At 68.4% G+C, this 55,144-nt stretch carries 53 protein-coding genes and 1 tRNA gene (1 of these 54 cut by a window edge); 28 read left to right on the top strand and 26 right to left on the bottom strand.

Annotation, left to right across the window (positions count from 1 at the left end; genetic code table 11):
- The first annotated feature begins 159 nt into the window (after nt 1–159).
- The 3 genes from leuC (at nt 160) to FWJ24_RS02680 (ending at nt 2,286) form a co-directional block, all read left to right on the top strand.
- Nucleotides 160–1,569, top strand: coding sequence for a 3-isopropylmalate dehydratase large subunit (gene leuC, locus FWJ24_RS02690; RefSeq protein WP_150286222.1), 1,410 nt, complete (start codon nt 160–162; stop codon nt 1,567–1,569).
- 1 nt (nt 1,570) lies between these two features.
- Nucleotides 1,571–1,786, top strand: a complete 216-nt coding sequence (locus FWJ24_RS02685) for a hypothetical protein (protein ID WP_150286221.1) — start codon at nt 1,571–1,573, stop codon at nt 1,784–1,786.
- A gap of 71 nt (nt 1,787–1,857) precedes the next feature.
- Nucleotides 1,858–2,286: a metallopeptidase family protein gene (locus FWJ24_RS02680; protein WP_206110789.1), complete on the top strand. Its 429-nt coding sequence runs from the start codon at nt 1,858–1,860 to the stop codon at nt 2,284–2,286.
- 9 nt (nt 2,287–2,295) lie between these two features.
- On the opposite strand, the gene FWJ24_RS02675 is transcribed toward FWJ24_RS02680, so the two are convergent.
- The 5 genes from FWJ24_RS02675 to FWJ24_RS02655 all read right to left on the bottom strand — a co-directional run bounded on the left by FWJ24_RS02675 (nt 2,296) and on the right by FWJ24_RS02655 (nt 7,456).
- Entirely contained in the window at nt 2,296–3,150 is an 855-nt protein-coding gene (locus FWJ24_RS02675) for a hydroxymethylglutaryl-CoA lyase (RefSeq protein ID WP_150286220.1), read from the bottom strand.
- A gap of 4 nt (nt 3,151–3,154) precedes the next feature.
- Nucleotides 3,155–4,483: a TRAP transporter large permease gene (locus FWJ24_RS02670; protein WP_150286219.1), complete on the bottom strand. Its 1,329-nt coding sequence runs from the start codon at nt 4,481–4,483 to the stop codon at nt 3,155–3,157.
- On the bottom strand, nt 4,476–4,997 hold the full coding sequence (locus tag FWJ24_RS02665) for a TRAP transporter small permease subunit (RefSeq protein ID WP_150286218.1): 522 nt from the start codon (nt 4,995–4,997) through the stop codon (nt 4,476–4,478). Before FWJ24_RS02665 ends, FWJ24_RS02670 begins: the two co-directional genes overlap by 8 nt.
- A 67-nt stretch (nt 4,998–5,064) precedes the next feature.
- On the bottom strand, nt 5,065–6,096 hold the full coding sequence (dctP, locus tag FWJ24_RS02660) for a TRAP transporter substrate-binding protein DctP (RefSeq protein ID WP_150286217.1): 1,032 nt from the start codon (nt 6,094–6,096) through the stop codon (nt 5,065–5,067).
- Between the two features lie 43 nt (nt 6,097–6,139).
- Nucleotides 6,140–7,456, bottom strand: coding sequence for a hydroxymethylglutaryl-CoA reductase, degradative (locus FWJ24_RS02655; RefSeq protein WP_206110766.1), 1,317 nt, complete (start codon nt 7,454–7,456; stop codon nt 6,140–6,142).
- A gap of 168 nt (nt 7,457–7,624) precedes the next feature.
- On the opposite strand from FWJ24_RS02655, the gene FWJ24_RS02650 reads away from it, so the two are divergent.
- Nucleotides 7,625–8,992 (top strand): aminotransferase-like domain-containing protein, encoded by a 1,368-nt coding sequence (locus FWJ24_RS02650; protein ID WP_150286216.1) that lies wholly within the window; start codon nt 7,625–7,627, stop codon nt 8,990–8,992.
- A gap of 95 nt (nt 8,993–9,087) precedes the next feature.
- The gene (locus FWJ24_RS02645) at nt 9,088–10,176 is read left to right on the top strand and encodes a calcium:cation antiporter (RefSeq protein WP_150286215.1); all 1,089 of its coding nucleotides are present in this window, start codon (nt 9,088–9,090) and stop codon (nt 10,174–10,176) included.
- A 9-nt stretch (nt 10,177–10,185) separates the two neighbouring features.
- On the opposite strand, the gene FWJ24_RS02640 is transcribed toward FWJ24_RS02645, so the two are convergent.
- Both FWJ24_RS02640 and FWJ24_RS02635 read right to left on the bottom strand, forming a co-directional pair.
- Nucleotides 10,186–11,418, bottom strand: a complete 1,233-nt coding sequence (locus FWJ24_RS02640) for an MFS transporter (RefSeq protein ID WP_150286214.1) — start codon at nt 11,416–11,418, stop codon at nt 10,186–10,188.
- A gap of 59 nt (nt 11,419–11,477) precedes the next feature.
- A complete protein-coding gene (locus tag FWJ24_RS02635; protein WP_150286213.1) occupies nt 11,478–12,077 on the bottom strand; it encodes a hypothetical protein in 600 nt (199 codons plus the stop codon).
- 195 nt (nt 12,078–12,272) lie between these two features.
- Between FWJ24_RS02635 and leuD the strand changes: the two genes are divergently transcribed.
- On the top strand, nt 12,273–12,878 hold the full coding sequence (leuD, locus tag FWJ24_RS02630) for a 3-isopropylmalate dehydratase small subunit (RefSeq protein WP_150286212.1): 606 nt from the start codon (nt 12,273–12,275) through the stop codon (nt 12,876–12,878).
- 112 nt (nt 12,879–12,990) lie between these two features.
- Nucleotides 12,991–14,172 carry a lytic murein transglycosylase gene (locus FWJ24_RS02625; RefSeq protein WP_150286211.1) on the top strand — a complete coding sequence of 394 codons (1,182 nt, stop codon included), beginning with the start codon at nt 12,991–12,993 and terminating at the stop codon, nt 14,170–14,172.
- Nucleotides 14,173–14,203: 31 nt separating this feature from the next.
- Here the strand turns inward: FWJ24_RS02625 and FWJ24_RS02620 are convergent, their stop codons facing one another.
- Nucleotides 14,204–14,743: a DsrE family protein gene (locus FWJ24_RS02620; RefSeq protein WP_166443563.1), complete on the bottom strand. Its 540-nt coding sequence runs from the start codon at nt 14,741–14,743 to the stop codon at nt 14,204–14,206.
- Nucleotides 14,744–14,927: 184 nt separating this feature from the next.
- Between FWJ24_RS02620 and leuB the strand changes: the two genes are divergently transcribed.
- On the top strand, nt 14,928–16,037 hold the full coding sequence (leuB, locus tag FWJ24_RS02615) for a 3-isopropylmalate dehydrogenase (RefSeq protein ID WP_150286209.1): 1,110 nt from the start codon (nt 14,928–14,930) through the stop codon (nt 16,035–16,037).
- A gap of 143 nt (nt 16,038–16,180) precedes the next feature.
- On the opposite strand, the gene FWJ24_RS02610 is transcribed toward leuB, so the two are convergent.
- The gene (locus tag FWJ24_RS02610) at nt 16,181–16,474 is read right to left on the bottom strand and encodes a hypothetical protein (RefSeq protein WP_150286208.1); all 294 of its coding nucleotides are present in this window, start codon (nt 16,472–16,474) and stop codon (nt 16,181–16,183) included.
- 89 nt (nt 16,475–16,563) lie between these two features.
- On the bottom strand, nt 16,564–17,454 hold the full coding sequence (locus tag FWJ24_RS02605; RefSeq protein WP_150286207.1) for a hypothetical protein: 891 nt from the start codon (nt 17,452–17,454) through the stop codon (nt 16,564–16,566).
- A gap of 488 nt (nt 17,455–17,942) precedes the next feature.
- Here FWJ24_RS02605 and FWJ24_RS02600 point away from each other — a divergent pair, with 488 nt between their 5' ends.
- The gene (locus FWJ24_RS02600; protein WP_150286206.1) at nt 17,943–18,977 is read left to right on the top strand and encodes an aspartate-semialdehyde dehydrogenase; all 1,035 of its coding nucleotides are present in this window, start codon (nt 17,943–17,945) and stop codon (nt 18,975–18,977) included.
- Between the two features lie 58 nt (nt 18,978–19,035).
- Here the strand turns inward: FWJ24_RS02600 and FWJ24_RS02595 are convergent, their stop codons facing one another.
- The 3 genes from FWJ24_RS02595 to gltB all read right to left on the bottom strand — a co-directional run bounded on the left by FWJ24_RS02595 (nt 19,036) and on the right by gltB (nt 25,532).
- Nucleotides 19,036–20,457, bottom strand: a complete 1,422-nt coding sequence (locus FWJ24_RS02595; RefSeq protein ID WP_150286205.1) for a glutamate synthase subunit beta — start codon at nt 20,455–20,457, stop codon at nt 19,036–19,038.
- 14 nt (nt 20,458–20,471) lie between these two features.
- Entirely contained in the window at nt 20,472–20,711 is a 240-nt protein-coding gene (locus FWJ24_RS02590; protein ID WP_150286204.1) for a glutathione S-transferase family protein, read from the bottom strand.
- 69 nt (nt 20,712–20,780) lie between these two features.
- On the bottom strand, nt 20,781–25,532 hold the full coding sequence (gltB, locus tag FWJ24_RS02585; protein ID WP_150286203.1) for a glutamate synthase large subunit: 4,752 nt from the start codon (nt 25,530–25,532) through the stop codon (nt 20,781–20,783).
- A gap of 444 nt (nt 25,533–25,976) precedes the next feature.
- Between gltB and FWJ24_RS02580 the strand changes: the two genes are divergently transcribed.
- Nucleotides 25,977–27,050, top strand: coding sequence for a threonine aldolase family protein (locus FWJ24_RS02580; RefSeq protein WP_150286202.1), 1,074 nt, complete (start codon nt 25,977–25,979; stop codon nt 27,048–27,050).
- Nucleotides 27,051–27,177: 127 nt separating this feature from the next.
- Complete coding sequence (locus tag FWJ24_RS02575) at nt 27,178–27,786, top strand: hypothetical protein (RefSeq protein WP_150286201.1); 609 nt, start codon at nt 27,178–27,180, stop codon at nt 27,784–27,786.
- A 92-nt stretch (nt 27,787–27,878) separates the two neighbouring features.
- On the opposite strand, the gene FWJ24_RS02570 is transcribed toward FWJ24_RS02575, so the two are convergent.
- Nucleotides 27,879–28,343, bottom strand: a complete 465-nt coding sequence (locus tag FWJ24_RS02570) for an Hsp20 family protein (protein WP_150286200.1) — start codon at nt 28,341–28,343, stop codon at nt 27,879–27,881.
- Nucleotides 28,344–28,584: 241 nt separating this feature from the next.
- Between FWJ24_RS02570 and FWJ24_RS02565 the strand changes: the two genes are divergently transcribed.
- Both FWJ24_RS02565 and FWJ24_RS02560 read left to right on the top strand, forming a co-directional pair.
- Nucleotides 28,585–28,980, top strand: a complete 396-nt coding sequence (locus FWJ24_RS02565) for a hypothetical protein (RefSeq protein ID WP_150286199.1) — start codon at nt 28,585–28,587, stop codon at nt 28,978–28,980.
- A 44-nt stretch (nt 28,981–29,024) separates the two neighbouring features.
- Nucleotides 29,025–30,029, top strand: coding sequence for an alpha/beta fold hydrolase (locus tag FWJ24_RS02560; RefSeq protein ID WP_150286198.1), 1,005 nt, complete (start codon nt 29,025–29,027; stop codon nt 30,027–30,029).
- Nucleotides 30,030–30,032: 3 nt separating this feature from the next.
- Here FWJ24_RS02560 and hisN read toward each other — a convergent pair whose 3' ends face one another.
- A complete protein-coding gene (gene hisN / locus FWJ24_RS02555; RefSeq protein WP_150286197.1) occupies nt 30,033–30,824 on the bottom strand; it encodes a histidinol-phosphatase in 792 nt (263 codons plus the stop codon).
- A gap of 396 nt (nt 30,825–31,220) precedes the next feature.
- Nucleotides 31,221–32,132, bottom strand: a complete 912-nt coding sequence (locus FWJ24_RS02550; RefSeq protein ID WP_150286196.1) for an N-formylglutamate amidohydrolase — start codon at nt 32,130–32,132, stop codon at nt 31,221–31,223.
- A 173-nt stretch (nt 32,133–32,305) separates the two neighbouring features.
- Between FWJ24_RS02550 and cpdR the strand changes: the two genes are divergently transcribed.
- The 4 genes from cpdR to FWJ24_RS02530 all read left to right on the top strand — a co-directional run bounded on the left by cpdR (nt 32,306) and on the right by FWJ24_RS02530 (nt 33,846).
- Complete coding sequence (gene cpdR / locus FWJ24_RS02545; protein WP_150286195.1) at nt 32,306–32,665, top strand: cell cycle two-component system response regulator CpdR; 360 nt, start codon at nt 32,306–32,308, stop codon at nt 32,663–32,665.
- A 123-nt stretch (nt 32,666–32,788) separates the two neighbouring features.
- Nucleotides 32,789–32,863: transfer RNA gene (locus FWJ24_RS02540), tRNA-Val, on the top strand.
- 88 nt (nt 32,864–32,951) lie between these two features.
- The gene (ykgO, locus tag FWJ24_RS02535) at nt 32,952–33,077 is read left to right on the top strand and encodes a type B 50S ribosomal protein L36 (protein ID WP_150286194.1); all 126 of its coding nucleotides are present in this window, start codon (nt 32,952–32,954) and stop codon (nt 33,075–33,077) included.
- 145 nt (nt 33,078–33,222) lie between these two features.
- A complete protein-coding gene (locus tag FWJ24_RS02530; RefSeq protein ID WP_150286193.1) occupies nt 33,223–33,846 on the top strand; it encodes a tetratricopeptide repeat protein in 624 nt (207 codons plus the stop codon).
- Nucleotides 33,847–33,870: 24 nt separating this feature from the next.
- On the opposite strand, the gene pyk is transcribed toward FWJ24_RS02530, so the two are convergent.
- From pyk to FWJ24_RS02515, 3 genes are read right to left on the bottom strand one after another with little or no spacing between them, the layout of a single operon-like run.
- Complete coding sequence (gene pyk / locus FWJ24_RS02525; protein ID WP_150286192.1) at nt 33,871–35,307, bottom strand: pyruvate kinase; 1,437 nt, start codon at nt 35,305–35,307, stop codon at nt 33,871–33,873.
- Nucleotides 35,308–35,361: 54 nt separating this feature from the next.
- Nucleotides 35,362–35,826 carry a DUF1036 domain-containing protein gene (locus FWJ24_RS02520; protein ID WP_150286191.1) on the bottom strand — a complete coding sequence of 155 codons (465 nt, stop codon included), beginning with the start codon at nt 35,824–35,826 and terminating at the stop codon, nt 35,362–35,364.
- Between the two features lie 31 nt (nt 35,827–35,857).
- On the bottom strand, nt 35,858–37,162 hold the full coding sequence (locus tag FWJ24_RS02515) for a glycerate kinase type-2 family protein (protein WP_150286190.1): 1,305 nt from the start codon (nt 37,160–37,162) through the stop codon (nt 35,858–35,860).
- A gap of 126 nt (nt 37,163–37,288) precedes the next feature.
- On the opposite strand from FWJ24_RS02515, the gene FWJ24_RS02510 reads away from it, so the two are divergent.
- Together FWJ24_RS02510 and FWJ24_RS02505 are read left to right on the top strand one after the other, a co-directional pair.
- Nucleotides 37,289–38,089, top strand: a complete 801-nt coding sequence (locus FWJ24_RS02510; protein WP_246155478.1) for an N-formylglutamate amidohydrolase — start codon at nt 37,289–37,291, stop codon at nt 38,087–38,089.
- Between the two features lie 82 nt (nt 38,090–38,171).
- Nucleotides 38,172–38,453, top strand: coding sequence for a DUF2312 domain-containing protein (locus tag FWJ24_RS02505; protein WP_166443562.1), 282 nt, complete (start codon nt 38,172–38,174; stop codon nt 38,451–38,453).
- Nucleotides 38,454–38,480: 27 nt separating this feature from the next.
- On the opposite strand, the gene FWJ24_RS02500 is transcribed toward FWJ24_RS02505, so the two are convergent.
- The 3 genes from FWJ24_RS02500 to FWJ24_RS02490 all read right to left on the bottom strand — a co-directional run bounded on the left by FWJ24_RS02500 (nt 38,481) and on the right by FWJ24_RS02490 (nt 43,838).
- Entirely contained in the window at nt 38,481–40,061 is a 1,581-nt protein-coding gene (locus tag FWJ24_RS02500; RefSeq protein WP_150286188.1) for a peptidoglycan L,D-endopeptidase MepK, read from the bottom strand.
- Nucleotides 40,062–40,202: 141 nt separating this feature from the next.
- On the bottom strand, nt 40,203–42,167 hold the full coding sequence (locus FWJ24_RS02495) for a L,D-transpeptidase family protein (RefSeq protein WP_150286187.1): 1,965 nt from the start codon (nt 42,165–42,167) through the stop codon (nt 40,203–40,205).
- Nucleotides 42,168–42,341: 174 nt separating this feature from the next.
- Entirely contained in the window at nt 42,342–43,838 is a 1,497-nt protein-coding gene (locus FWJ24_RS02490) for a sigma-54-dependent transcriptional regulator (protein ID WP_150286186.1), read from the bottom strand.
- 210 nt (nt 43,839–44,048) lie between these two features.
- On the opposite strand from FWJ24_RS02490, the gene FWJ24_RS02485 reads away from it, so the two are divergent.
- From FWJ24_RS02485 to FWJ24_RS02450, 8 genes are all read left to right on the top strand, one after another.
- On the top strand, nt 44,049–45,884 hold the full coding sequence (locus tag FWJ24_RS02485; protein WP_150286185.1) for a M3 family oligoendopeptidase: 1,836 nt from the start codon (nt 44,049–44,051) through the stop codon (nt 45,882–45,884).
- Between the two features lie 83 nt (nt 45,885–45,967).
- Nucleotides 45,968–47,326: an ABC1 kinase family protein gene (locus tag FWJ24_RS02480; protein ID WP_150286184.1), complete on the top strand. Its 1,359-nt coding sequence runs from the start codon at nt 45,968–45,970 to the stop codon at nt 47,324–47,326.
- 106 nt (nt 47,327–47,432) lie between these two features.
- Nucleotides 47,433–47,645 carry an aa3-type cytochrome c oxidase subunit IV gene (locus FWJ24_RS02475; protein ID WP_150286183.1) on the top strand — a complete coding sequence of 71 codons (213 nt, stop codon included), beginning with the start codon at nt 47,433–47,435 and terminating at the stop codon, nt 47,643–47,645.
- Between the two features lie 84 nt (nt 47,646–47,729).
- The gene (locus FWJ24_RS02470) at nt 47,730–48,866 is read left to right on the top strand and encodes a Re/Si-specific NAD(P)(+) transhydrogenase subunit alpha (RefSeq protein WP_150286182.1); all 1,137 of its coding nucleotides are present in this window, start codon (nt 47,730–47,732) and stop codon (nt 48,864–48,866) included.
- Between the two features lie 33 nt (nt 48,867–48,899).
- Nucleotides 48,900–49,355: an NAD(P) transhydrogenase subunit alpha part 2 gene (locus FWJ24_RS02465; protein ID WP_150286181.1), complete on the top strand. Its 456-nt coding sequence runs from the start codon at nt 48,900–48,902 to the stop codon at nt 49,353–49,355.
- Nucleotides 49,352–50,755, top strand: a complete 1,404-nt coding sequence (locus tag FWJ24_RS02460; protein WP_150286180.1) for an NAD(P)(+) transhydrogenase (Re/Si-specific) subunit beta — start codon at nt 49,352–49,354, stop codon at nt 50,753–50,755. Before FWJ24_RS02465 ends, FWJ24_RS02460 begins: the two co-directional genes overlap by 4 nt.
- Before the next feature lie 97 nt (nt 50,756–50,852).
- Nucleotides 50,853–51,704, top strand: a complete 852-nt coding sequence (locus FWJ24_RS02455) for an alpha/beta hydrolase (RefSeq protein WP_150286179.1) — start codon at nt 50,853–50,855, stop codon at nt 51,702–51,704.
- Nucleotides 51,701–52,189 (top strand): GNAT family N-acetyltransferase, encoded by a 489-nt coding sequence (locus tag FWJ24_RS02450; protein WP_150286178.1) that lies wholly within the window; start codon nt 51,701–51,703, stop codon nt 52,187–52,189. Before FWJ24_RS02455 ends, FWJ24_RS02450 begins: the two co-directional genes overlap by 4 nt.
- Before the next feature lie 12 nt (nt 52,190–52,201).
- Here FWJ24_RS02450 and FWJ24_RS02445 read toward each other — a convergent pair whose 3' ends face one another.
- Entirely contained in the window at nt 52,202–53,092 is an 891-nt protein-coding gene (locus tag FWJ24_RS02445; RefSeq protein ID WP_246155476.1) for a tetratricopeptide repeat protein, read from the bottom strand.
- On the opposite strand from FWJ24_RS02445, the gene FWJ24_RS14895 reads away from it, so the two are divergent.
- Entirely contained in the window at nt 53,081–53,209 is a 129-nt protein-coding gene (locus tag FWJ24_RS14895) for a hypothetical protein (protein ID WP_281291932.1), read from the top strand. The two genes, FWJ24_RS02445 and FWJ24_RS14895, sit on opposite strands and share 12 nt — an antisense overlap.
- 37 nt (nt 53,210–53,246) lie before the next feature.
- On the opposite strand, the gene rpsU is transcribed toward FWJ24_RS14895, so the two are convergent.
- The 3 genes from rpsU to purE all read right to left on the bottom strand — a co-directional run.
- Entirely contained in the window at nt 53,247–53,522 is a 276-nt protein-coding gene (gene rpsU / locus FWJ24_RS02440; protein WP_246155531.1) for a 30S ribosomal protein S21, read from the bottom strand.
- 74 nt (nt 53,523–53,596) lie between these two features.
- A complete protein-coding gene (locus tag FWJ24_RS02435) occupies nt 53,597–54,670 on the bottom strand; it encodes a 5-(carboxyamino)imidazole ribonucleotide synthase (RefSeq protein WP_150286176.1) in 1,074 nt (357 codons plus the stop codon).
- Between the two features lie 27 nt (nt 54,671–54,697).
- Nucleotides 54,698–55,144: the 3' portion of a 5-(carboxyamino)imidazole ribonucleotide mutase gene (gene purE, locus FWJ24_RS02430; RefSeq protein WP_150286175.1), read on the bottom strand. 42 nt of this gene lie beyond the right edge of the window; 447 of the gene's 489 nt are visible here — the last part of the coding sequence; its start codon lies beyond the right edge, outside the window — the gene reads right to left on this strand; it ends in the stop codon at nt 54,698–54,700.

Raw genomic sequence — 55,144 nt, 5'->3', positions numbered from 1 at the left:
AGGGAATAGGCGATCCCTCAATTTGCATCACGGTTGGGCGCAGCGGTGGTGCCGCGGCAACAAGAGGCTGGAAACGCGCGCGTCTTTCCCGTAAACGGGCCGGATCGGCCGGGCTGGGATGACAGCCAAAGCGACAGGCCAAGACGAGATGACAGCACGATGAGCGCTCCGAAGACGATCTACGACAAGATTTTCGACGACCATGTGGTCGACCGGCAGCCCGACGGCACGTGCCTTCTCTACATTGACCGCCACCTCGTGCACGAGGTGACCTCCCCCCAGGCCTTCGAGGGCCTGCGCATGACGGGCCGCAAGGTGCGCGCGCCGGAGAAGACGCTCGCCGTCGTCGATCACAACGTGCCGACCTCCGATCGCTCCAAGGGCATCGCGGAGGAGGAGAGCCGGATCCAGGTGGAGACGCTCGCCGAGAATGCCCGCGCCTTCGGCCTGGAATATTATTCCGAGCGCGACAAGCGCCAGGGCATCGTTCATGTCATCGGCCCGGAACAGGGCTTCACCCTGCCGGGCACCACCATCGTCTGCGGCGACAGCCACACCTCGACCCATGGCGCATTCGGCGCGCTGGCCCATGGCATCGGCACCTCGGAGGTCGAGCATGTGCTCGCCACCCAGACGCTGATCCAGAAGAAGGCCCGCAACATGAAGGTCGAGGTCCGGGGCAGCCTGCAATCCGGCGTCACGGCGAAGGATATCGTGCTCGCCATCATCGGCGAGATCGGTACGGCTGGCGGCACCGGTTCGGTGATCGAATATGCGGGCTCGGCCATCGAGGCGCTGTCGATGGAAGGCCGCATGACGGTGTGCAACATGTCGATCGAGGGCGGCGCCCGCGCCGGGCTGATCGCGCCGGATGCCAAGACCTACGCCTATCTCAAAGATCGCCCGAAGGCGCCGAAGGGTGCGGCCTGGGACGCGGCCTGCCGCTATTGGGACACGCTGCGCACGGATGACGGCGCGCATTTCGACCGTGTCGTCACGCTCGATGCCGACAATCTGCCGCCGATCGTCTCCTGGGGCACGAGCCCGGAAGACGTCGTCTCGATCACCGGCACCGTGCCGGATCCCTCCACGATCGCCGACGAGGTGAAGCGCGAATCCAAGTTGCGCGCGCTGGCCTATATGGGGCTGACGCCGGGAACCAAAATCACCGACATCGAGCTCGACGTGGTCTGGATCGGCTCGTGCACCAATGGCCGCATCGAGGATCTGCGCGCCGCCGCCAAGATCCTCGAAGGCAAGCGCATCTCCGACCGGCTGGATTACGCCATGGTAGTGCCGGGCTCCGGCCTCGTGAAGGAGCAGGCCGAGGCGGAAGGGCTCGATCAGGTCTTCATCGCCGCCGGCTTCCAGTGGCGGGAGCCGGGCTGCTCGATGTGCCTCGGCATGAACCCGGACCAGCTGAAGCCCGGCCAGCGCTGCGCCTCGACCTCGAACCGCAATTTCGAGGGCCGTCAGGGCTTCAAGGGCCGCACCCATCTCGTCTCGCCGCAAATGGCGGCCGCAGCAGCGATCGCCGGGCGGTTCGTGGATATCCGGACGGTGGGGTGAGATGCCCGAGCCGCCGAAGCATGATGATTCCGGCGGCTTCCTCTCCTCCTCGCTCGCGCGGGCGGCGGATCATTTCGCCGCCAGGGATTCCCGATCCGGGGATGACGAGCCCGGCGACAGGGTCGAGATCTGGGCGAGGCGCCTCGGCCGCGCGCTTTCGGCCATCGCCTTTGTCGCGCTCGTCTGGTATTTCGGCCATCAGTTGAGATGGTGGTGAGCGGGAGGGCCCCGCCCGCCGCGACCGGCCGCCTGGCCGCTGGTTCTGGAACGGATGCCTTGAGCAAGACGATGGCCACCGCGCGTTTTCCCGCTGCCTCCTGGGCGCCGATGCAGGCCCCGACCCTCGAGGATTTCGAGGCCATGGCGGAGGATGCCTTCACCCAGCTCCCCGAGCATTTCCGCAATCTCTGCGGCCAGGTCGTCGTCCGGGTCGAGGATTTTCCCGATGACGAGGTGATCGAGGCGATGGAACTCGAAAGTCCGTTCGACATTCTCGGCCTGTTCCATGGCCGTGGCCTCACCGAAGCCGGCGCCGTGCCCGAGACCGGCGAGGGGCCGAACATGATCTGGCTCTACCGCCGCCCGATTCTCGATTACTGGGCCGAGAACGAGGAAACCCTCGGCAGCGTCATCACCCATGTGCTGGTGCACGAGATCGGCCATCATTTCGGGCTCTCGGACGCCGATATGGAGCGCATCGAGGCCGAGGCGGGCTGAACGCCACGCTCAGCCCGCGCCGCGGAGGGCGGCCGCGAAGGCCTCCGCCTCGGCGAGGCGTTCCGCGTCGATCCCCGTCCTGAAGCCGCGCGCCGCGAGATGCCGCGCCACCCGCCCGGTCGCGACATTGCCCTTGGCGCCAGGCGCGTAGGGGCAGCCGCCGAGCCCGGCCGCCGCGGCGTCGAAGACGCGGATGCCATGCGCAAGGCAGACATCGATGCTCGCCAGCGCCTGCCCGCCGGTATCGTGGAAATGCCCCGCCAGCCGCTCCGGCGGAAGCGAAGCGGCGACATCCGCGACCAGCGCCGCGACACGGCCCGGTTCCGCGCGGCCGAGCGTCTCGCCGAGCGCAATCTCGGTGCAGCCGAGGTCGCGCAGGGCCAGCGCCACCCGCGTGACCGCCGCCGGAGCGACGGCGCCCTCATAGGGGCAATCGGTCACGCAGGAGACATAGCCGCGCACCGGCAGGCCGTGCTCGGCCGCAAGCGCCATTACCGGGCGGAAGCGCTCGAGGCTTTCGGCGATCGTGCAATTGATATTGCGCCGGCAAAAACTCTCGGAGGCGGCGGTGAAGATCGCGAGTTCGTCCGCGCCGGCCGCGATGGCCGCCGCAGCGCCCTGCACGTTCGGCACCAGCGCCGAATAGACGAGGCCGGCGCGCCGCGGCACGCCGCGCATCACCGCGTCATGGTCCGCCATCTGCGGCACCCATTTCGGCGCGACGAAAGCCGTCGCCTCGATCCGGCTCAGGCCGCTGGCGGCGAGGCGCCCGATCAGCGCCAGCTTGTCAGCGGTCGCGACGAAGCCCGGTTCGTTCTGGAGCCCGTCGCGCGGGCCGACCTCGACGATCACCGCCGCATCCATCAGCCTATTTCACCATCAGCGCCGGCAGCACCGTCATCAGCGCCGGGAAGGCCATGGCAAGCAGCAGGCCGACCCCCTGAAGCAGCATGAAGGGCGTGATCCCGCGATAGACGACCCCCATCGACATGCCGGGCGGCAGCGTGCCCTTCATGTAGAACAGCGTGTAGCCGAAGGGCGGCGAGATATAGCCCATCTGGATCGTGATCGCGTAGAGCACGCCGAACCAGATCTCGTCGAAGCCGAGAAACTTCACGATCGGCAGGAAGACCGGCACCGTGAGCAGGATGATGCCGATCTCGTCCAGCACGGTGCCGAGAAAGATCAGGATCAGCATCATCACGGCGAGGATCAGCATCGGCGCGACGTCGAGCCCCTTGATGAAGCCGAGCAGCGCGTCCGCGCCCCCCAATCCGGTGAAGATCGCGACATAGGCCTTGGCGCCGATGGTGATCCACAGGATCATCGCGGTGGCCTTCACCGTGTCGAAGGCCGAGGAGGCGAGCGTCTCCCGCGTAAGCCGCCCCTCGATGAGCGCCGCGGCCATCGCCCCGAGCACGCCGACGGCGGCGGCCTCCGTCGGCGTCGCGACGCCGAGGAAGATCGAGCCGAGAATGAGCACGATGATCAGGCTCGGCAGGATCAGCGCCCCGAGCGCGGCAAGCCGCGCGCCGAGCGGCGCCGGCTCGAAATCATCCGCAAGCGGCGCGACCTCCGGCCTGAGCCAGGACAGCACGAGAATATAGCCGATGAACAGCGTCGCCAGCATGATCCCCGGCACGATGCCGGCGATCAGCATCTTGCCGATCGAAACCTGCGCCGTCACCGCATAGACGATGGTGAGCACCGAGGGCGGGATCAGGATGCCGAGCGTGCCGGCCGCGCAGATCGTCCCGGTCGCGAGTTCGGGAGAATAGCGCCGGCGCAGCATTTCCGGCAGCGCCAGCATGCCCATCGCCGTCACCGCCGCGCCGACCACGCCGGTCATCGCCGCCATGATGACGCAGATCACCACCGTGCCGACCGCGAGCCCGCCCCGGAGCCGCCCGAACCACAATTCCATGGCGCGGTAGAGCTTCTCGATCACCCCCGAGCGCGAGAGCAAGGCCGCCATGAGGATGTAGAGCGGGATGCCGAGCAGCGCCTCCGATTTCATCGTGTCGAAGATCTGCAGCACCAGCAGGATGACGGATTGCGGGTTCCACAGCGTCACCGCGATGATCAGCGACAGCCCGCCGAGCACGAAAGCGATCGGCAGCCCCGTCATCATGAACAGGGTCAGCCCGCCGAACATCACGATGAGGATGCCGGTCGATCCGAGAAACGGCTCAGCCATGGGGATGCGCCTCGAGCGCGGGGTCGCGGAACAGCACCCGCAGGAATTCCGCAGCCGCCTGGAGCATCAGCAGCGCCAGCGCCAGCGGCACCGCCGCCTTCACCCACCAGATCGGCGGGTTCCAGGCCGAGAACGAGGTTTCGCGGTAGTTGAACGAATCGATCGCCAGCGGCAGCGAATAGCTGAGCAGGATCGCCGCGAAGGCGATGATGATCGGGATGTTCACCAGTTCGAAGAGCCGGTTGGCGCGCATTGAGAGCCGCTGGCGCAGGATATCCATCGCCACATGGCCCTTGAGATGCAGAACATAGGGGCCGGCGAGCAGGAAATACGGCCCGAACAGCAGCACCGCGAGTTCCATGCCCCAATCGGTCGGGCTGTTGAAGGCATAGCGCATCACGACATCGATCAGCATGATTGGCACGATCGCGTAGATCAGCAGCCCGGCGCCATGAAAGGCTGCGCGGTTGAGCGTCGTGACGGCGCCCACGAATAGCGAGACGAGCGGAGGCATGCGGTTTCCTTGCGGAAAGGGAAAACCGGTGGCGGAGATCGCTCCCCGCCACCCAGTCCTCAAGGGATCAGCCCAGCACGCCGAGCGATTTCATGAAGCCCATCTGGCTTTCGAGGATCTTCTTCGCGAGCGGATTGTCCTTCGTGGCGCTCTGCCAGGCGGCGACGGCCTTCGGCCGGTTCGCGGCGATGTCGGCGGCATCGAAGCGCTGGATGGTGCAGCCCTTCGCGACATATTTCGGCAGGACCTGCGCATCCTGCACCAGGATATGCTGCCGGAGCGCGGCCGAGATCTCGCGCGCCGCCACCGCGAGCGCCGCCTTGAATTCCGCCGGCAGCTTCTCGTAGGCGCCGCGATTCGCGACATAGGAGGTGGCGGTCGTCGGCTGGTGGATGCCGGGCAGGATCACGAATTTCGCGACCTCGGCGAGGCCGGCCTCGAAATTCGCGGTCAGGTCGCCGCGATCGGCAAGATCGATCACGCCCTTGTCGAGCGCCGAATAGACCTCGCTCGTCGGCAGCGGCGCGACCGAAACCCCGAACGCCGCCATCACCGCCGAGGCCAGGCCGACGAAGCGGCCCTTCTTGCCGGCGAGATCGGCGATCTTCGCGATCGGCACCTTGGAATGCAGCGGCTCCTGGCCGTAGACGGTCGGCGCGATGTAGAACAGCCCGGCCGGCGCATAGGCCTCGCGCGCAAGATCGAGCCCGCCCATCTCGTAGAACCAGGCCTCGAACTGCTCGGATTCGGGGAAGCCGAACGGCACGGTCGAGGTGAAGGCGAAGGCCGGGATCTTGCCGGCCTCGTAGCCGTCGAAGGTCTTCATCATTTCGAGCGCGCCGCCGCGCACCGCATCGAAGGCCTGCGGCGCCGGGATGAGCTGGCCGCCCGCGAAAAGCTCGATGGTGAACTTGCCGCCGGTGAGATCGCTGACGCGCTTGACGAACCGCTCCTCGAATTTCTGCGGCGTGGTGCCGGGGTCCCAAAGCGCCTGCATGCGCCATTTCACGGCGCTCTGTGCGAGGGCCGGCGTCGCGAGCGGCGCGCCGAGCGCGGCGGCGCCGGCGGTCTTGATCAGGTGGCGGCGATCGATCGTCATGCTTTCCTCCGGTTTTAATCGTTCTTGTCGGGCAGGTTCATTGTCAGGCGCCGCGCAGACGGGCGAGAATCTCCTTCGCCTTGTCGGCGCGGACATCGTGGCTGGCGGCAAGTTCGGCAGCGACCGCATCGATCTCCGCGCCGGTGGCGCCAGCGACGATCGCGATATTGCGCGCATGCAGCGCCATATGGCCGCGCTGGATGCCTTCCGTCGCCAGCGCGCGCAGCGCCGCCATGTTCTGCGCCAGCCCGACCGCGACCGTGACCTCCGCCAGTTCCTGCGCCGAACGGACGCCAAGGATGCGCAGCGCAAGCTGCGCCAGCGGATGCGTCTTCGTCGCGCCGCCGACGAGGCCGAGCGCCATCGGCATTTCGAGCGTTCCGACGAGCCGGCCGTCCTGCGCCCGCTCCCAGGCGGTGAGCGAGGTATAGCTGCCCGAGCGGGCCGCGAAGGCATGTGCGCCGGCCTCGATCGCCCGCCAATCATTGCCGGTCGCGACCACGACCGGGTCGATACCGTTCATGATGCCCTTGTTGTGGGTGGCGGCGCGGTAGGGATCGACCGCCGCGAAGGTATAGGCGTCGAGAATGCCCTTGATCATCCGCTCGCCGGAGAAATCCCGCGTTGCGAGGGCTTCCGGGGTCAGGCTGACGCGGGCACGGGCCAGCCGGAGATCGGCGAGGTTGGACAGGATCCGCAGGCGCACCTCGCCGCCGGTCACCCGCGCGACGATCGGCGCCACCGTCTCGGCCATGGTGTTGACCGTGTTGGCGCCCATCGCGTCGCGGACATCGACGATCAGGTGCATCACCACCATGGCGCCGCGCGGCGTCTGCGGGAACACATGCACCTCGATATCGCGGCAGCCGCCGCCGAGGCTGACCAGCATCCTGTCGCGGGAATTGGCGGCGGCGAGGATCTCCTCGCGCGCCTGGAACAGCTTCAGCCGCGCGCCATGCGGATCGGTAATGCCGATGACCTGCACCTGCGCGCGCATCAGCGGCAGGGAACTCGACGTCTCGAACCCGCCGCAGCCGCGCGCGATCCGCGCCATGTAGGAGGCGGCCGCGACGACGGACGGTTCCTCCACCGCCATCGGCACCAGATAATCGCGGCCGTTGATCTGGAAATTGGTCGCGACGCCGAGCGGCAATTCGAAGGTGCCGATCACGTTCTCGATCATGCCGTTGGCACGGGCGAGCGGCAGCGCGCCGGGCGCGGCGAGGAGCGCACGGTCGGCCGGCGAGAGCCCGGCCGCCTCGGCGAGCCTGTCGAGCCGCTCGGCGGGGTCGAGATTGCGGAAATTCTCAAGGCGCGACGAAAGCGCGCGCATGGTGGTGTTTTCGGCCGGAACCGTCATCAGGCACGTCCTCGCATAAGCACTTCCTCATGGGCGCAGCCTTCGCTCCGGCCGCCTTGATTGCGTGGAACCTGCGGCAGGTTTGGGGACAATTCAAGGTACGGTTTGACAGGATCGATCCCATACTGTCCCCTTGGAACGATAGGCACAGAAGGGAGCATTCTCGGCATGACACGGATCGAGCGCGTCGTTGCGGCGATCAGCCGGCTGATCGCGGAAGGGCATCTCGCGCCGGGAATGCGCATCGCCTCCGTCCGCGCCGCGGCGCGCGAATACGGGGTTTCGAAGAACACGATCGTCGAGGCCTACGAGCGTCTCGTCGCCGCCGGAACCCTGGTCTCGCGCGCGGGATCGGGCTTCTTCGTCGCGACGGCCCGCAAGCCGCCCGCCAATCCGCGGCCGATGCTGATCGCCGAGGCGACCGACCATGTCTCCCTGCTGCGCGAGCAGCTCGACAAGCATTACGCCGTGCGGGTCGGCGACGGACGCCCCCCCTCGGACTGGACCGACGGCTCCGAACTCGGCCGGCATCTGCATCCGCGCCGGAAGCGGGGCGACGCGCCGCCGGACCACGGCTACGGCACGCCGCAGGGCTACGAGCCCCTGCGCGCCCGCCTTGCGCAGATGCTGATCGAACGCGGCATCGCCGCCGGGCCGGACCAGATCCTGACCACGTTCGGCGCCAATCACGGGCTCGATCTGGTGATCCGGCATTTCCTCGAACCGGGCGACGCGGTGCTGGTCGACAGCCCCGGCTATTATCCCCTGTTCGGCAAGCTGCTGCTCGCGCGGGCGGCGATCGTGCCGGTCGCGCGTGGGACGGAGGGGCCGGATCTCGACGCGCTGGAGGCGCGCGCCGCCGAGACGCGGCCGAAGCTCTATTTCACCCAGGCGCTGGCCCATAACCCGACCGGCACCTCGATGAGCCTGGCAGCGATGCACCGCCTGCTGCGCATCGCCGACCGATACGGCTTCCTGGTCGTGGAGGATGATCCTTTCGCCGATATCCTGCCGGCGCTTGCGCCCCGCCTCGCCGCCCTCGATCAGCTCGCGCGTGTCGTCTATGTCTGCACCTTCTCGAAGACGCTGTCCGCGAGCCTGCGCAGCGGCTTCCTCGCCGCCGATCCCCGGCTCATCGCCTCGCTCACCGACATCAAGATGCTGAGCGTCGTCAACAGTTCCGGCCATGTCGAGCGCCTGATCCATGATCTGATCGCCGAGGGGCATTATCGCCGCCATCTCCGCCGCCTCACCGACCGCGTCGCCCATGCGACGGCGGCGACGATGGCGGCGCTGCGGCGGATCGGCTTTGCGGATTTTGCCCCCCCGGCCGGCGGCTATTACCTCTGGTGCGGGCTGCCGGCGGGGCTCGACGATCTCGCCCTGGCCGGCGAGGCATCGGCGCAAGGAATCTTTCTCGCGCCGGGCAGCCTCTTCTGCCGCGACCGCGTCGGCTACCGCCCGGCGATACGTGTCAATGTCGCCTATGGCGATCACCCGGCGCTGCTCGATCTGCTCCGGCGCCATGCCGGCTGATTTTCCATATGAACCCAGACCGGCGGCCTTCGACAGGCGGCCCGGCTTTGCTAAGCTCGCCCGCGCGATGATCGCAGCAACAGAATGGAAGCAGGATGGCCGGACATTCCCCGACGAATCCCCATTGGACATGGCTCGCGCCCGCCGCCGCCATGGGGCTGCTCGCGGCGAAATTCGCCCATCTCGTGCCGCCGGAGCACCCGGCGGTTCTGGCGCTGGCGGCGCTGCTGCTCGGCGCGGCGGTGTTCGCCGCCGTCCATCACGCCGAGATCCTGGCCCTGCGGCTCGGCGAGCCCTTCGGCTCGATCCTGCTCGCGGTGGCCGTGACGATCATCGAGGTCGGGCTGATCGTCTCGATCATGCTCTCCGGCGCGGAGGGGGCGGAAGGCGTCGCGCGCGACACTGTCTTCGCCGCGGTGATGATCGTGCTCAACGGGGTGATCGGCCTCTGCCTGCTGCTCGGCGGCCAACGCCATCACGAGCAGCTTTTCCAGCTCCAGGGCGCAGCCTCGGCGCTGGCGGTGCTGGGAACACTGGCCGCGATCACCCTGATCCTGCCGAACTTCACGCTCTCGGCGCCGGGGCCGGCCTATTCGAGCATCCAGGTTCTGGTCGTCGGGGCGCTCTCGCTGTTCCTCTGGGGGGCCTTCGTTCTCGCGCAGACGATCCGCCACCGGGATTATTTCCTCGACGCGCAGGCGGATGAAAGCCCATCGGAGCGGCCGAAGGCCGCCGTGGCGGCGGCAAGCCTCGCGCTGCTGATCCTGGCGCTCACGGCGGTGATCCTGCTCGCGAAGGTGCTTTCCGCCCCGCTCGACCGCACGATCGCCGCCTCCGGCCTGCCCAAGGCCTTCGTCGGCGTCGTCATCGCGACGATCGTGCTGCTCCCGGAAGGCATCGCCGCGACGAAATCGGCGCTGCGCAACCGCCTTCAGAACAGCATCAACCTCGCGATAGGCTCGGCCATCGCCAGCATCGGGCTCACCGTTCCCACCGTCGGCGTGCTCGCGGTCACGCTGGCGAAGCCGCTGGATCTCGGCGTCTCGCCCTCGGGCATGACGCTGCTCGTCATGACCCTGTTCGTCAGCACGCTGACGCTCGGCACCGGCCGCACCACCGCGCTGCACGGCGCGATCCATCTCGTGATTTTCGTCGTCTTCCTGCTGATCTCGGCGATCCCCTGAAGCGGGGCTTCACCCCGCGCGCGGCGGCCGAAGCAGCAGGAACGCGCCGAAGGCGAGCGCGGCGCAGAGCGCGGAAACCCACAGCGCCGGATCGACGCCGATATGCGTCATCGCCGCTGCGAAGAGGAACGGACTGAACGCGTTGGCGAGGAAGCGCCAGCCGGTGATCCGCCCCACAAGCGTCGCATAGCCCGTCACGCCGAAGAGCTGGAGCGGCACCGTGCCGCGCGCGATGGTGATCAGCCCCTGCGCGATCCCGTAAAGGGCTGCAAAGACAAGCGCGCTCGCGGTCGAACTCGGCGTCGCGAGGAGCAGCGCCACCGCCGCAACCAGCGATCCCAGCGCCACACGGCCCGTCATCAGCGGATCGAAGCGCGCCCCGCCGGCGACCTCGACGATCCGCGCGGCCACCTGGGCTGGCCCCATCACCATGGCGATCAGCGCCGCCTGCTCTGCCGAAAACCCCTCGTTCTCGATGATGCGCAGCATGTGGATCGGAAAGGCCGCGAAGACGAGCCCGGAGATCACGATCGCCGCACCGTAGAGAAGCAGCGCGCGCCGCCGCTCCGCGCCCTCGAAGCGAGGCGGCTCCTCGCTTGGCGCGGCCTCGGCATGGGCGGCGGCGGCCCGCATCGCGGCAGACGTGGCGCCGCGCAGCGCCAGAAAATGCAGCGGCGCGCAGATCGCGAGGTTGAGCGCGGCGAAGGCCAGAAAGGTCATCCGCCAGTCGAGCGCGGCGAGCAGCGCCTGTGTCAGCGGCCAGAAGACCGTCGAGGCGAAGCCGGCCATCAGCGTCACCAGCGTGATCCCGCGTCGCGCCGCATGCCGGTAGATCTGCGTGAGCCCGGCGAACGCCGCCTCGTAGAGCACGAGGCAGGCCGCGGCCTCGGCGAGGATGAGCGCGGCGGAAAACAGCCAGATCGACGACGCCAGCGCGCAGGCGCACAACGCCAGAGCTGCCAGGACCGAGCCGAAGGTCATCACCGCGCGCGCGCCGCGCCGGTCGAGTTCACGCCCGACACGCGGCGCCACCAGGCCGCCGAGCAGCAGCTCGATCGTGAATGCACCGAAGAACACGTCGCCCCCGACGCCGAATTCGCGGGCGATCGCCGGGGCGAGCACCCCATAGCCATAATAGAGCGAGCCATAGCCGATCGTCTGCGTCAGACCGAGCGCAAGGATCACGGGATTGTCGAAGCCGCCGAAAAGCGCGCGCAGGCCGGGCGTGGGAGAAGGTCTCATCCCGCCCGGCTATGGGGCTTGTATGACGGTTCGATAACATGCCGACGCCAGCGGGGCGGTCAGGCCCCGCCTCCTGCCATGATCTGACGCAGCCGGTCCTCCAGCGTCTTCACATCCGCGACGCCGACCCAGCTCTCGCGCTTCTCGACCGGATCGCCGTCGGAATCGCGGAAGGCGCCCAGCGAGAAGGTCAGCGTGCCGATGCCCTCCCGGCCCTCGAGCCGGGAAATCGCCATGATGCGCCCCGGCGCGATCGAATCGACCTCCAGCGCGCTCCCACGCAGCCGGGCGGTCACGAGACGCTTGTCCGTCAGCACATGCACGCTGCGGCGCGCGCGCCACGCGTTCCAGAACGGCTTGCCGACGAGGCCGATCCCGATCAGCACGAAGGGGATGCCGAAGAGCGGGAAGATGGCCGCCATGAGACCGGCCCCGCCCGGCGTCTTGCCGAGATCCGTGCCGAAATAGGCGGCGAGCGCGATCGCCTCCCAGCCGAGCGAGAAGGCGAGCCAGGGGATCGCGAAGAGCCAGATCGGCGCGCCCGCCCAGAAGGCGGCGCGCGGCGAGGGCTGCCCGGCCCAGAGGATGCGCTCGCCCTGAAGGTCGCGCGTCAGCCGCGCCACCAATTCGCGCGGGACGCTGTCGAAACCGCGGGTCATGATCCCTCCGTCCGGGGCCGATGGCGGCAGGCGAATCCCGGCGCAACCGCCTTGCCCTGCTGGCGATGGTCCGCCCGGTCATGCCGGGGCATGCGCCTCCTGTCCAGCGCAAGCAGCGCCGGGGGCTTCGTCGCCGATGCGTGGCGCTTGAATCGCCGGCCGGTTGCGCTACACGGGAAACGAGGAGTTCACGCCATGCAGCCCTTCACCAAGCTCACCTCGACGCCCGCGCCGATGAAGGTGGTCAATGTCGACACCGACATGATCATCCCCAAGCAGTTCCTGAAGACGATCAAGCGCACCGGCCTCGGCAAATCGCTGTTCTTCGAGATGCGCTATGACGAGCAGGGTAACGAGAACCCGGATTTCGTGCTCAACAAGCCGGCCTATCGCAAGAGCGAGATCCTGATCGCGGGCGACAATTTCGGCTGCGGCTCCAGCCGCGAGCACGCGCCCTGGGCGCTGCTCGATTTCGGCATCCGCTGCGTGATCTCCACGAGCTTCGCCGACATCTTCTACAACAATTGCTTCAAGAACGGCATCCTGCCGATCATCGTCAGCCCCGAGGATCTCGACAAGCTGTTCGACGATGCCGATCGCGGCGCGAACGCCACCCTCACCGTCGATCTCGAGGCACAGGAAATCCGCGGCCCGGATGGCGGGGTGATCCGTTTCGAGATCGACCCGTTCCGCAAGAAATGCCTGCTGGAGGGCCTCGACGATATCGGGCTCACCATGGAGAAGGCCACGGCCATTGCCGGCTACGAGCTGAAGGCAAAATCGGAACGGCCCTGGCTTTGAAGCCGCGCGCCCGCGGCGGCAGGGGCGTTCAAGGCGCATCGACGCGCAACGGATGGTTGACGTTGGTTAACCATCCCGGCCTAATCTTGCGCGCATTGCGATGGAGCCTCCGATGCGCGCGCGCCCTGCCCTGCCCCTTCTCGCCCTGCCCCTTCTCATCCTGGCGGGGGCACCCGCGCGCGCCGATTTCGCCGGCTGCGTCGCCGGGCTGAGAAGCCACGCGCTCGGTCAGGGCATCTCGGCCGCGACCTTCGACCGGATGATGGCCGGGGTCGAGCCGGACATGAAGATCGTCGAACTGATGAATTCCCAGCCGGAATTCAAGACGCCGATCTGGGATTATCTCGCGACCCTGGTCGACGAGCAGAAAGTGGCCGAGGGGCGCGCCATGCTCCGCAAGCATGCCGAGGTGCTGGCGCGAATCGAAAGCGCCTACGGCGTCGATCGCCACGCGGTGGTCGCGGTCTGGGGTGTCGAGAGCGATTTCGGCCAGATCGGCGGGCGCTGGTCGCTGCCGCAGGCGCTGTCCACCGCCGCCTGCTTCGGCACGCGCCGGCGTGAATTCTTCCGCGGCGAACTGATCTCGACGATGAAGATCGTCCAGCGCGGCGATATCGCGCCGGAGAAGCTCAGGGGCTCCTGGGCCGGCGCCTTCGGCCATACCCAGTTCATTCCCTCCACCTATCTCCGCCTCGCGGTCGATTTCGACGGCGACGGACGGCGCGATCTCGTCGATTCCATCCCCGACGCGCTGGCCTCGACCGCGAACTATCTCAAGAAATCCGGGTGGATCACCGGCGCGCGCTGGGGATACGAGGTCAGGCTGCCGGCAGGCTATGCCGGCCCCTCGGGCCGCACGGCGAAGCAGCCGCTCGAAAGCTGGGCCGGACGCGGCATCACCCGCGTGGACGGCACGGCGCTCGCCGGCCTGCCTGCGGCCGGGCTGCTGCTGCCGGCCGGGCGCAATGGCCCGGCCTTCCTCGTCACGCGGAACTTCGACGCCGCCTATGCCTACAATGCCGCCGAAAGCTACGCGCTGGCGATCTCCGTGCTCTCGGACCGGCTGCGCGGCGGGTCGGGCATCCGCACGCCCTGGCCAACCGACGATCGCGGCCTCTCGCGGGCCGAGCGCAAGGAATTGCAGGAGCGGCTGATCCGCCGCGGCTACGATGTCGGCAAGCCGGATGGCGCCATCGGCGCGCTGACGCGCGCCGCGATCAAGGATGTCGAGGCTCGGCTCGGCATGCCGCAGACCGGGCGGCCCGGCGGCAAGGTGTTCGACGCCCTGCGTTGAGCCACCGCGCCGGCGCGCCCGGCATCAGGGCTCAGAACTTGATATAGCCGAAGCCCTGCTTCTGGAGATGGATCAGTTCCGCCACCGCCGCCTGGACGAGATCGCCCTCGCTCGCGCCCCAGAGCGTCTCGAGGCCGAGATGATAGGCCTCCAGCGTGTTGGCACAGATGCGGAACTTGACGCCGCGCGTCTTCAAGGCCGCGAAGGCGGCGGCAAGCCGTGGATTGGCCTTCGCGCGGCGCAGCGCATCGACCCCATCGCCCTGGAACAGGATGCGCAGATCCGCTTCGTTCGGCTCGATGGCGTTGAGATGGTTGTTGACCACCGCGACGAGCCGCCAGGCCTCTGCCTCTCGGTCGCGCCAGGATCCCTTGGTCGAGACGTGATAGACGATCTTCTGGTCGCCGTATTCACCGAGCGGGGCGCGGATCGTCATGGCCTCCCCGTGGCGCGGCTGCAAGGGATCGAGGCTCAGTGCGGCAAGCGCGGCGAGCGCACCAAGCCCGCAGGCCGTCGCGAAACCCGCGAGGAAGGCGCGCCGGGCGCGGGATGGTTCGGCGGCGGGACGCATGGCTCTCCTTCCGGCATCGAGGCGGGCGAGGCTAGCGCCAAACCCTTGGCCCCCGGTAAACGTCGCGGCATTCCGGCTGCGACAAGCCCCTTGCCAAGCCCCTTGCGGCGACATTTCGCGTTTTGTAGTCAACGCCGGTCCGCCCGGCCGATAGCGCCCGGCGATAACCAGCAAAGGGTTTCCCATGGCCTCGTTCAACCTTCTCCTGCTCCCCGGCGACGGGATCGGCCCCGAAGTGATGGCGGAGGTGGGGAAGGTCGCATCGCTTCTCGGCGCGGCGGGCATAGCCCGGTTCGAGACCGAGACCGATCTCGTCGGCGGCGCGGCCTATGACGCCCATGGCGTCGCGATCACCGAAGCGGCGATGAGAAACGCGCTCGCCGCCGATGCCGTGCTGTTCGGCGCCGTGGGCGGGCCGAAATGGGCGAAGGTTCCCTACGAGCACCGCCCCGAGGCCGGGTTGCTCCGGCTCCGCAAGGATCTCGGCCTGTTCGCCAATCTCCGCCCTGCCGTCTGCTATCCGGCCCTCGCCGATGCCTCCTCCCTGAAGCGCGAGGTGATCGAGGGGCTCGACATCATGATCGTGCGGGAGCTCACCGGCGGCGTCTATTTCGGCGAGCCGAAGGAGATCGTGACGCTGGAGAACGGCGAGAAGCGCGCGGTCGACACGCAGGTCTACACCACGCACGAGATCGAGCGCATCGCCCGCGTCGCCTTTGACCTCGCCAAGGTCCGCCGCAAGAAGGTGACGTCGAGCGAGAAGCACAATGTCATGCGCTCCGGCGTGCTCTGGAAGGAGATCGTCACGAAGATCGGCGCCGAGGAATATCCGGATATCGCGCTGGAGCACCACCTCGCCGATGCCTGCGGCATGCAGCTCGTGCGCTGGCCGAAGCAATATGACGTGATCGTCTGCGACAACCTGTTCGGCGACATGCTCTCGGACGTGGCCGCGATGCTCACCGGCTCGCTCGGCATGCTGCCCTCGGCTTCGCTCGGCGCGCCGGACGCGAAGACCGGCACGCGCAAGGCGCTCTACGAACCCGTGCACGGCTCCGCGCCGGACATCGCCGGCCAGGGCCTCGCCAACCCCATCGCCATGATCGGCTCGTTCGGCATGGCGCTGCGCTATTCCTTCGGGCTCGGCGAGGCGGCGGACATGGTCGATCAGGCGATCGCCGACGTGCTCGCCGCCGGCATCCGCACCCGCGACATCGCTGCGAAGGGGGCCAATGCGGTCGGCACGCAGGAAATGGGCGACGCGATCATCGCGGCGCTGAAGCGCCGGCTCTGAGGCGCCGGTTCCGAGGAGGCCGGCCTGCGCCGGCTCCCTGAGAAACACCGGCCGGCCTTCGCCGGCCCGGACATGCGAAGGGCGCCCGGAGGCGCCCTCTTTCGTTCACTTGCGGAGGATTACGGCCCGCGCAAAGCACCGCGTCAGCGCACGCTCCACCAGACCGGCGATTCGAACGCGAAGCCGCGCCCGGAGGCGAACCGGTCCGGCAGCAGGCCGAAATCGCCGCCACGCGACCCGAAGCGGCCGGTATCCGAGAAGGACATCGTGTCGTAGACATAATTCTGTTGCGAATGCTGCGGCACCGCCGGGCCCGGATCGAGCCAGGAGCGCGGCTTGACATCGAGCGTGATGCCGCGGCGGCTCTGCGCCTCGGCGGCGCCCGCGAGGGCGAAGGTCGTGCCGGCCAGGATGGCGGCGAGGGCGAGAACACGCATGCGGAATCTCCTGTCGATCTCTCCCGTTAACCCTAGCGTGCCCCCGATTAAAGACCAGTAACCTTATCGGCAATTTCACACCAGCCTGCTCATTTCGCGCGGGTGGTGAGTTTGAGCACCGGTGCCGGCGCCTCATGGTCGAGCCAACTCGCCTTGCGCGCCCCGACCCGGCCCTGCCCGCAGCCCCGCCGGTTGCGCTCGGCGGCGGCGAAGAGCCGCTTCAGCTCCCGGTCGCGCCCCGCCGCAACGAGGTCGAGACGATCGATGAAGCAGCCGAATCCGACCCGATCGGCCGGGCGGCGCGACGAACCGCAGAACCAGCCCGCCAGCGTCAGCCCGGCGGCATCGTTGCGGCGGAAGGCGAGGCAGGCGAGCCGCAATCCTTCCGCATCAAGGATCGCGTCGGCGATCTCCATGGCGCCGAACTTGGTCGCGATCTCGCCGGTCCGGCTCAATCGTTCGATCGCCAGGCCCTGCGCCGCGGCCCGCGCCGCGAGATCGGGGAAGAAGGGCCGCGCGGTCGGCGCGCCGGCCTCGTAGCGCTCCGCCGCGATGACGATCAGCGCCGGGCCGGCCGCCGGCTCGCGCGACGCCCAGGCCAGCGTATCGCGCCGTTCGCCGCGCCCACGAATCTCGACCTGATAGCGCAGGGCGAGGCGGTCGATCTCCGGGCTTTCGAGGTTGTAGAGGGGAATCGGCCGCCGCACGGGCCGCCATGGCTCCGGCGCGGGCGGCAGCACCACCACCGGCCCCGGCGCCTCCGGCTCGCTCCGGCGGAGCGGCGCCGGCGCGGTGGCCATTTCCGGTACGGCGATGACGGAAGCCGCCCGCAACGGCTCCTCCGTATCCGGCAGCAGGGTTGCTGCAAGGAAAGCGGTGAGGCCGGCCGCGGCAAGGATCGTCGCCGCAAACCGCGCCCGCACACGGACAAGACGCCATGCCAGCCGGTGCATCGCCAGCTGCGCAGAGGTGACAAGCATAAGCCAGGCCGCGAAGGCGAGGCGACGGAAGGCCGCGCCGCGGCCCCGCCATGCCGTGATCGGTTCTCCGGCGTGAAGGCCGGTTGCTGCGCCCATTGTCCCGTCTCGCGGGGGGTGCCCCGCCTTCCCCGTTGCTTCCCGGCGAGAATGGGCGGCGGGGGCGAGGATCCGGTTACCGGCGGCGGGCGATCTTTCCGCACGGTAAACGCGGGCTTGCGCGCGGGCTTGGCGAATTGACTTTTTTAACGTCTTCCTGTTTCAGCTAGCGGATCGGCTTTCCGCCGAGGATCGCGTCACAGCACGGCTTCCCGCATGTCCTTCCGGACCCCGACGAAACCGACGAAACCGACGACCGCCACCAAAGGCGGCCTCGTCCGCTGACGCTTGTCCTCGCTCTCGGGTCCTCCCCCGGTCGGGGGATAGGGCCAGAACCCGGTTCACGCGGCCGGGCGGTTCCCGGGGGAGCAGGATCGCAAAGGATGATCACCATGGGTTACAAGGTCGCTGTCGCCGGCGCTACGGGCAATGTGGGCCGCGAAATGCTGGATATTCTCGCGGAGCGGGCCTTCCCGGTCAGCGAGGTCGTGGCGCTGGCCTCCCAGCGTTCCATCGGCCAGGAGGTTTCCTTCGGCGACAGGACGCTCAAGGTGAAGGTGCTGGAGCATCACGATTTCTCCGACACCGATATCTGCCTGATGTCGGCCGGCGGCGAGGTCTCGAAGGAATGGTCGCCCCGGATCGGCGCGCAGGGCTGCGTGGTGATCGATAATTCCTCGGCCTGGCGCTACGATTCCGATGTCCCGCTGATCGTGCCGGAGGTCAATGCCGAGGCCGTGCGCGGATTCACGAAGAAGAACATCATCGCCAACCCCAATTGCTCCACCGCGCAGCTCGTCGTCGCGCTGAAGCCGCTGCATGACCGGTTCGGCATCCGGCGCGTCGTCGTCTCGACCTATCAATCCGTCTCCGGCGCCGGCAAGGAGGGGATGGACGAACTCTTCGACCAGACCAAGGCGATCTATTCCGCCAAGGACGTGACCACGAAGAAGTTCCCCAAGCGCATCGCCTTCAACCTGATCCCCCATATCGATGTCTTCATGGAGGACGGGTTCACGAAGGAAGAATGGAAGATGATGGCCGAGACCAAGAAGATCCTCGATCCGAAGATCCGGCTCACCGCCACCTGCGTGCGCGTTCCGGTCTTCATCAGCCATTCCGAGGCCGTGAACATCGAATGCGAGAAGCCGATCACCGCCGACGAGGCGCGCGAGGTTTTGCGCCAGGCGCCGGGCGTGCTGGTGATCGACAAGCGCGAGCCCGGCGGCTACATCACCCCGCACGAGGCCGCAGGCGAGGACGCGACCTACATCTCCCGCATCCGCGAGGACATGACGGTCGAGAACGGCCTCGCCTTCTGGTGCGTCTCCGACAATCTGCGCAAGGGCGCCGCGCTCAACGCCGTGCAGATCGCCGAATGCCTGATCAATCGCGGCCTCATCACGCCGAAGCAGAAGGCGGCGTGAGCATCTCGGCAGCATAACGGGTTATAAGGCGCCCCGAGGGGCGCCTTTTCTCGAACCGTCACCGCGGCAGAACGCTGTCGCCCATCAGGAAGCGGTCAATCGCGCGGGCGGCCTGTCGGCCCTCGCGGATCGCCCAGACGACGAGGCTCTGGCCGCGCCGCATGTCGCCGGCAACGAAGAGCTTCTCGCGGCTGGTGCGGTATTCCTCATCATTGGCAGCGACATTGCCGCGCCGATCGAGGGCCGCGCCGGATTGCTCGATCATGCCTTCCTTCACCGGCCCGGCGAAGCCGATGGCGATGAAGACGAGATCGGCCCTGAGCACGAATTCCGACCCGGGGATCGGCTGGCGCCGCTCGTCGACACGGGCGCAGCGCACCCCGGTCACGCGGCCGTTCTGGCCAACGATGCCGAGCGTCGCGGCCTGGAATTCGCGTTCCGCGCCTTCGGCCTGGCTCGACGAGGTGCGGAACTTGGTCGGCCAGAACGGCCAGATCGTCAGCTTGTCCTCCATTTCCGGCGGACGCGGACGGATATCGAGCTGCGTGACCGAGAGCGCGCCCTGCCGGAAGGCAGTGCCGACGCAATCCGAGGCGGTGTCGCCGCCGCCGATCACCACCACATCCTTGCCGCCCGCGAGCAGCGGCCGCTCGGCCTCCGGCTCGCCGCCGACACGGCGGTTCGCCTGCACGAGATAGGGCATGGCGAAATGCACGCCGTCGAGATCCTGCCCCGGCAATGCGGGGTCGCGCGGCGCCTCGGCGCCGCCCGCCATCAGCACCGCGTCGAAATCGCGGATAAGATCGGCGAGGGGGCGGTTCACGCCGATATTGACCCCGTAATGGAAGGTCACACCCTCCGCGCTCATCTGCGCGATGCGGCGATCGATATGGTGCTTCTCCATCTTGAAATCGGGGATCCCGTAGCGGAGCAGCCCACCGGCGCGGGGCTCGCGCTCGAAGACATGCACCTCATGGCCGACCCGCGCCAGCTGCTGCGCCGCCGCGAGCCCTGCCGGGCCGGAGCCGATGATCGCGACGCGCTTGCCCGTCAGCCGTTCCGCCGGCTCGGGGCGGATCCAGCCGTTCTTCCAGCCATTGTCCGCAACCGCCTGCTCGATGGTCTTGATCGTCACCGGCTTGTTCTCGAGATTGAGCGTGCAGGCTTCCTCGCATGGCGCGGGGCAGATCCGGCCGGTGAATTCCGGGAAATTGTTGGTCGAGTGCAGGTTGTCGAGCGCGGTCTGCCAATCGTCCTGATAGACGAGATCGTTCCAGTCCGGGATCTGGTTGTGCACCGGGCAGCCCGCCGGGCCGTGGCAATAGGGAATGCCGCAATCCATGCAGCGCGCCGCCTGCTCGCGGATGTCCTTTTCGTCCATCGGCAGCGTGAATTCGCGGAAATGGCGGATGCGGTCGGAGGCCGGCTGATACTTGCTGTCGCGCCGGTCGATCTCGAGGAAGCCTGTAACCTTGCCCATGATTCTTGTCCCGATCAGCCGCGCTTCCGCGCCGGCAGGGCGAGTCTGTGCTCGCAAGCTGAAATCCAGGCCGATACGTTCGGCCGCGCATTTAGGTCGAACCCGCCCTCGTCGGCAAGCCGCGTATAGGCGGGCCGCGCGATATCGGCGATCGCGATGTCGACCGGCGCCCATGCATAGCGCAGGCCGAGAAAATCGGCCGCGTATTTCACCTTCAGGCCATTGCCCGAGTTCAAATCTCCGTAGATCCGCATGGATCTCTCCGTCCGCGCCATCGGTTCAGGGATGCGGGCGGGAGCCTCGCCCCGGCCCGCCATTCTCGCCTATTCCGCCGCCTGGAGCTGGCGGGCTTTCTCCATCTCGCGGATGGCCCGGCGATACTCGACCGGCATCACCTTCACGAACCTGGTCCGGTATTCCGGCCAATGCTCGAGAATGTGTTTGGCGCGGGTCGAACCCGTATAGCGCAGATGATTGGCGATGAGCTGGTGGAGGCGCTCCTCGTCATGGCGCGACATGTCACCCATGATGTCGATCCGGCCCTTGAACTCGAGATCGCCGCCATGATGGTAGTCGCGCTCGAGCAGCTCCTCCTCCTCCTCGACCGGTTCGAGATCGACCATCGAGAGATTGCAGCGCTGCCGGAAGGTCCGGTCCTCGTCGAGCACATAGGCGACGCCGCCGGACATGCCGGCCGCGAAATTGCGCCCGGTTTCGCCGATCACGACCACCACGCCGCCGGTCATGTATTCGCAGCCATGGTCGCCCGTGCCCTCGACCACCGCGATCGCACCGGAATTGCGGACCGCGAAGCGCTCGCCGGCAACGCCGCGGAAATAGCACTCGCCCGCGATGGCGCCATAGAGCACCGTGTTGCCGACGATGATCGAGCGCTCCGGCACGATCGCCGCATCCTCCGCGGGGCGGACGATCAGCTTGCCGCCGGAAAGGCCCTTGCCGACATAATCGTTCGCCTCGCCGACAAGATCGAGCGTCACGCCCGCCGCCACCCAGGCGCCGAAGCTCTGCCCGGCCGTGCCCCGGAGGGCGACATGGATCGTGTCGTCCGGCAGCCCGGCATGGCCGTAGCGCCTGGCGATCTCGCCCGAGAGCATGGCGCCGGTCGCGCGGTCGACGCTGCGGATGGCCGCCTCGATGCGCACCGGCTTGCCGTGCTCCAGCGCCTCGCGCGCCTCGGCGATCAGCTTGCGATCCAGCACATCGTCGATCGGATGCTTCTGCCGCTCGGCATGCCGCCGCGCGACCGAGGCCGGCGCGTCCGGCACCGCAAACAGCTTCGAGAAATCGAGCCCCCGCGCCTTCCAATGCGCGAGCCCCTCGCGGGTATCGAGCAGGTCGACCCGGCCAATCAGCTCCTCGAGCCGCGTGAACCCCATCTCGGCGAGCAGGGCCCGCACCTCTTCCGCCACGAAGAAGAAGAAGTTGATCACATGCTCGGGCTGGCCCTTGAAGCGCTTCCTGAGCACCGGATCCTGCGTCGCGACGCCGACCGGGCAGGTATTGAGATGGCACTTGCGCATCATCACGCAGCCCGCCGCGATGAGCGGCGCCGTCGAGAAGCCGAACTCGTCGGCACCGAGCAGGGCACCGATCACCACGTCGCGCCCCGTGCGCAGGCCGCCATCGACCTGGAGCGCGACACGGCCGCGCAGCCGGTTGCGGACCAGCACCTGCTGCGTCTCCGCGAGGCCCATCTCCCAGGGCGAACCGGCATGCTTGATCGAGGTCAGGGGAGAAGCGCCGGTGCCGCCCTCATAGCCGGAAATGGTGATATGGTCGGCCCGCGCCTTGGCGACGCCGGCCGCGACCGTGCCGACGCCGACTTCGGAAACGAGTTTCACCGAGACATCCGCAGCGGGATTGACGTTCTTCAGATCGAAGATCAGCTGTGCGAGATCCTCGATCGAATAGATGTCATGATGCGGCGGCGGCGAGATGAGCCCGACGCCCGGCGTCGAGTGCCGCACCTTGGCGATCACCGCATCGACCTTGTGGCCGGGAAGCTGCCCGCCCTCGCCGGGCTTCGCGCCCTGCGCCACCTTGATCTGCATGACATCCGCATTGACGAGATATTCGGTCGTCACGCCGAACCGTCCCGAAGCCACCTGCTTGATCGCCGAGCGGCGCGGATTCTGCGAGCCGTCCGGCAGCGGCTTGAAGCGCGCCGCCTCCTCGCCGCCCTCACCCGTGTTGGACTTGGCGCCGATCGCGTTCATCGCCTTGGCCAGCGTTTCATGCGCCTCGCGGCTGATCGAGCCGAAGGACATCGCGCCGGTCGCGAAGCGTCTGACGATCGCGCTTGCCGGTTCGACCGCGTCGAGCGGCACCGGCTTGCGGCCGCTCTCCTCGGCCTTGCGGATGCGGAACAGGCCGCGGATCGTCGTGAACCGGTTGTCCTGTTCGTCGATCCGCCGGGAATAGGCGGTGAAGCGGTCGCGCGCATTGAGACGCACGGCATGCTGGAGATCGGCCACCGAATCCGAGGTCCAGACGTGATCTTCGCCGCGCTGGCGGAGATTGTATTCCCCGCCGACATCGAGATGGCGCTTGAGCACCGGCGAGGCACCGAAGGCGGCACGGTGGCGCCGGACGCTCTCCTCAGCAATTTCGTCGAGCCCCGCGCCGCCGATCGTGGTCGCGGTGCCGAAGAAGAAGCGATCGATGAAATCCTGGCTCAGCCCGACGGCATCGAAGATCTGCGCGCCGCAATAGGATTGGTAGGTCGAGATGCCCATCTTGGACATCACCTTGAGCAGGCCCTTGTCCACCGCCTTGATGTAGCGCTTGACGATCTCGGCCTCGTCCACCTCCTCCGGGAATTCCATGTCGCTCTTCATCGCGACAAGCGTCTCGAAGGCGAGATAGGGGTTGATCGCCTCGGCGCCGAACCCGGCGAGGCAGGCGAAATGATGCACCTCCCGCGCCTCGCCCGTCTCGACCACCAGCCCCACCGAGGTCCGCAGCCCCTTGCGGATCAGGTGGTAATGCACCGCCGCCGTCGCGAGCAGCGCCGGCACGGGGATGCGGTCCGGCCCCACCATGCGGTCGGAGAGGATGATGATGTTGTAGCCGCCATGCACAGCCGCCTCGGCGCGGTCGCATAGCAGCGCGATGGCCCCCTCCATCCCCTTCGCGCCCTGCGCAACGGGATAGGTGATGTCGAGCGTCTTGGTATCGAACCGGTCCTCGAAATGGCCGATGCAGCGGATCTTCTCGAGATCCTCGTTGGTCAGGATCGGCTGGCGCACCTCCAGCCGCTTGCGCCGCGCATTGCCCTCGAGGTCGAATATGTTCGGCCGCGGCCCGATGAACGAGACGAGGCTCATCACCAGCTCCTCGCGGATCGGGTCGATCGGCGGGTTGGTGACCTGCGCGAAATTCTGCTTGAAATAGGTGTAGAGCAGCTTCGACTTGTCGGAGAGCACGCTCGGCGGCGTGTCGGTCCCCATGGAGCCGACCGCCTCCTGACCCGTCACCGCCATCGGCGCCATCAGGAGCTTCGTGTCCTCCTGCGTATAGCCGAAGGCCTGCTGGCGATCGAGCAGGCTCACATCCGTGCGGCTGGCGCGCGGCTCGACCGGGCGGAGATCCTCCAGCACGATCTGGCTGTTCTTCAGCCATTCCCTGTAAGGATTGGCCTTGGCGAGGCTGGCCTTGACCTCCTCGTCGGAGATGATCCGCCCCTCGACGAGATCGACGAGCAGCATCTTGCCGGGCTGGAGCCGCCACTTGGTGACGATCTCGCTCTCCGGGAAGGGGAGAACCCCCATCTCCGAGGCCATGACGACGAGATCATCCTTCGTCACGAAATAGCGCGCGGGCCGGAGGCCGTTCCGGTCGAGCGTGCCGCCGATCTGGCGGCCATCGGTGAAGGCGATCGCGGCCGGCCCGTCCCAGGGCTCCATCAGCGCCGCGTGATACTCGTAGAAGGCGCGGCGCTCCTCGCTCATCAGCGGGTTGCCGGCCCAGGCTTCGGGCACGAGCATCATCACCGCATGCGCGAGGCTATAGCCGCCGCGCACGAGGAATTCGAGCGCGTTGTCGAAACAGGCGGTATCCGACTGGCCCTCGTAGGAAATGGGCCAGAGCTTCGAGATCTCGGTGCCGTAAAGCTCGGAATCGACGCTTGCCTGCCGCGCCGCCATCCAGTTCACATTGCCGCGCAGCGTGTTGATCTCGCCGTTATGCGCGACCATGCGATAGGGATGCGCGAGCTGCCAGGTCGGGAAGGTGTTGGTCGAGAAGCGCTGATGCACGAGCGCCAGCGCGCTCTCGAAGCGCGGATCGGTGAGATCCTTGAAATAGCCGCCGAGCTGGTTGGCGAGCAGCATGCCCTTGTAGGTCACGGTCCGGCACGAGACCGAGACCGGATAATACGAGGCCTTCGCCCGCTCGGTGGAGAGATAGAGCGTATGCGAGACGACCTTGCGGAAGATGAAGAGCCGGCGCTCGAACGCCTCCTCGGTCGCGATGTCGCTGGCGCGGCCGATGAAGACCTGCCGATGCACCGGCTCGGTCGGCTTCACGCTCTCGCCGAGATCGGAATTGTCGACCGGCACATCGCGCCAGCCGAGCAGGATCTGGCCCTCGTCGCGGATGGTCTGTTCGATGATCCGCTCGATGCGCGCCCGCGCCTCCGCATCCTGCGGCAGGAAATATTGCCCGACGGCGTAATGTCCCGGCTCCGGCAGCGTGAAGCCGAGCTTTGCGCATTCCTCGGCGAAGAAGCGGTGCGGGATCTGGACCAGCATGCCGCAACCGTCACCGGCCTTGGGATCTGCGCCGACCGCGCCGCGATGATCGAGATTCTCGAGGATCTTGAGCCCGTGCTCGACGATCCGGTGGCTCTTGCGGTTCTTGATATCGGCCACGAAGCCGACGCCGCACGAATCCTTCTCGTGGCGCGGATCATAGAGCCCCGAGGCTGCCGGCAGACCAGGATCGCGGACAATGATCGGCTTCGCAACCGCCTCGCCACGAGCGGCGCATTTGGTCGCACGCGAGGCCGGAACAGGCTGCGCGGCGAAGCCAAACTTCGTCTCTCTCGTGGTCATCGTCCCATCCTCCAGGGTCGCGGCGCCTTGCCGCGGATTCTCCGGTTCTACGTGCCGCCGGCGGATGCGCGGCGACAGTTCAGGCATGTCGAGCCCGCGAACCGGATGCAATCCGCAAGGATTCGGGCATCCGGAGCGCGGGCCGTCGAGTAGGTCAGCAACCCTGTCCTATCGGCGGGGCACATAATCAGAATTAACCGCCTCGCACAAGAGCCGGGAGGCGAAAAATGATCGCTTTAATTGCCTTTTATGGCCCATACGAGACATAAAATTGTTTCCGACGCCGCAAGAGCGAAAGAATGCGTCGAAAGGCCACGGTTCCGCATCCAGCCCGTGGCGCGCCCCCACCTGGCGCCGCCGCAGGCTCCGCGTCGCGCATCTTGCCTGCCCTCATGAAATCCGTCTTGATGAAGGCCCCCTATCAAGCCGCCGGCCGAAATCACCATGCATTTCAACTCGGATAATGTCGTCGGCGCGAGCCCGCGCGTGCTCGCGGCGCTCGTGGCCGCCAATGCCGGCGCCGCCGGCTCCTATGGCGCCGATCCCTGGACCGCGCGGGTCGAGGCGGCCTTCGACGCACTGTTCGAGCGGAAGGTGCATGTCTTCCCGGTCACGACCGGCACGGCGGCCAATGCGCTGGCCTGCGCCACGATCTGCCCGCCCTGGGGCGCGCTGCTGACCCATCGCGAGAGCCATGTCATCGACGACGAATGCGGTGCGCCGGAATTCTTCATGGGCGGCGCCAAGCTTGTCGGGCTTCCGGGCGTCGGCGGCAAGATCACGCCCCAGGCGCTCGATGCATATTTCGCGGCTGAGCCGGGCGGCGTCCGGCGCCCGCCGGTCAAGGCGCTGTCGATCGCGCAAGGCACGGAATTCGGCCTCGCCTATGATCCCGACGAGATCGCTGCCCTGAGCGCCGCAGCCCGCGCGCGCGGGCTGCGCATGCATATGGACGGGGCGCGCTTTGCGAATGCCCTGGTCGCATGCGGCTGCAGCCCGGCCGAGATGACCTGGAAGGCGGGGATCGACCTGCTCTCCTTCGGCGCCACCAAGAACGGCTGCCTGATGGCGGAGGCGGTGATCCTCTTCGATGCGGCGCTGGCGGAGGATTTCCGTTTCCGCCGCAAGCGCGCGGGGCAGACGCTCTCCAAGCAGCGGCTGATCTCGGCGCAATTCGAGGCCTATCTCGCGGACGACCATTGGCGCGCGCTCGCCGCCCATGCCAACGCGATGGCGGCGCGGCTCGCGGCCGGCATCGCCGCCATCCCCGGCTTGCGGCTCGGCTGGCCGGTGATGATCAACGAGGTGTTCCCGATCGCGCCCGCGCCGCTGCTTGCCCATCTCCACGCGCGCGGGGTCGCCTGCCACGACTGGACGGACGACGCCCTACCGCCGGACAACCGGGCGCGTCCCGGCGAGATCGTGCTGCGCTTCGTGACCTCCTTCGCCACCGTTCCGGAGGAGGTGGAAAGCCTGCTCGCGATCCTGCGCGATTTCGCCGCCGGCCGCGGCGCGTGAGGCCGCCTTCATCATTTCGCCTCAAATCGCTGCGCTGTTCTCTGGCGTTTAATCCGGCATCAACCATGGCGCCGGATCATCCGGACGGGGTCGGCGCGACAAGGCAAGACGAGGAGCCGCGACAGGCATGACGGACGCGCATCGGACCAACCCTCTTCGCCGCCTCGGCCTTGCCGGCGGCGCCCTGCTGCTTTCGGGGATATTCGCGCCGGCCTCGGCGCAATTCTTCGCCAGGCCCTTCTTCGGCGGTTTCTACGGCCCCGTCGTCGTCCCGGCGCCGGTTCCGCGTGCGCCGATCGGCATGGGTGCCATGGCGGTGTTGGGCGAACTCGAGGATCGCGGGTTCCGCAGCCTGACGATCGTGGCGCGCCGCCCCGACGTGTTCGTGATCGACGCCGTCGACCCGCGCCGGCAAACGGTCCGGCTGATTGTCGACGCCTATGACGGCGAGATCCTCGAACGTTTCGCCCGCGAGCGCGACCTCACCGCCCGCACTCCGGACACCCGCCGCGACGCGCCGCGTACGAGCCGCCCCGACGGCGCAAAGCCGGACGACAAGGCGGCCGAGAAGACTGCCGAGCCGCCCGTGCCGCCGCGCCGCCCAGCCTATGCCGCCGCGCCGGCGGTTGCCCCGCCAGCCGCACGGCCCGCACCGCGCCCGGCCCCGGTCGCGCCGGCGCGCGACCCTTCGGAATGGGCGCCGATCAATTCGGTTCCCGTCGCGCCGCTCGAATAGACAACACCCGTGCAACATGAAAAGGGCGCCCTCCGGCGCCCTTCCTTCTGGTCTCGTGATGGGGAAGCCCGGGGGTCGGGCAGCCGGATGCGTCAGGCCGCGATCGCGTCCACGGTTGCCGGCTTCGCCGAACCGTTGGCGATCGGCACCAGCCGGGGTTTCTTGGCCTCCGGAACCTCGCGCACGAGTTCCACATGGAGCAGGCCGTTCTCCAGCCGCGCGCCGGTCACGCTCACGTAATCGGCGAGCTGGAAGCGGCGCTCGAAGGCGCGGGCCGCAATGCCCTGGAACAGGAATTCACCTTTCGGCTCGGCCTCGGCCTGCTTCTCGCCGCGCACGACGAGCGCGTTTTCCCGGGTCTCGATCGCGAGTTCGGCCTCGCTGAAGCCGGCGACGGCCAGCGTGATCCGGTAGCCGTTTTCCGACACCTTCTCGATATTGTAGGGCGGATAGCTCGGCGCGGCGTTCTCGAAGCCGCCAAGCTGGTCCATCAGCGAGAACAGACGATCGAAGCCCACGGTGGAGCGATAGAGGGGGGTCAGGTCAAACGAGCGCATGGCATATCCTCCTTGAAGCGACATGCGGGGACGGCCCGCCGATCGGCCGGGCCGAAATGTGCAGCCAGACGGCCTGCACGGAAAAAAGGTGGGAACGGCCGAACCGGCTTTCAAGCCCCTGCCGCCGCCGGAGCGATGAATGGCGGATGAACGCCGTGGTTGCGGCGCGGTTCAGCGTGGCGATGCTAGACCTGCCGGCATGCTTCGGCCCGCATGGTGCGCGCCGGGCGGGAATCCCGAGATGGTCACGCGTCCTCCCTCCCCACAGCCCGCGCCAGAAGGCGGGGCTGCGCCGCGCCTGCGGCGCCGGCTGACGGTGGCGGCCGGCATCGCGTTCGGCTCGATCGGCTTCGCGGTGGTCGCGCTCTCGCAGGTGCGCCAGACCATGCTGGCGCCGCCCGCGCCGGGCGACGGCACGCTCGCCGGCGAATTGACGCGGCTCGCCGGCTTCCAGCGCCGCGGCACGCTGATCGTCGGCGAGGTCCGGGCCGGCGACGGCACGCCCCTGCGGCTCGTCTTCGATGCGCGAAGCCAGAGCCTCGTCGGTTTCCGGGTGCTCGAACGGCCGGCGGCGGCCGAGGCGGGGCCGGCCTGCCCCGTGGCCGAAGCGGGAACCCCCTTGCCGGCGCGGCGCTGAACTGCGAACGAGGAGGCTCACGCTCCCGCGCGGAAAGCCGCCCGATGCTCGATCATCTCGTCCCGCCTCCCCCCGGCCTCGCCCTGCCGCCCGGCCTCGCCGCGCGCCGCCTTGAAGCGGCGGACGGGCTGGCGCTGCGCGCGGCCTTCGCCCGCCCGGATGGCGCGGCGAAGGGCACGATCATCGTCCTGCCCGGCCGGGCCGAGTTCATCGAGAAATACGCCGAGGTGCTCGGCCATCTCCTCGCGCGCGGCTTCGCCGTGGCGATGCTGGACTGGCGCGGCCAGGGCGGTTCGGCGCGCCAGCTCCGGGATCCGATGAAGGGACATGTCGAGGATTACGCCGATTACCGGCTCGATCTCGCGGCGCTGCTCGATGCCGCGGCCGCCGAGGCGATGCCAGAACCCTATGGGCTCCTCGCGCATTCGACCGGCGGGGCGATCGCCCTCTCGGCGCTGGCCAGGGGCGAGAACCGCTTCCGCCGCGCGATTCTGACCGCCCCGCTGACAGGCATCGCCGGGATCAGCTGGCCCGGCACCGCGCGCGTGCTCACCCGCCTTCTTGCGAGCATCGGCCTCTCGACACGCTATGTTCCCGGCGGAGGCGCGAAGCCGATCTTCGCCAAGCCCTTCGAGGGCAACCCGCTGTCGAGCGATCCCCTCCGCTACGCGATCTCCGGACGCTGGCTCGCGGCCGAACCCCGGCTGGCGATCGGCGATCCGACGATCGGCTGGGTGGACGCGACTTTCGACGCGCTGGCCGAATTCCAGGAGCCGGACTTCGGCCGCGCCAACCGCACCCCGATCCTGATGATCCTCGCCGGCGCCGATCATGTGGTCGAGACGCGGGTGGCTGCCGCGCTCGCCCGGCGCCTCAAGGGTGCCGGGGCGATCGAACTGCGCGGCGCGCGTCACGAGATCCTGATGGAGGCCGACGCGATCCAGGCGCAATTCTGGGCCGCCTTCGACGCCTTCATGCGCCTCGACGCCGCGGACGATGCCCAGCGCGCGGCGGAGGACGATCCGCACCCTGCCCCCGCCGGCGGCTGAACCTCAGCCCTCGCGGAGCAGCGCCAGCGCGGCGGCATGCAGCGCCGGCGTGGCGGCCGCGAGGATGCGCCCGCCATTCTTGGCGCTCCCGCCCTCCCAATCGCTCACCACGCCGCCCGCACCCTCGATGATCGGGATTAGGGCGACGATATCGTAGGGCTGGAGGCCGGATTCGATCACGAGATCGACATGCCCCGCCGCCAGCATGGCATAGGCGTAGCAATCCGCGCCGTAGCGGGTCATCTTGGCTGCGGCCTCGACGCGCGCATAGCGGGGGCGGTCGCCCTCGGCGAAGAGGCGCGGATCGGTGGTCATCAGATGCGCCTCGGCGAGCCCGCCGCAATCGCGGGTGCGCAGATCGCGCGAGCCCTGCGCCCCCCGGAGCTGGGCGATCCGCCCGTCGCCGAAGAAGAGTTCGCCGGTATAGGGCTGGTGCATCACGCCCATCACCGGATCGCCGTTGCGCATCAGCCCGATCAGCGTGCCCCAGACCGGCAGGCCGCAGATGAAGGCGCGCGTGCCGTCGATCGGGTCGATGACCCAGAGATATTCCGCCCCGGCATTCTCGGTCTCGAATTCCTCGCCGAGAATGCCGTGCCCCGGAAAGGTGGCGCGGATCTGCCGGCGGATCACCGTTTCGGCGGCGCGATCCGCCTCCGTCACCGGATCGAACCGGCCGGATTGTGCGCTCGCCTTGTCGATGACGTTGAGGCGCGTGCGGAAGAAGGGAAGGATCGCCTGCCCCGACATCCGGGCCAGCTGTTCCATGAAGGCGGAGAGATCGACCGGACGCATGTAGCCCCTGACGGAATTCGGATGGCGGGCGACACCGCGCCATGCGCGATGCCGGAAGCAAGCGAACCGCCGCTGCTCCGAGGCTGCTCATGCCATCCCGGTAACGGCTCCGAAACCGCGTTGATGAAATGTCGACAAAAAAATACCCATCCGTCCGGATGGGGCTTGCAGTTTGTGCGGCGCAATATATATTGAAGCTGTCACGACGGTTCGCCCTCGTGACGTGCCCTCCTTGGGCGTTTCCTCCCTAGACTTACAAAGGCCGCTTCGTGCGGCCTTTTTTTTATCCCGAAACACCGGAAGGCGCGCCGGAAAGGCCACCCATGCCTTGAGCTCTTGTGCGGCGGCCGTTCGGCTCTTCCGGCTCATTCTGCTGGCGCGATGGGCAGCGTGCTTCTATTCAGCAGCATCTTGCGAAAAATGCAAGGCCGTTGTGCGGCTGGCGTATGCCTCGAAATCCATAAGCCGCAGGATCAGTGCGACGAGCGCCTCGCAGACCGGCGCGAAACCGCCATGCGGCTCCAGCCGCTGCTCGTCCATGTAGAGCGCGCGGTTGATCTCGATCTGGAAGGCGTGCCAGCCGAGCGCCGGCCGGCCGTAATGCTCGGTGATGTAGCCGCCGGCATAGGGCTGGTTGCGCTCGACGCGGAAGCCGAGCCCGCGCGCCGCCGCCTCCGCCGCCTCGATGAGATCGGGGTCGGCGCTGGCGCCGAACCGGTCGCCGAGCACGAGATCCGGCAAGGGCCGCGCCGGACGCGGCCCGGATTGCGATGGCATCGAATGCAGATCGACAAGCACCACCCGGCCATGCCGCTGATGCCGCAGCGCAAGTTCGCGGTGGAGCCGCAGGTGATAGGGCACGTAAGCCTGCTCGATCCGGCGCAGCGCGTCGTCGAGGCTGATCTTGCCGGCATAGATCTCGATCTGGTCGCCGATGACGCGCGGCACCGTGCCGAGCCCGCCGGCGACGCGCAGCGAGCGCGTATTGGCATCGACCGGCAACGGGCCGGCGATCAGCCGCGGATCGAGTTCGAAGGGCTCGCGGTTGAGATCGACATAGCTGCGCGGCAGCAGCGCGCGCATCATCGGCACGCCGGCCTCGGTCGCCGGCATGAACAGCCGGTCGACGAAAAGATCCGAGGCACGCCGCAAGGTTTCACGCGGCAATTGCGCCCGGGCAAGGAATTCCGCGGGGAAATGGTCGCCCGAATGCGGGGAATTGAGGAACAGCGTCGTGTCGGAAGCCAGGGGCGCCGCGATCTGGTAGATGCCCTGTTCGGGCGGATCGGGTGCAAACGCGGCCGGCATCGAGCCTCCTCTGGGATCGCTTGCCGACAAACATGCCGCGATCCCGCCCCATGGTCCAGCGCCCGCGATGCGGATGTGGAAAATTGACGCGCTGTTTACCCTGACGGCCTAACGATATTTCTAAATTATCCGGCCGGCCGCATGAAGTGCCGCCCCGGTCCCGAGAGAGCCTCATGACGAAGATCCTGCTTGCCGAAGACGACAACGACATGCGCAAGTTCCTGGTGCGCGCACTCCAGAACGCGGGCTACGAGGTCGCCTCCTTCGACAATGGCCGCTCGGCCTATCACCGGCTGCGCGAGGAGCCGTTCGAGTTGCTGCTGACCGATATCGTCATGCCGGAGATGGACGGGATCGAACTCGCCCGCCGCGCCACCGAACTCGACCCGGACATCAAGGTGATGTTCATCACCGGCTTCGCCGCCGTGGCGCTCAACCCGGAATCGAACGCGCCGAAGGATGCACGGGTGCTCTCGAAGCCCTTCCACCTCAAGGAACTCGTCACCCAGGTGAAGCAGCTTCTGGCCGCCTGACCCGGTCCATTTCCAGCGCCGGATTCTTGCGCGGTTATGCGCCAAAAATCCTTGCCCTTTCGCCGAACCGCGACTATACGGGCGCTTCCCTTTTTCCGGCGGCTCCGGTTCCGGTGCCGTCAGGGGCGCGTAGCTCAGCGGGAGAGCACTACCTTGACACGGTAGGGGTCACAGGTTCAATCCCTGTCGCGCCCACCATTTCGGCCGGAAGAGCCCCGCACGGGGCCTGGATGGCGCAGGTTCCGGGCGACCGGGCAGATCCGGGCGACCGGGTGGAGTTGAGACGATGAAGATCAGGAATTCGCTCAAGTCGCTGATGAAGCGGCATCGCGACAATCAGATGGTGCGCCGGCGCGGCCGGGTCTACATCATCAACAAGACGCAGAAGCGCTACAAGGCCCGCCAGGGCTGATCCTTCGCGTCCGGCATGGTGGAAGGCGCCCCGGCCGGGCGCCTTTTTGCGTTGCGCCATTGGCGGGCGCGGACATCGGCCTTGACCCGCGCCGCACGCGGGATACCTTAGCGCCATGGCCTCATGGGTGCGGATGTCTTCGTGGATGCGGTCGCGCGGCGCGCACGCGTCCGTCGTCGCGACGCTCCTTCTTGCCGCCGCGCCCGCCCTCGCGCAGGACGTGCCGCCCGCCGTCCCGGCCGCCCCGAAACCCGCCGATCCCGCCCAACCTGAAACCCGGCATCGTGCCGAGCAGCGGCTGAACCTGCTGTTCGAACGACTGCGCGAGGCACCGGACGCGCAGAATGCGCGCGGCATCGCGAACGAGATCGAGCAGATCCTCGAACGCTCCGGCAGCCCGACGGCCGATCTCGTCTATCAGCGCGCCAAGGAGGCGGTGGGCGCCAAGGATCTCGATCTCGCGCTCGATCTTCTCGATTTCGTGCTGGCGATGAAACCGGATTGGGCGGAGGCCCATCACCGCCGCGCGGTGGTGCATTTCCTGCGCAAGGACGAGGAGGCGGCCCTGCGCGACGTGCGGGCCGCCCTGGCGCTCGAACCGCGCCATTACCAGGCGCTCGCCGGGCTCGGCGGGCTGCTGCGCGGCATGGGCAACCGCAAGGGCGCCTATCGCGCCTTCACCCGCGCGCTCGAGATCTACCCGCACTTCCCGGATCTGAAAGGCAGCCTCGACAAGATGCGTCCCGAGATCGAGGGACAGCCGATCTGACCCCGTCCCCACGGCCGCAAGGGCTCAGCCCGGCGGCCGGTCTCCCGCCCCCACGAAGGCGATCCGCAGCATGTTCGTGGCGCCCGGGGTTCCGAACGGCACCCCCGCCACCAGGATGACGCGCTGGCCGGGATTGGCGAATTCCTGTTCGCGCGCCACCTGGGCGCCAAGCCGCGCCATGTCGTCGACATCGCGGGGATCCTCGCCGACAACCGCGTGCACGCCCCAGACGAGCGCCAGCCGCCGTGCCGTGTGGTGGCTCGTCGTCAGCGTCAGGATCGGCGGATAGGGCCGCTCGCGCGCGATGCGCAGCGCCGTGGCGCCGCTGGCCGTCCAGGCGACGATGGCGCGGAGATCGAGGGTCTCGGCGACGGAGCGCGCCGCGGCGGCGATGGCGTCGGCGCCGGTCGGCTCCGGCGCCGTGCGCTGGCCGGCGAGCAGCACCGTATAATTGGGATCGCGTTCCACCGCCTCGGCGATCCGGCTCATCGTCTCGACCGCGGTGATCGGGTATTTCCCGGCCGCGCTCTCGGCCGAGAGCATCACGGCATCGGCGCCCTCGAACACCGCGGTTGCGACATCGGAGACCTCGGCGCGGGTCGGCGTCGGCGATTGGATCATCGATTCGAGCATCTGCGTCGCGATCACCACGGGCTTGCCGAGCTTGCGCGCCATGCGGGTGATACGCTTCTGGAGCCCCGGCACGACCTCCAGCGGCATCTCGACGCCGAGATCGCCGCGCGCCACCATCAGCGCATCGGAAAGCTCCATGATCTCGTCGAGCCGCTCGATCGCCTGCGGCTTCTCGAGCTTGGACATCACCAGCGCCCGGCCGCGCGCGATCTTGCGGACCTCGGCGACGTCATCCGGCCGCTGCACGAAGGAAAGCGCGATCCAGTCCACCCCCGCCTCGAGCGCCGCAACAAGGTCCGAGCGGTCCTTGTCGGTGAGCGCCGAACTCGGCAGCAGCGTATCCGGCAGGCTCACGCCCTTCTTGTTCGAGATCGCCCCGGCGACCTCGACCTCGATCTCGACCCGCTCCGGATCCGCCTCGCGCACGACGAAGAGCAGCTTGCCGTCATCGATCAGCACGCGGTGGCCGGGGCGCAGCGCGGCGAGGATCTCCGGATGCGGCAGATGCACCCGCGTCGCGTCGCCCGGCGCGGGGTCGGAATCGAGCACGAAGCGCTGCCCCTTCTCGAGCATCACCGGCGGTGCGGCGAAGGTGCCGACGCGCAGCTTCGGCCCCTGGAGATCGGCGAGGATGCCGATCGGCCGGTTGAACTCGGCCTCGATGGCGCGGATCTGCTGGACGCGCTGCGCCAGCACCGCGTGGCTCGAATGGCTCATGTTGATGCGGAACACATCCACGCCAGCCTGGAAGAGCTGCCGGACGATCGCGAGATCCTCCGAGGCCGGACCAAGCGTCGCGATCAGCTTGGTTCTCCTGTTCCGCCGCATGGATCAACCCCCGCCATTTGGGAATGCGCCGCATTCCGCCGCCAAAACCGCCCGTCACCGCCCGGAGACGAGCCCCCCATCGCCAAGCTCGACCGTCCAGTCCGCCTGCTGCCCCGTATCGATCTCGATGAAGCCCGCGCGCTCGAAGCCACGCGCGTAGCAATCGAGAGGCCCCCGGATCGAGAATTCGGAATCGCGCGTGCAGAGCACGTTCGGCCCGCTCCAATCCCCGCCGCGGTCGTAATCGACCGCATGAATGTAGAAATAGCGTGACGCGAGGCGTCCGCGGATGATCGTCTCGCACCGGTTCGGCTTGAGATTGAACCAGCCCTCCGTGACCCAGACCGGACCGTCGAGATAGCCGATCGCCAGCCCCACGCGCCCGGCGGTCGCGTTGCAGACACGCAGATCGGCCCTCGCCGCTCCGCCCGCGAGCAGGAGGCCGAGAAGAACCGCGCCGAGGAAGGCCCCGATTCGCGACGGATGCCGCGCGGGAATCGGCCTGTTCGTCGTCTTCATGGGTTTCGTATCGCCCCGCCCCCGGCAAAGGTCAATCGCCGATCAGGATCACGCGCAAGTCATTGGCGTTGGTGAAGGTGGGGCCGGGAAGATGCAGGTCGCCGAGCGCCTCGAAGAAGCCGGTCGAATCGTTGCGCTCAAGATGCGCCGCGGGGTCGAGGCCATGCTCGGCGGCGCGGGCAAGCGTGGTCGGATCGATGAAGGCGCCGGCGGCGTCGGTGGGCTCGCCCCGCCCGCCATCCGTGCCGTCCGTGTCCGCGGCGAGCGCGACGATGCCCGGCGCGCCGCCGAGGCCGATGGCAAGCGCCAGCGCGTATTCCTGGTTCGGCCCGCCACGGCCGTCGCCCTTGATCGTCACCGTCAGTTCGCCGCCGGAGATGAGTGCCAGCGGGCCGCCCTGCTCCGCCTCGCGCAAGGCGAGTGCGGCGTGCTGGGCGGCGATGGCGCGTGCCTCGCCCTCGAGGTCACAGCCGAGATCCCGCACGACATAGCCAAGCCGCATCGCCGCCTCGCAGGCCGCATCGAAGGCATCGCGCGGGCGGGCGCCGATCATGGCCAGGCTGCGTCCGAAGGCCGGATCACCGGGTTTCAGCGTCTCGTTGGCGGGATCCGCCAGCGCGGCGGCGATCCCCGGCGAGAGAGGAATGTCGTAGCGCCCGAGCACCGCGCACGCATCGGCGAGCGTCGTCGCGTCCGGGACCGTGGGGCCGGAACCGATCGCGGAGAGATCGTCGTTCGGCACGTCGGACAGCGCGATCGTCACGAGCCGCGCCGGCGCAATCCGCTGCGCGAGGCGCCCGCCCTTGATGCGGCTGAGATGCTTGCGCACCGCGTTCATGGCGTCGATCGGCGCGCCGGAACGCAGGAGCGCGCGGGTGAGCGCCTGCTTCTCCTCCAGCGTCACCCCGGCGACCGGCGCAACGAGATTGGCCGAGGCTCCGCCGGAGAGCAGGAACACCGCGAGATCGTCTGGGCCGAGGGTGTCGGCCAGGTCGAGCATCCGCTCGGCGGCGGCCAGGCTCGCCGCGTCCGGCACCGGATGCCCGGCGCCGAGAATCTCGACGCCGCGCGTCGGAACCCCGTAGCCATGCCGCGTGACGGCGAGCCCGAGGAGCCGCTCCGGAGGCAGCCCAAGCTCATCGCGATAATGCGCCTCAGCGACCGCCGCCATCGCACCGGCGGCCTTGCCCGCGGCCAGGATCGCGAGGCGCCCGCCTTCCGGCGGCTCGGGGAGCAGCGGCGGCAGGAAGGTCCCGGCCGCGACTGCACGCACCGCTGCCTCGAAGATCGCGGTGCAATGCCGCCGCCGCGACCTGATCCGCAGCGATTCGAACATGGTCCGGCTCCTCCGATGACGATGCAGGGCAAGCCTAGCGGAACTGCGGTGTTCCGCAATCGGCTTGACCGCTGCGCGCCCCTTCCCGATGCTGCGCCGTCCGCCGCCCGAGGAGGAACCCGCCGCGTGAACGCCGTCATCCACCCCGAATCCGCCCCCGCCTTCGAGATCGTCGGCGGTGATGCCGGCGGGGGGCTCCTGCTCCTCTGCGACCACGCCCAGGCCAGCATCCCGAAGGAATTCGACAATCTCGGCCTGCCGGCGCGGGAACTCGGACGGCACATCGCCTATGATATCGGCGCCGAGGCGGTGACCCGGGTGCTCGCGGCAGAATTCGGCGCGCCGGCCGTGATGAGCCGCTTCTCGCGGCTGCTGATCGACCCCAATCGCGGCACGGATGACCCGACCCTGGTGATGCGTATCGCCGACGGCGCGATCGTGCCCGGCAATGCGCGCATCGACGCGGCCGGAATCGCGGCGCGGATCGCGCGCTTCTACGCGCCCTATGACGATGCGATCACCCGCACGATCACCACGATGCAGGCGAGCGGCCGCAACCCCGCCATCCTCTCGATGCATTCCTACACGCCGGCGATGAAGGGCATCGCGCGGCCGTGGGAGATCACCGTGATCTGGGATTTCGACCCCCGCCTCAACCGCGCGCTGCTGGCGGCGCTGCGCGCCGAGCACGACCTGATCGTCGGCGAGAACGAGCCCTATCAGGGCGGCTATGCCGGCGACACGATCGACCGCCATTGCCTGCGGCGCGGGCTCGCGCATGCGCTGGTCGAGATCCGGCAGGACCTGATCGACACGCCGGACAAGGCCGGGTTCTGGGGGCGGCGGCTCGCCCGCATCCTCCGGCCGGTGCTGGCCGATCCGACCCTCGCGGAAATCCGGCATTACGGCGCCCATCCGGCATTCTGACCCGCCGCACGCCAACCCACAGCACAGCACGCCGCCGATCTTGACCGGCGCGCGCGTTTGAGGGACGGAGTTCGCCCGAACTATGGGCCGCTCGGCAGGCCCGCCCCCGGAGATTGCCATGGACGACATTTCCCAGACCGGCGCCGGCCAGATCAAGGCGGTGATCGAACGGATCGAGCGGCTCGAAGAGGAGAAGCGGCAGATCGCCGCCGATATCAAGGATGTCTATGCCGAAGCCAAGGCCAATGGCTTCGACACCAAGATCCTCCGCAAGGTCATCACCCTGCGCCGGCAGGACGCCGACGAGCGGCGCGAGCAGGAGGCCCTGCTCGAAACCTATCTCCGCGCGCTGGGCATGGATTGAGCGGCAATGCCCCGCCTTGTGCGGGGCTCATTCGCCGGGTTTGGTGAACCCCATCCCGATCGGCCGGATGAAGCCGCCGGTGAAGGTCATGCCCGGCATCACCATTGCCCCGGCCTTGGAAAAGCCCATCGCCAGCGTATCGGGCTTCGGCGGGGCGGGCGGCGCGGTCGGATCGGCGATCAGCGCGCCGCGGATCGCGAGCGCCGGTGAAGGCGCGGGGCTTGCCGGCCTGGCGAGCGCGCCGCGCAGCGAGCGGGTCGCGCCGAGCGCGGCGACTTCGACCGGCGGCGGCGCCGGCCGGGCCGGCGGCGCGGGCGCCACAACCGGGGCATAGGCCTGCACCAGCGCCGGATCCGGCGCGCCAGGCGGCGCGAGGATGCCGGGAAGCGCCGCAGCGGCGGCCGGACGCGCCGGCGGCAGCGGCATCCCCGCGACGGTGACCGGAGCCGGTTCCGCCCCCGCGACGATGACCGGAAGGCCGGGGCGGATCGGCGGCAGCGGCTCATGCGCCGCCACGAGCTGGGCGAACGCGGCGCCGCGCGGCCGGATCGGCGGAACGGGCATCGCCGCGATCAGCACCGGCGGCGACGACTCGACCCGGGCCTCGGCCTTCGCCGGCTCGGTCCGGATCTCGGCTTTCGCCGGCTCGGGTGCCGGCACCGGCGCCGCAGCGACGACGCGCGGCGCCGGCTCGACGGGAACCGGCGCCGCCGTGCCCCAGGCGCTCACACGGTCTCCCGAAGCGGGAGCGGCCGCCACCTGCTGCGGCGGCGCGGCGCGGCCGCGGGCCGCAACGCGCGTGCCGCGCGCCGCGACCTCGCGGGAATCCTCGTCCTCGTCACCGCCGAACAGCAACGCCCACAGGCTCTTGCCTCGGTTCGCGTTGACCGTCTCGTAATCGAGCGCCGTGCCGCCGCGCGCCTGGATCTCGGCATAGGCGAGTTGGTAATTGGAAAGCGGGATGCCGTCCGCCGGGATATGGACCGTCTTGCCGTCCGGGAACAGGCGTTCAAGCTGCTCGCGCGGCATGCGCGGCCAGGAGCGCACCGAGCCGACATCGAGATGGACGAAAGGCGAGCCGGCGGAGGGATAATAGCCGACCCCGCCGCGCTGGAGCCGCATGCCGATCTCGCGCACCCGCGCCATGGAAACGCCGGGGATGTGGATATCCATAGCGTTGCCGCGCATGTGCTGGCTTTCCTTCGCCACCGCGCGCGAGCGGCGGCGCAGCATCGCGTTGGTGCCCGGCGAGCGATAGGCGGACATCACCTTGACCGGCTCGGAGGCACCGACCTCGCGATAGACATACCAGATCACGTCGAAGAGCTGCGGCGACATCGCGATCGGCTCGTCGACGCGCCAGTCGCGCAGGAACCAGTTGAGCTTCTCGAGCGCGCCGGACTCGAAGGTTCCCTCGCGTTTGTAGACGATGTTGATCGTCTCGCCGGTATGGGCATGCACCATGGAGAGTGCCCGCGTCTCGCCATTGGCATTGGCGTCCTGCGTTGCCGTCGTCAGCGCAACCAGCCCGAGCCCGGCGCCCGCCGCGAGCCAGACCCGCCGGACGAACCCGCCACCCGCCATGAAGAGCGGGCGCCGGACTTGCATCCATGCGCGGGAATGACGGCCGACAGAGCTCACCAAGCCCCCCTCTGCTTGTGGAGCGATCTCCCCGGTTCGCTTAAAATAATGGCAGAAAAATGCCAACCGGCTTCCTTGCGTCACAATCCCCGCCAGGGCAGGCGACGATCAGAGCGCCAGCGCCGCCCGAACGCGCTGATCGTGGCCGTAGAGATCGCGCCGCTGCTGCATGACGCCCGCCTCGTCGACGAAGACCGTGAAATAGGTCAGGTGGACCGGGATCTTCTCCTGCAGCCGGATCATGCGTTCGCCGCGGCCGACCATGGCGCGCAGTGATTGCTCGCTATGCCCCTGATGGCCGATCAGCTTCTCGGCGAAGGCGAAAGGATTCTGCACCCGCACGCAGCCATGGCTGAAGGCGCGGGTCTCGGCGGAGAACAGGTTCCGCGTCGGGGTATCGTGCAGATAGACCGAATGCTGGTTCGGGAACATGAATTTCACATGCCCCAGCGCGTTGCGCTCGCCCGGCGGCTGGCGAATCGAGATCGCATTGCCGCGCCGCACCACCTCGAAGCCCCGGCGCGCGGCGTAATCGGGATCGGTCGCGAGCTTGGGCAGGAATTCCTTGCGCAGGATCGAGGGCGGCACATGCCAGGACGGGTTGACGATCAGATGGTCCATCTCGTCGGAGAAGATCGGCGTCTGGGTCTCCGGCTTGCCGACGATCACCCGCGTCTCGAAGGCAACCTTTCCGCCATCGATGAAGCGCATGCGGAAATCCGGCACGTTGACGAACACATGGGTGCGGCCGAGATCGCGCGGCAGCCAGCGCCAGCGTTCCATGTTGGCGATGATGGTTGCCACGAGGCGGTTGAGATCCGGCCGCGTCTCGGACGGGTCGCGCGGGGCGCGGGGATCCTCGAGCGCGGCGCGGGTCTTCGGCGTGATGCGGCCGTTGGGCGTCAACTCGTTGGCGCGCTGGAAGGCGATCACCGCCTGGCGCAGGGGCTCGTCGTAGACATCGCCCTCCGCGGCCGGAAGCCCGAGTCGCAGGCGCAGCATCGCCACGCGCGGATCGGCCTTGCCGGGGAGAAGGGGCGGCCCCGCGAGCCAGCCCTCGGGCAGGCGGGCCGGGGGCTGCGGTGCGCCCTCTGCCCCGGCGACCGCGCCCGTCAGCAGCGGTGCGTCGATCTCGCGCCGGACCCGCGCCAGTTCCGCGCGCAGGGCACGGTAGCCGGCATGCGGCGGCTGATGGGCGCGCAGGGCATCCGGCACCGCCGCAGCGGCCAGCCCGGCGAGCGGCGCCAGCACCTCCGCCGGGGCGGGGATCTCAAGTTTCGGCGTCAGCAGCGAGGAGAGCCGCGCCGGGGTGAGCCGGCCACCGCGCGCGTCATGGGCGTAAAGAAAGGCTGCGACGGAGAACGCGATCTCGGCCGGGGCCCGCTCCCGCGCCGGCAGGGCACCCGAACGCCGCGCCGGCAGCGCCGCGAGCAGGCGGGCCGGATCGAGCCCGTCCGCCTCGGCGCCGGCGAGCGTTTCGGCGAGCATCTCGGCGGCGCGCGAGACCACGGCATCCGGCCCGGAAAGGTCGAGCCAGAGCGGCTGGAAATCCCGGGCCTGATAGAAAGCCACGAAGCTCTCGATCTCGGCCTGCGTCAGCCGGAACTTCGCCCGCGCGGGTTCGAGCAGCGCCTCGAGACGCTGCGGGTCAAGATCGAGCCCGGCCCCCGCCGCGGCAGAGGCGGTGACCGGAGGTGCAGCGGGCTCGAGCGAGACGATAACCGGCGGCGGCTCCGGCAGAGCGATATCCGCGGTTGCCTGCGCCGACAGACCGGGCTTCTCCGCCGCGCGCAGCTCATCGGAGAGGGCGATGGCGGGCGGCTCCGGCAGGTCGGGCAGGAGATCGGGCAGCACGGACACGCGGGCCGGCGCCGCTTCGGCCTGACGGAGCAGCGTCGCGTCGCCTCCCGAAGGTTGCGCGGCGCGGACACCATCCTCCGGCGGCCGCAGATCGCGGCTCGCCTGGATCTCGATCTCGGGCGGGGCCGGGAGGGCCGGGAAATGCGCCGCGTCCTCGGCGCGGAGCGGCAGCGCCGCCAGCAGCGCGAGGCCGGCAAGGAGACCGCGGGACATCCCGAAAGCGGAGCCGCTCCGCTCCGGCATGCGACGCATTTCGGACCCGTTTCTGTCGAACACGCTCATGGCCCCTCGCCCGTTTCGTCTTGGTCGTCCGAATCCCGGCTTTCCGTCAAGTGCGGCAACGCACAGCGCCGCCCTTCGGATGCATGCGCGCGCCCCCTGTCGCCGTCAGGCCACGCGGATCTGGGTTTCCTCGGCGCCCTCACCCTCCTCGGCCTCGATGCCGAGTTCCTTCAGCTTGCGATAGAGCGTCGAGCGACCGATGCCGAGCTTGCGCGCGACCTTCGACATCTGCCCGCGATAATGCTCGAGCGCGAAGCGGATCGTGTCGCTCTCGACCTGTTCGAGCGGCCGCACATCGCCGGTCTGGTCGAGAAGCGCCAGGGCCGACGGATCCTTGATCTCGACGCGGACGATCTCGCGCTCCGGACGCGCCGCGCGCGACGGCGCGGCAAGCGGCGGGATCTCGACCGCATGGCCGTCGAGCGCCTGCACGAGCTGCGGGAATTCTGCCGGGCCAAGCTCGTCGCCCTCGGCGAGGATCACCGCGCGGAAGATCGCGTTCTCGAGCTGGCGGACATTGCCCGGCCAATCGTAGCGGCAGATCAGCGCCATCGCCGCCTGGCCGATGCCGCGGATATTGCGCCCCTCCTCCGCCGCGATCCGGGCAAGAAGCCGCCGCGCGATCGCCGGGATATCCTCGCGGCGGTTGCGCAAGGGGGGGATCGAGATCGGGAAGACGTTGAGGCGGTAATAGAGATCCTCGCGGAACCGCCCCTGGCGCACCGCCTCGATCAGGTCGCGGTTGGTGGCGGAGATCAGCCGGATATCGACCTTGACGGTGCGTCGCCCGCCGACCGGATCGACCTCGCCCTCCTGGATGGCACGAAGCAGCTTCACCTGCGCATCGAGCGGCAGTTCGGAAACCTCGTCGAGGAAGAGCGTGCCGCCATGCGCCTCGACGAACTTGCCGGCATGCTTCTCCGTGGCGCCGGTGAAGGCCCCCTTCTCGTGCCCGAACAGGATGGATTCGACGAGATTGGCCGGGATCGCCCCGCAATTCACGGTGACGAAGGGTTTGCCGCGCCGGTCGCCGGCCCCCTGGAGCGCGCGGGCGAACACCTCCTTGCCGACACCGGATTCACCTTCGAGCAGCACAGGAATACCAGATTTGGCGGCACGTTCGCCGAGCCGGATCGCGCGGATCATGTCCGGCGCGCCCGAGGCAAGATCGGCGAAGCTCATCGCCCCCGAGCCGCGCTTGGAAAGCCGCCGCACCTCGCCCTCCAGGGCCTCGACGCGCAGCGCGTTCTTGATCGAGACCTGGAGCCGCTCGGCCCCGACCGGCTTGACCACGAAATCGACCGCCCCGGCCCGCATCGCGCCGATCACGGTTTCGATCGAGCCATGTGCGGTCTGGACGATGACCGGCGGCGACGCCTCGCCGGCGCGCAGGCGCTCCAGCACCGCCATCCCGTCGAGATCCGGCATCACGAGATCGAGCACCACCACATCGACCGGCGGCAAGGCGCGGTCCGCGATCCGGTCGAGCGCCGCCGCGCCGCTCTCGACGGCCTCCGGCTGATAGCCGAACTTGCGGACCAGCTCGGTCAGCAGCCGGCGCTGGACGGGGTCGTCGTCGACGACGAGGACGGTCGCGCTCATCTTTGGATCTTGCCTCTCGCGGCGGACGGAGGCGCCTGACGCGCGCGATCCGCCTGTGTCGTTTCGAACCAGTTTCGCGGATGGACGTAAACAGCTTGTAAATCCTGTCGCGCAGCCCTGCGAGCGGCGCGCGGTTGAAAGCGCCGCCGGCTTGCGTCATGGAATGGGGCCCGCTCCTCCCGCGTCGCGCCCGAGCCGAGAGAGACCCCGATGCGCCCGAACCCTGCCCTCCTGCCCGCTGCATCCGGCGCCGAATCCGAGACCGCACTGGGCGACCTGCCCGAATGGCGGCTCGACGATCTCTATCCCGGCATGGACTCGCTGGAATTCGCAGCGGATTTTGCGGCGATGTCCGACGATGCCAGGGCCTTCGCCGCCCGCTACCGCGGCAAGCTCGCCGCGCTGGCCGCCGGAGCGGAGGGCGGCGCGGCGCTGTTCGAGGCGATCCGCGCCTATGAGGCGATCGAGGAGCGGATGGGCCGCATCATCTCCTATGCCGGCCTGATCTACTCGACCGACACCACCAACCCGATCCACGGCAAGTTCTACGGCGACACCCAGGAGAAGGTGACGGAAGCAGGCTCCGAACTGCTGTTCTTCACGCTCGAACTCAACCTGATCGACGATCAGCTCATGGACCGGCTGATGGCCGCAGCACCGCTGGACCATTACCGTCCCTGGCTCGTCGACCTGCGCCGCGACAAGCCCTTCCAACTCGAGGACCGCATCGAGCAGCTGTTCCACGAGAAATCGGTCACCGGCCGCGCCGCCTGGAACAGGCTCTTCGACGAGACCATGGCCTCGCTGCGCTTCGATATCGCAGGCGAGACGCTGACGCTGGAGCCGACCCTGGCCCGCCTCCAGGATGCCGACGAGAACCGCCGCCGCGCAGCCGGCGAGGCGCTGGCAAAGACGCTGGCCGAGAACACCCGCCTCTTCACGCTCATCACCAACACCCTCGCCAAGGACAAGGAGATCTCCGATCGCTGGCGCGGGTTCCGGGATGTGGCGGAGAGCCGCCACCTCGCCAACCGCGTCGAGCCCGAGGTGGTCGATGCGATGGTGCAGGCGATCGAGGCGGCGCATCCGCGGCTCTCGCATCGCTATTACGCGCTCAAGGCGCGCTGGTTCGGCAAGGAGCGGCTCGAATTCTGGGATCGCAACGCGCCGCTGCCGAAGGTTCCGCAGCGTACCATCCCCTGGGAGGAGGCGCGCGAGACCGTGCTCTCGGCCTATGCCGGATTCTCACCGCAGATGGCTGAGATCGCCCGCCGCTTCTTCGACGGACGCTGGATCGACGCGCCGACCCGCCCGGGCAAGGCCCCGGGCGCCTTCGCACACCCGACCGTCCCGTCCGCGCATCCTTACGTGCTTGTCAATTATCTCGGCAAGCCGCGCGACGTGATGACGCTGGCGCATGAGCTGGGCCACGGCGTCCACCAGGTGCTCGCCGCCCCCAACGGCGCGCTGATGGCGCCGACGCCGCTGACCCTAGCCGAGACCGCGAGCGTGTTCGGCGAGATGCTGACCTTCCGGCGCATCCTCGCCGGCACGCAGGAGGTCGCCCAGCGCAAGGCCCTGCTCGCCGGCAAGGTCGAGGACATGATCAACACCGTGGTGCGTCAGGTGGCGTTCTATGCCTTCGAGCGGCGGGTTCATTCCGAGCGCCGCAACGGCGAGCTGACGACGGAGAGACTCAACGAGATCTGGATCGAAGTCCAGTCGAAAAGCCTGGGCCCCGCTATTCATCTCGGGCCGGGCTACGAGGTGTTCTGGGCCTATATCCCGCATTTCATCCACTCGCCGTTCTATGTCTATGCCTATGCCTTCGGGGATTGCCTCGTGAACTCGCTTTACGGCGTCTATCAGAAAGCGGACCCGAAATTCGTCGAGAACTACTTCGCACTTCTCGCGGCGGGGGGCACGCGGCACCATTCGGAACTGCTCGCGCCCTTCGGGCTCGATGCCCGCGACCCCGCCTTCTGGCAGATCGGCCTTAGCGTGATCGACGGCATGATCACCGAACTGGAGGGGATGGAGGGATAACCGCCCGCCATCCGAAGGGGCGCCCGCGTCGTAAAAAGGGTATCTCTCCTCCCCTTCCCGCGGGCAGACCCCATATCGCCGCCATGACTGATCGCGAACAGAACCGCTTCACCGCCCGTGCGAGCCGCTATGCGCGCGTCGGCGCCAATATGGGCGGCGTGGCCGCGCGCATCGCCGGCTCGGCGCTGGCCGGCCGCTCCGGTGATGCCGACCGCCGCAACGCCGCCGCGCTCACCGCCGCGCTCGGCGGGCTCAAGGGGCCGCTGATGAAGGTCGCGCAATTGCTCGCGACGATCCCGGAAGCGCTGCCGGCGGAATACGCGGAGGAATTGAAGGCGCTGCAATCCGAGGCGCCGCCGATGGGCGCGCTGTTCGTGCGCCGGCGCATGGCGGCGGAGCTTGGCCCGGATTGGGCAGCGAAATTCGCGGAATTCGAGCGCGAGCCCGCCGCCGCGGCCTCGCTCGGCCAGGTCCACCGCGCATGGCTGGCGGACGGCACCCGCCTCGCCTGCAAGCTGCAATATCCGGACATGGAATCGGCGGTCGAGGCGGATCTCAAGCAGCTCGGCCTCGTCTTCGCGCTGCACCGGCAATTCACCAGCGCGATCGACACCCGCGAAATCCGCGAGGAGATCGGCGCCCGCATCCGCGAGGAACTCGATTATGTCCGCGAGGCGCGCCACGCCGCCCTCTATGCCGAGATGCTGGCGGGGGAGCCGCTGATCCGCGTGCCGCGGGTCCTTCCCGCGCTATCGACACGCCGGCTGCTGACGATGGAATGGCTCGACGGCGAGAAGATCCTCGCCTTCAAGACGGCGCCGGCGGAAATCCGCAACCGGCTGGCAACCGCGATGTTCAGGGCCTGGTGGCACCCGTTCTCGCATTACGGCGTGATCCATGGCGATCCGCATCTCGGGAATTACACGGTCTTCCGCACCGCAGAGGGCGAGCCGGGCGGCATCAACCTGCTCGATTACGGCTGCATCCGCATCTTCCCGCCCACCTTCGTCGGCGCGGTGGTCGATCTCTATCGCGGGCTTCTCGAAGGCGACGAGGCGCGGATCGTCCATGCCTATGAGACCTGGGGCTTCCGCAGGCTCAATCGCGCGATGATCGACGTGCTCAACATCTGGGCGCGTTTCATCTACGGCCCGCTGCTCGACGATCGCACCCGCACCATCGCCGATGGCGTCTCGCCGGGGCAATACGGCCGCAAGGAGGCCGCCCGCGTGCATCAGGCGCTGAAGGAGACGGGTCCGGTGACGATCCCGCGCGAATTCGTCTTCATGGACCGTGCCGCGATCGGGCTCGGCGGCGTGTTCCTGCATCTCGATGCGGAACTGAACTTCTTCCGGCTGTTCAACGCCGAAATCGCGGATTTCTCGACCCGGACGGTCGCCGCGCGCCAGGCGGACGCGCTCTCCCGCGCCGGTCTTGCCTGAACCGCCCGCCCCGCGCTCCTCCCCGCCCGTCCAAGGCGATTGCGCGGAAAGGCGGTTTCCGTTAGACGCGAAGGCTGAAGCGACGTGCCGTCACCTAGGGGGAATCATGGCTGCCGACCACCACAACCACGATGCTCCGGCGATGGATTACGCCGAGCATGAAAAGACCTTCGCCCTGTTCGCCAGCATCATCAAATGGGGCACGGTGGCCTCCGTTGGCCTCGTCCTGCTGACGGGCGCTTTCAGCGGCACGATCGGCTGGTGGTTCGCCCTGCTCGTCCTGGTCGTGCTGGCTGCGATCATCGCGAAATTCTTCTGACCCGCGCCCGCCCGACGGGCCGAACCGCGACCGGACCCGCGCCCTCGCTGCGCGGGATGACATCGAACGACACGGGGGGACGGCATGCGCATTGCTTTTCTGGACGAATCGAAGAGCGGCGAGCCGCGCGTCGCGGTCACCCCGGAGACCGCGACCAAACTGAAGGCGCTCGGCGCGAGCCTTGTCGCCGAGAAGGGCGCCGGCGCCGGCTCGGCGATTCCCGACGCGGCCTACGAGGCCGCCGGGGTCACCATCGCCAAGAACGCCAACGAGGCGGTGAAGGAGGCGGATGTCCTGCTCGCCGTCCGCCGGCCGAAGCCGGAACTCGCCGCCAAGATGAAGAGCGGTGCGCTGCTGCTCGGCATCATGGATCCGCATGGCAATGACGAGGCGCTGAAGCCCTTCGCCGAGAAGGGCCTCAGCCTCTTCGCGATGGAACTGATGCCGCGCATCACCCGCGCCCAGGTGATGGACGTGCTCTCCTCGCAGGCCAATCTCGCCGGCTATCGCGCGGTGATCGACGCGGCCGAGGTGTTCGGCCGCGCCTTCCCGATGATGATGACCGCCGCCGGCACCGTGCCGGCCGCCAAGGTTTTCGTGATGGGCGCCGGCGTCGCCGGGCTTCAGGCGATCGCCACCGCCCGCCGCCTCGGCGCGATCGTCACCGCGACCGATGTGCGCCCGGCGGCGAAGGAGCAGGTCGCCTCGCTCGGCGCCAAGTTCATCGCGGTGGAGGACGAGGAGTTCCGGCAGGCGGAAACCGCCGCCGGCTACGCCAAGCCGATGTCCGCCGAATACCAGGCGAAGCAGGCTGTGCTCGTCGCCGAGCATATCGCCAAGCAGGATATCGTGATCACCACGGCCCTGATCCCCGGCCGCCCGGCGCCGCGCCTCGTTTCGCAGGCGATGGTCGAGAGCATGCGTCCGGGCTCGGTCATCGTCGATCTCGCGGTCGAGCGCGGCGGCAATTGCGAAGTGTCGAAGGCGGACCAGATCGTCGAGCATGGCGGGGTGAAGATCGTCGCCTGGTCGAACACGCCCGGCCGGATCGCGCCCTCCGCCTCGGCGCTCTATGCCCGCAACCTCTTCGCTTTCCTCGAGACGATGATCGACAAGAAGGAAGGCAGGCTCGCCGTCAATTTCGACGACGAACTCGTCAAGGCGACGCTGCTGACGAAGGACGGCGCGCTCGTCCACCCGATCTTCGCCCCGAAGGCGTAACCCGGCACGGCCCTCACCCGCGAGGAGACGATCATGGCAGATACCCCGCAGAAACTCCTCGAACAGGCCAAGGCGGCGCAGGCCGCGGCCGAGACGAGCCTCGCCAAGGCGCAGGCCGCGCTCCAGGCGGCCGAGAAGCTCGCCGAAGCCGGCGGCGCCGCGGCTGCGGCCGCGACCGGCGGCGCAATCGACCCGACGATCTTCCGCCTCGCGATCTTCGTCCTGGCGATCTTCGTCGGTTATTACGTCGTCTGGTCGGTCACCCCGGCGCTGCACACGCCGCTGATGAGCGTCACCAACGCGATCTCCTCGGTGATCGTCGTCGGCGCGCTGCTCGCGGTCGGCGTGCCGCTGCTGACCGAGGGGACTGGCGCCGCGCGCGGCTTCGGCTTCATCGGCCTGGTGCTCGCGGCGGTGAACATCTTCGGCGGCTTCCTCGTCACCCAGCGCATGCTCGCGATGTACAAGAAGAAGGAGGGCGGCAAGTGAACGCCAATTTCGCGAACCTCCTTTATCTCGTTTCCGGCGTCCTGTTCATCCTAGCGCTGCGCGGCCTCTCGCATCCCTCGACATCGCGGCAGGGCAACCTGTTCGGCATGACCGGCATGGGGATTGCGATGGTGACGACCATCCTGCTCTCACCGCCGGCGGGCGGCATGGCCTGGCTGCTGGTGCTGCTCGGCCTCGCGCTCGGCGGCGGCTTCGGGGCGGTGATGGCGCGCCGGGTCGAGATGACCAAGATGCCGCAGCTTGTCGCGTTCTTCCACGCGCTGGTCGGGCTTTCGGCGGTGTTCGTCGCCGCTGCGGCGCTCTATGCGCCGCAGGCGTTCGGCATCGGCGCGGTCGGCACGATCAAGAAGGCGAGCCTGTTCGAAATGGCGCTCGGCGTCGCGATCGGCGCGATCACCTTCACCGGCTCGGTCATCGCCTTCCTCAAGCTCGACGGGCGGATGAGCGGCAAGCCGATCATGCTGCCGCAGCGCCATGCGATCAACATCGCGCTCGGCGTGCTGCTCGTGGTGCTGATCGCGATGCTGATCGGCTCGGAGAGCCGCGTCGTGTTCTGGCTGGTGGTGGCGGTCAGCCTGGCGCTCGGCATCCTGCTGATCATCCCGATCGGCGGCGCGGACATGCCCGTGGTCGTCTCGATGCTCAATTCCTATTCCGGCTGGGCGGCGGCGGGCATCGGCTTCACGCTCGGCAATCTGGCGCTGATCATCACCGGCGCGCTGGTCGGCTCCTCGGGCGCGATCCTCTCCTACATCATGTGCAAGGGCATGAACCGCTCGTTCTTCTCGGTCATCCTCGGCGGCTTCGGCGGCGAGACCGCCGGCCCCGCGGGGGGAGCGCAGGAGGCGCGGCCGGTGAAGCAGGGCTCGGCCGACGATGCGGCCTTCATCATGAAGAATGCCGGCAAGGTCATCATCGTGCCGGGCTACGGCATGGCGCAGGCGCAGGCGCAGCACGCGCTGCGGGAGATGGCCGACACGCTCAAGAAGGAGGGCGTGGAGGTGAAATACGCGATCCATCCGGTCGCGGGCCGCATGCCGGGCCACATGAACGTGCTGCTGGCCGAGGCCAACGTGCCCTATGACGAGGTCTTCGAACTCGAGGACATCAACAACGAATTCGCCCAGGCCGATGTCGCCTTCGTGATCGGCGCCAACGACGTCACCAACCCCGCCGCCAAGACCGATCCGCAATCGCCGATCTACGGCATGCCGATCCTCGATGTCGAGAAGGCGGGCACCGTGCTCTTCCTCAAGCGCGGCATGGGCTCGGGCTATGCCGGCGTCGAGAACGAGCTGTTCTTCAAGAACAACACGATGATGCTGTTCGGCGACGCCAAGAAGACGACAGAGGAAATCGTGAAAGCCATGGCGCATTGAAGCGCCGGCATCCCGCGGGGCCGCTCGCGCGTATCAGGAGGGCCGCGCGGCATGCGCGGCCCTTTTTTTGTCGCCAGTTCCCGGAAATCCGCCGCCGATGACCCGTCCCGCCGCCTCCCCCCTGCCCCTCACGCGCGCGCTGCGCATCGCCCGGCTTCCGCTGCTGCTTGCTCTCCTCGTCTATCTCGGCGCGGCGGCCTACATGGCGGCCTTCCAGCGCGATTTCCTCTACAAGCCCGCGCCGGCCTGGATCGACCCCGCCGGTCAGAACCTGCCCGGTGCCGCGCGCGCGGAATTGACCATGGCGGACGGCACGCGGCTCCTCGGCTGGCGGATCGAGCCGCAATCCCCGGAAAAGCCGGTCTTCCTCTATTTCCACGGCAATGCGAACGGGCTTGACCGCCGCGCCCGCCGCTTCGGCCTGATGACGGCGGACGGTTCCGGCCTGCTCGCCATGTCCTATCGCGGCTATGGCGGCAGCGCCGGCAACCCGCGCGAGGCGACGCTCATCGCCGATGCGCGGGCGATCTATGACGATCTCGCGCGGCGCGTTCCTCCGGAGCGGATCGTGATCTTCGGCGAATCGCTTGGCACCGGCGTGGCGCTGGAACTCGCCCGCCAGGTGAAGGCCAAGGCGGTGATTCTCGACAGCCCCTATTATTCCGTCCTTCGCCGGGCCGAGGCGAGCTATCCCTGGCTGCCGGTCGCCTGGCTGCTGGTCGACGATTTCCGCTCGGATCTGCGCATCGGCGCGGTGGACGAGCCGATCCTCATCCTGCACGGGGCGGCCGACACGCTGATCCCCCCGGCCGTTTCGGAGGCTCTCGCCGCACGCGGCCGGCCGGGCCGCGTGAAACGCATCCTCTATCCCGGCGAGGGACATGTGGTGCCCTATGATCGCGGACCCGACCGCGACGTTCCGGCCTTCCTGGCGGAGCTCGCGCCATGAATTCCGGCATCCCGGTCATCCGCGCGATGCATGCCGATGACCGCGAGGCGGTCATCGATCTTATCCAGGCGCTGAACCGCCACGAGGATGCGATCACCGGCGATCGTCCGACGGATCGCGCCGCGGCGATCCAATGTCTTGCCCGCGACGAAGCACGGGCCGCGGAAACCGGCGGCACGCTGCTGGTCGCGGAAGCGGCGGGCCGCGTGCTGGGCTTCCTCGCGCTGGCGATCGAGCCCGGCATGCCGTTCATCCGCCCGGAACTGCGCCGGCACGGCCATGTCATGGAACTCGTCGTGGCGGAGGCGGCGCGCGGGCGCGGCATCGGCTCGGCGCTGCTCGCGGAGGCCGAACGGCTGACGCGCGCCGCAGGCTGCCGCGCCATGCTCATCGGCGTGGTGGCGGGCAATGCCGGCGCCGAGGCGCTCTACCGCCGGACCGGTTTCCGCCCCTACGCGCTCGAAATGCTGAAACGGCTCGACTGACGCCCGCCAGGCTCAGAAGATCCCCGAGCGGCCGCCGGACATGCCCTGCTTGGCGATCCGGTTGTTGCCGTCGATGACGAGCGCGCGCTGGAAGCTCTCCTGCGCCTCGCTCTTCTTGCCGGCGCGGTCGAGGGCGATGCCGCGCAGCGCCCAGCTATCGGCGTTCTTGTTGTCGACATTGAGCGCGGCGTTGAAATCCTCGATCGCCTGCTCGTATTTCCCGATGGCGATCAGGCTTTGCCCGCGTGCCTGGTAGGGCGGTGCGACATAGGGGTTGCGGTCGATCGCGGCGTCGAAATCGCCGATCGCGAGATTGTGCTGGCCCTGCGCCTGATAGACGAGGCCGCGGCCGTGATAGGCCTCGGCGCCGGCGGGGTTGAGCTGGATCACCCGGCCGAGATCGGCGATCGCATCGCCGAGATTGCCCTGCGCGCGGTAGAGATTGCCGCGCCCGAGATAGGCCGGATGGTAATTCGGGTCGGCGGTCAGCGCCCGGTTGAAATCCGCGAGCGCCTGATCGTTGCGATTCATCTGCCGGAAGGCGAGCGCCCGGTTCGTATAGGCGGCGGCGTAATTGGGATTGATCTGGATCGCGCGGCCGAAATCGTTCACCGCCTCCTGGAAGCGCCCGGCGCGGGCATAGGCGACGCCGCGGGTGTTGTAGGCCTGCGGGTCATTGGGGTTGCGCTGCACGACATCGGAGAGCGAAGCGATGTTGGTCTGCGCCGCCTGGGCATTCGCGGCGTCATCAACCTCGGCGATTCCGGTCGGGTTGAGGCTCTGCACCGTCTCGCAAGCTGCGAGCCCGAGCGCGAGCAGCGCTGCGAGGCCGCAGGCGCGCATCGGCCGCGCAAGGCCGGGGCCCCGCCACCCCGCCGCAATCACACCGGCATGCTCGATCATCGCGAAGCCCCCTTCTCCGCCGCGACAGCCCGTCGCGCCGCCTATGCGCAGGAATGCAGTGAAAGCATGAAAAATGGTTCAAAAAGCGGCTTCAATACGAAAAAGCGCCCGGTTTGACGAGCGCTTCCCGGATGGATCGATGGCGGCGGCGCGCTTACTTCTTCTTCGCGACGACCGGAAGCAGCCCCTCGCGCTGCATGCGCTTGCGCGCCAGCTTGCGGGCGCGGCGAACGGCCTCGGCCTTCTCGCGGGCACGCTTCTCGGAGGGCTTCTCGTAATGGCCGCGAAGCTTCATCTCGCGGAAAATGCCTTCGCGCTGCATCTTCTTCTTCAGCGCGCGCAGCGCTTGATCGACATTGTTATCGCGGACGAGGACCTGCACGTTGGCTCCAGGATCAGGTTCGGACGGAAAGAAAATGGCCCCGCACAGGGGACCAGGAGAGACAGGGCCATAGCAGAAGCGTGGACACTTGTCCACACCGCCCGCGCCCGCTGTAGCGGCAATCACGCATCCGGCCAGATCCGGTTGACATGCCCCATCTTGCGCCCGGCCCGGATGGCCTTCTTGCCGTAGAGATGGAGATGCGCGCGGCCATCGGCGAGGATCGCACGCCAATCCGCGGCCTCGTCGCCGATCAGGTTCAGCATCTCGGTCCGCCCGATCCGCGCGGTATCGCCCAGCGGCCAGCCGGCCACCGCGCGGATATGCTGTTCGAACTGGCAGGTGAAGGCGCCATCCATCGTCCAATGGCCGGAATTGTGCACGCGCGGTGCGATTTCGTTGACGAGAACCTGGCCGCCTTCGGCGTCGATCAGGAAGAACTCGACCGCGAATGTGCCGACATAATCGAGCGCCTCCGCGAGCCGCCGCGCAATATCGACCGCCGCCGCCGCCGCCGCACCGGAAATCCGCGCCGGCACCGTGGAGCGATGCAGGATATGGTTGCGGTGCTCGTTCTCGGTGACCTCGAAGGCGGCGAAGGCGCCGTCGAGCCCGCGCGTCGCGACGACCGAGACCTCGCGATCGAAGGGCACGAAGGCTTCGAGGATGCCGTCCGCGCCCCCGAGCATGGCGAAGGCCGCCTCGGCATCGCGCGGGTCGCGCAGCTTGGCCTGCCCCTTGCCGTCATAGCCGAACCGGTTGGTTTTCAGGATGGCCGGCAGGCCGATCCGCGCGAGCGCGGCATCGAGATCGGCGCGGCTGCGGATCGCGGCGAAATCCGCCGTCCGCGCGCCGAGCGCTTGCGCGAGCGCCTTCTCCGCGAGCCGTGCCTGCGCGACCTCCAGCGCCCGCGAGCCGGGGCGCACCGGCTTCAGCCTTTCGAGAAACCGCACCGTCTCGACCGGCACGTTCTCGAATTCATAGGTGATCGCCGAAACCGTGGCGGCGAAGGCGGCGAGTGCATCCTCGTCGTCATAGGCCGCGACGCTGGTGAGCGCCGAGACCTCGAAGGCCGGACTGTCCGCCTCCGGCGCGAGGATATGGCAGGAAAGCCCGAGCCGGGCGGCGGCCAGCGCGAGCATGCGCCCGAGCTGCCCGCCACCGAGAATGCCGATCATGTCGCCGGGAGCCAGCATCGATCCTCCGCGATCGGGCATGGAGAATCACGCCTCGTCGCGCGGGAACTCGGCGACCGCCTCGCTCTGCCGGCGACGCCAGGCATCGAGCCGTTCCGCGAGGGCGGGATCGCCGAGCGCGAGAATGGCGGCCGCGAGCAGGGCCGCGTTGATAGCGCCGGGCTTGCCGATCGCCAGCGTGCCGACCGGGATGCCGCCCGGCATCTGCACGATCGAGAGCAGTGAATCCTGCCCCGACAGCGCCTTCGATTCGACCGGAACGCCCAGCACCGGCAGCGGTGTCATGGCCGCGGTCATGCCCGGCAGATGCGCGGCACCGCCAGCCCCGGCGATGATGACCCGGAAGCCGGCCTCGCGCGCGCCCCGCGCGAAGGCGACGAGCCGCTCCGGCGTGCGATGCGCCGAGACAATGCGGTCCTCGTGCGCGATTGCGAGCGCGTCAAGCGTCTCGGCAGCATACCGCATGGTGGCCCA

It is taken from the genome of Rhabdaerophilum calidifontis, from assembly GCF_008641065.1.
Taxonomy (GTDB): Bacteria; Pseudomonadota; Alphaproteobacteria; order Rhizobiales; family Beijerinckiaceae; genus Rhabdaerophilum; species Rhabdaerophilum calidifontis.
The sequence above is the reverse complement of the archived record's forward strand: the minus strand, read 5'-3'. Positions and strand labels throughout refer to the sequence as shown.

Bases quoted from the DNA above. Each gene is read 5' to 3' on its own strand.
- leuC (WP_150286222.1), top strand. From the start codon at position 160: ATGAGCGCTCCGAAGACGATCTACGACAAGATTTTCGACGACCATGTG.
- FWJ24_RS02685 (WP_150286221.1), top strand. From the start codon at position 1,571: ATGCCCGAGCCGCCGAAGCATGATGATTCCGGCGGCTTCCTCTCCTCC.
- FWJ24_RS02680 (WP_206110789.1), top strand. From the start codon at position 1,858: ATGGCCACCGCGCGTTTTCCCGCTGCCTCCTGGGCGCCGATGCAGGCC.
- FWJ24_RS02675 (WP_150286220.1), bottom strand. From the start codon at position 3,150: ATGGATGCGGCGGTGATCGTCGAGGTCGGCCCGCGCGACGGGCTCCAG.
- FWJ24_RS02670 (WP_150286219.1), bottom strand. From the start codon at position 4,483: ATGGCTGAGCCGTTTCTCGGATCGACCGGCATCCTCATCGTGATGTTC.
- FWJ24_RS02665 (WP_150286218.1), bottom strand. From the start codon at position 4,997: ATGCCTCCGCTCGTCTCGCTATTCGTGGGCGCCGTCACGACGCTCAAC.
- dctP (WP_150286217.1), bottom strand. From the start codon at position 6,096: ATGACGATCGATCGCCGCCACCTGATCAAGACCGCCGGCGCCGCCGCG.
- FWJ24_RS02655 (WP_206110766.1), bottom strand. From the start codon at position 7,456: ATGACGGTTCCGGCCGAAAACACCACCATGCGCGCGCTTTCGTCGCGC.
- FWJ24_RS02650 (WP_150286216.1), top strand. From the start codon at position 7,625: ATGACACGGATCGAGCGCGTCGTTGCGGCGATCAGCCGGCTGATCGCG.
- FWJ24_RS02645 (WP_150286215.1), top strand. From the start codon at position 9,088: ATGGCCGGACATTCCCCGACGAATCCCCATTGGACATGGCTCGCGCCC.
- FWJ24_RS02640 (WP_150286214.1), bottom strand. From the start codon at position 11,418: ATGAGACCTTCTCCCACGCCCGGCCTGCGCGCGCTTTTCGGCGGCTTC.
- FWJ24_RS02635 (WP_150286213.1), bottom strand. From the start codon at position 12,077: ATGACCCGCGGTTTCGACAGCGTCCCGCGCGAATTGGTGGCGCGGCTG.
- leuD (WP_150286212.1), top strand. From the start codon at position 12,273: ATGCAGCCCTTCACCAAGCTCACCTCGACGCCCGCGCCGATGAAGGTG.
- FWJ24_RS02625 (WP_150286211.1), top strand. From the start codon at position 12,991: ATGCGCGCGCGCCCTGCCCTGCCCCTTCTCGCCCTGCCCCTTCTCATC.
- FWJ24_RS02620 (WP_166443563.1), bottom strand. From the start codon at position 14,743: ATGCGTCCCGCCGCCGAACCATCCCGCGCCCGGCGCGCCTTCCTCGCG.
- leuB (WP_150286209.1), top strand. From the start codon at position 14,928: ATGGCCTCGTTCAACCTTCTCCTGCTCCCCGGCGACGGGATCGGCCCC.
- FWJ24_RS02610 (WP_150286208.1), bottom strand. From the start codon at position 16,474: ATGCGTGTTCTCGCCCTCGCCGCCATCCTGGCCGGCACGACCTTCGCC.
- FWJ24_RS02605 (WP_150286207.1), bottom strand. From the start codon at position 17,454: ATGCTTGTCACCTCTGCGCAGCTGGCGATGCACCGGCTGGCATGGCGT.
- FWJ24_RS02600 (WP_150286206.1), top strand. From the start codon at position 17,943: ATGGGTTACAAGGTCGCTGTCGCCGGCGCTACGGGCAATGTGGGCCGC.
- FWJ24_RS02595 (WP_150286205.1), bottom strand. From the start codon at position 20,457: ATGGGCAAGGTTACAGGCTTCCTCGAGATCGACCGGCGCGACAGCAAG.
- FWJ24_RS02590 (WP_150286204.1), bottom strand. From the start codon at position 20,711: ATGCGGATCTACGGAGATTTGAACTCGGGCAATGGCCTGAAGGTGAAA.
- gltB (WP_150286203.1), bottom strand. From the start codon at position 25,532: ATGACCACGAGAGAGACGAAGTTTGGCTTCGCCGCGCAGCCTGTTCCG.
- FWJ24_RS02580 (WP_150286202.1), top strand. From the start codon at position 25,977: ATGCATTTCAACTCGGATAATGTCGTCGGCGCGAGCCCGCGCGTGCTC.
- FWJ24_RS02575 (WP_150286201.1), top strand. From the start codon at position 27,178: ATGACGGACGCGCATCGGACCAACCCTCTTCGCCGCCTCGGCCTTGCC.
- FWJ24_RS02570 (WP_150286200.1), bottom strand. From the start codon at position 28,343: ATGCGCTCGTTTGACCTGACCCCCCTCTATCGCTCCACCGTGGGCTTC.
- FWJ24_RS02565 (WP_150286199.1), top strand. From the start codon at position 28,585: ATGGTCACGCGTCCTCCCTCCCCACAGCCCGCGCCAGAAGGCGGGGCT.
- FWJ24_RS02560 (WP_150286198.1), top strand. From the start codon at position 29,025: ATGCTCGATCATCTCGTCCCGCCTCCCCCCGGCCTCGCCCTGCCGCCC.
- hisN (WP_150286197.1), bottom strand. From the start codon at position 30,824: ATGCGTCCGGTCGATCTCTCCGCCTTCATGGAACAGCTGGCCCGGATG.
- FWJ24_RS02550 (WP_150286196.1), bottom strand. From the start codon at position 32,132: ATGCCGGCCGCGTTTGCACCCGATCCGCCCGAACAGGGCATCTACCAG.
- cpdR (WP_150286195.1), top strand. From the start codon at position 32,306: ATGACGAAGATCCTGCTTGCCGAAGACGACAACGACATGCGCAAGTTC.
- ykgO (WP_150286194.1), top strand. From the start codon at position 32,952: ATGAAGATCAGGAATTCGCTCAAGTCGCTGATGAAGCGGCATCGCGAC.
- FWJ24_RS02530 (WP_150286193.1), top strand. From the start codon at position 33,223: ATGCGGTCGCGCGGCGCGCACGCGTCCGTCGTCGCGACGCTCCTTCTT.
- pyk (WP_150286192.1), bottom strand. From the start codon at position 35,307: ATGCGGCGGAACAGGAGAACCAAGCTGATCGCGACGCTTGGTCCGGCC.
- FWJ24_RS02520 (WP_150286191.1), bottom strand. From the start codon at position 35,826: ATGAAGACGACGAACAGGCCGATTCCCGCGCGGCATCCGTCGCGAATC.
- FWJ24_RS02515 (WP_150286190.1), bottom strand. From the start codon at position 37,162: ATGTTCGAATCGCTGCGGATCAGGTCGCGGCGGCGGCATTGCACCGCG.
- FWJ24_RS02505 (WP_166443562.1), top strand. From the start codon at position 38,172: ATGGGCCGCTCGGCAGGCCCGCCCCCGGAGATTGCCATGGACGACATT.
- FWJ24_RS02500 (WP_150286188.1), bottom strand. From the start codon at position 40,061: ATGCAAGTCCGGCGCCCGCTCTTCATGGCGGGTGGCGGGTTCGTCCGG.
- FWJ24_RS02495 (WP_150286187.1), bottom strand. From the start codon at position 42,167: ATGTCCCGCGGTCTCCTTGCCGGCCTCGCGCTGCTGGCGGCGCTGCCG.
- FWJ24_RS02490 (WP_150286186.1), bottom strand. From the start codon at position 43,838: ATGAGCGCGACCGTCCTCGTCGTCGACGACGACCCCGTCCAGCGCCGG.
- FWJ24_RS02485 (WP_150286185.1), top strand. From the start codon at position 44,049: ATGCGCCCGAACCCTGCCCTCCTGCCCGCTGCATCCGGCGCCGAATCC.
- FWJ24_RS02480 (WP_150286184.1), top strand. From the start codon at position 45,968: ATGACTGATCGCGAACAGAACCGCTTCACCGCCCGTGCGAGCCGCTAT.
- FWJ24_RS02475 (WP_150286183.1), top strand. From the start codon at position 47,433: ATGGCTGCCGACCACCACAACCACGATGCTCCGGCGATGGATTACGCC.
- FWJ24_RS02470 (WP_150286182.1), top strand. From the start codon at position 47,730: ATGCGCATTGCTTTTCTGGACGAATCGAAGAGCGGCGAGCCGCGCGTC.
- FWJ24_RS02465 (WP_150286181.1), top strand. From the start codon at position 48,900: ATGGCAGATACCCCGCAGAAACTCCTCGAACAGGCCAAGGCGGCGCAG.
- FWJ24_RS02455 (WP_150286179.1), top strand. From the start codon at position 50,853: ATGACCCGTCCCGCCGCCTCCCCCCTGCCCCTCACGCGCGCGCTGCGC.
- FWJ24_RS02450 (WP_150286178.1), top strand. From the start codon at position 51,701: ATGAATTCCGGCATCCCGGTCATCCGCGCGATGCATGCCGATGACCGC.
- FWJ24_RS14895 (WP_281291932.1), top strand. From the start codon at position 53,081: ATGCTCGATCATCGCGAAGCCCCCTTCTCCGCCGCGACAGCCCGTCGC.
- FWJ24_RS02445 (WP_246155476.1), bottom strand. From the start codon at position 53,092: ATGATCGAGCATGCCGGTGTGATTGCGGCGGGGTGGCGGGGCCCCGGC.
- FWJ24_RS02435 (WP_150286176.1), bottom strand. From the start codon at position 54,670: ATGCTGGCTCCCGGCGACATGATCGGCATTCTCGGTGGCGGGCAGCTC.